Source organism: Ruegeria sp. CH6 (genome assembly GCF_056537005.1).
Genome location: NZ_JBQFQS010000007.1, coordinates 110,760 through 166,838, shown reverse-complemented (window position 1 = coordinate 166,838; position 56,079 = coordinate 110,760). Strand labels below are relative to the sequence as shown.

The following is a 56,079-nucleotide window of genomic DNA, read 5'->3' as shown; positions in this document are numbered from 1 at the left end:
AGCCAATGATACATCGGCCTCTAGTACACGTTCATAGACTTCAGCAATTTGCGAACGAAACTCAGGGATCGCTGACCCGGCGTCCGATAATGCTCGGACCAGGATCAGCTTGTCTTCACTAGGCCAATCAGCTTGCGTCACCCACCCGTCAATGGCGGAAATTGCGAAAGTGCCATCCACCTCGATACCGGCCAAAGCCCACTCATGCAGGTTCGGCCCTGCTGTCTTCAATCTTGCCAGATAGCGGGATCGGACGACCTCAATCGCATCCGGGTCGGTCTGCAAACCCAAAAGCCGTATGGAGGCTGGAGCATAGTTCAGCCTCTGAATGCTGCCGATATCATCGAACAGTTGATCTGTGAGCGCTGAAACATTCGTCTGCCGGACCAACGCATACGGAGCGCGGTAGACCTCTACCAACGCAGTATCCCGCAAAACTCGATCTTCACTGGAAAGATAGTTGGCGAAGAATTGTATACGTTCGGACGTTCCACCTGTGCCTGGATTCCAGAGAACACCGTGACTTTGCAGGGTTTCAACGAACTGTGACCGTTCCGCCGACATTAGGAACAGCTTTCTCCAGCCTTTGGACAGTTTACGCCCGGCCTGATCCTGACTTTCAGCACCGTAGACAAACAAGACTGTCCGATCTGGATCTGACAGAAACATCTTTCGCGTTGTTGAATCGACCAGAAACGGAATCTCGGGCAAGTTCTCTACCTGCTCTTTGGTTCCTTTTAGAACTTCGGCAGGTATGTACCTGAATGCGTTGTCAGGCGATGGGCGTGCCAGAACAATTACATCTGCTGAAAGCAGACGGTCCCCAAGCGATGCTTCAGGCAACGAGATACAAACGACACAGGCATCAGCGGGGCGCGGATCCAGAATTCGCGCCAACAACATGGCTACAACAAAAATGGCCTTCAAACCGCTTTGCATCAGCGTAAGGATAGCGCGACAAAGCGTTTACGGCGACAAATTTGAATCCGAGAAGCGCTTAGGTCCGTTTTATGGAACTTCGCAACAAAACCTTGATGGTTGGCTACATCAGATCGTTTTCGACGTCCTCGGCTGAGATGCCCAGCGCATCCAGCCCGTTTTCGAGATGATCTGACAGGTGCGGTGTTCCGATCAGGTAATCGGCGCAGGGGGTCGAAGCCTCGGATTTAGCCGTTGCTATGGCCTCGGCCAGATCTTCGGCGAAAAAGCTCTCGCGGCCGATCCACATGATCGCCACCAGTTCAGCCTGTTCGTCTTCGCTCATCCGGTCGACAAAGGCTCGAAGTTCACCTTCGGCCCGATTCAATTCGCGCCCCATCATGGCGACCTGGGCAACTTTTCTTGCCGAGATTTCCAACATGCGTTCAAACTCCTCTGTCCGCGATTTCAGTTTATCACAAACAGCTAAGCAGATGCGCGTCTTTGATCTCACTCAAACAAATCGGGGCATCGCATACATCTTAACGATGGGATCGTGAAACAGGCTGTTTGGGAACCGGGGCCTTCCTGAAAGGCCGAAACGTCGCCTTTTTCATCCAAAGTTTCAGGCCCTGCCACAAGATCAAAGCAAATGCGCGCCTGGCTCCAAAGGGACGACGTACAAGCGACCAGAGAATTGTGCGGTTTGAAAGTTCGGACCTCGATCCTGTCAAGGTTGCGATCAGACCCCCGCGCGCGCGTCCATAGTCGATCCACACACCGATGCGGTCGGAGCGATAGTCAAAGCGAAACGTATATGTGCCCTCGATCTTCTGAAACGGGGATACATGCATCAGTTTATCGGCGACGATGCGGTCTGTTGGCAAAATGGGCGACATGTCAGGGTTACAGCAAAGATAGCTATGTCGCGTTCCGTAGGTGTTGGTGACCTCAGCAAGCACTGCGTAAAGCTGATCATCACTGTCAAAGCAGAACCAGAAACTGACCGGATTGAAAACGTATCCAAGTACCCGGGGCTGCGTCAGCAACTCGATACGGTCAGGTTGGGGAAATGCGAGTTCATCAAAACACTCACGCAACCATTTTGCAGCGCGCCCATGCTTTGGATGCCCTCCATGATCACGGGTCCGCCATCCCATGATGTTTGCGCGATCCAGTGAAAACAGAGACGGGGTTGCAGGTCGATCCTCCGGATCCAGCATGATGTAGTCGATGGAATAGCGAAATGCGTTTTCGATATTGCCTTTGCGTCCATGGTAGGTATGCGCCGCGATATGCTGGACGCGGTCCATTCGCGAACCATAGTCATGAAAGCGTTCGGGGTTGCCGATGACGGCACCCTCTGCATGTGTGCTTTCAAACTGTTCAAATGGCATTCTTTTCTCCGCAATACCTTACGGTGCACTACGAAGAATATCGCAATCCGGATTAAAATTCGCATTCAAAGTGATCCGGCTTGGGCAAGGCCCCGTAATGCGGTTATGTTTACCGAGATTGACATCGCGACCATGGATGAACCTGCGGCGGATTCAGTGCCTCCGCAACCTTGGCGCACAAATAAACGCATCAAGGGTAAACCGGTGAACGGAACAAAAAAGAGTTGCGACACCAGAGCCGAGTGGGTGAACCACATCAAGCGCATAAGGGACGCTCAGGATCAGGCGGCCTTTGCCGAGCTGTTTCAGCACTTCGCCCCACGCGTTAAGGCGTTTCTGATCCGGTCCGGATCTGACGCGACAACGGCTGAGGAATGTGCGCAAGAGGTCATGGCCACGCTGTGGCACAAGGCGCACTTATTCGACCCAAGCCGTGCAACGGTCGCCACCTGGGTGTTCACGATTGCGCGGAACAAACGAATAGATGTGATCCGAAAACAAAGGCGCCCGGAACCAGAAGAACTGGACTGGGGTCCAGAAGCGGAACCGGAACAGGATGACGTAATCGCATTGCAGCAGGAAACTGCACAGCTTCGAACGGCCATTCTGGCTTTGCCCGAAGCACAAAGAGAACTGATCGAAAAGGCATATTTCGGAGACCTGAGTCACCGGGAAATTGCCTCTCAGACGGGGCTGCCGCTGGGAACGATCAAATCACGGATTAGGCTGGCGCTGGATCGCTTGCGCCACGCGATGAACTGAGATGACGATGATGAGCAAGAGTATAAAACATCACCTCACAGATGACCTTTTGATGGCCTACGCTGCCGGCAATCTGCCCGAGGCGTTTGACCTTATGGTTGCCACGCATCTGTCGCTCTGCGACCACTGCCGCGCACGGGCCGAAAGCTTTGAGGCCGTGGGTGGGCAGGTTCTGGAAGACCAGGCCCAGACGGCGCAGATGGGATCAGACGCGCTTGCGGCAACGATGGCTTTGATCTCGCAAGGTGCTCCGACACCCAAACCTGTGCGCAAGAAATGTGCAGTACTGCCAGCGCCATTGCAGGACTATGTCGGCGGAGACGTGAACGACATTCGGTGGCGACCGGTTGGTATGGGCGTCAAACAAGCGATCCTGCCAACGACCAATGAGGCAACTGCCCGGTTGCTGTTCATACCTGCAGGCGCAGCAGTACCGGATCACAGTCATCGCGGTATCGAGATGACCATGGTTCTGCAGGGCGCGTTCTCGGATGAGGTTGATCATTTCGCACGGGGTGATGTTGAGATTGCGGATCAGGATCTGGAGCATATGCCCGTCGCTGATATCTCAGAAGACTGCATCTGTCTGGCAGTGACTGACGCGCCGTTGAAGTTCACCAAACTCATGCCGCGTTTGTTCCAGCCATTCCTTCGGATCTGAGTATCTCGGAAATTTGAATAAACGCCCGAAAACCGGCGTCGCAATGGCGTCGGTTTCGGGTAACCTCCGGGCATGAGATTTGATCTGCCCGATGACGATACGCTTTACTCTGCCCTGATGGCGCGCGATCCCTCGTGGGATGGTCGCGCTTATGTGGGCGTTACCTCGACCGGTGTGTTTTGCCGACTGACCTGTCCGGCCCGCAAACCGAAACGTGAGAACTGCCAGTTCTTTGCCACCATCGCAGACTGCCTGAATGCAGGGTTTAGAGCCTGCAAACGCTGCTGCCCGATGGCACCGGCCGCCCAATCTGACCCGGCCATTTCATCGCTTCTGGCGAAACTCGAGGCCGATCCTACCCGTCGCTGGCGCGAAGCCGACATCGTTGCAATGGGGCATGACCCTTCTACCATCCGCCGTGCCTTTAAACGCCATTTCGGCACCACCTTTCTGGACATGGCACGACAAGCTCGGTTGCAGGCAGGTTTGACCACTCTGGCACAGGGTGGAAAAGTCATCGATGCGCAACTTGAGGCGGGATTTGACTCTCCGGCAGCCTTTCGCGTGGCCTTCGCAAAGCTGCTGGGTTTGCCGCCCGGTGCTTTTCAGGCCAATGCGATGCTGCGGGCCGATTGGTTCGACACGCCTTTGGGTGCGATGATTGCGATTAGCGATCCGGGTCACCTTCACCTGCTTGAATTTGCCGATCGCAAAGCACTGCCTACCGAGCTGAAACGGATCCACAAGGCCTGCAAAGGGTCACTAGGTTTTGGCCGTTTCGCACCAACCGATCAAGCCAAAGCGCAGCTAGAGGCGTTTTTTCAGGGCCGCTCAGCCCAGTTTGATCTACCACTTGCACTGCACGGCACTGAGTTCACCAAAGCGGTATGGCGCATTCTGCAATCCCTGCCCGCTGGGACGACGCAGTCTTATTCGGATATCGCGCGCCGTATTGGACGACCTGATGCGGTTCGGGCTGTAGCGCGCGCAAACGGGGCAAATCAGATCGCGATCATAATCCCCTGTCACCGTGTTTTAGGGGCTGACGGTACGCTGACCGGGTATGGCGGCGGCCTTTGGCGCAAACAAAAACTCATCGAACTGGAACGGCACTACGCCCCGAAAGAAAGGCATCCTGCATGACTCAATCCGAAAAGGCGCGCAATTTCGCAGCGCTGCATCAGCCTGGAAAACCGCTGATCCTTTACAACGCTTGGGATGCGGGCAGTGCGCAAGCCATCAGCAAAGCCGGCGCTTTGGCTATCGCAACGGGCAGTTGGTCACTGGCAGCGGCACAGGGTTACAAGGATGGCGAGGACATGCCGCTTTCTATTGCCACGCAAATCCTCGAACGCATGGTTGGTTCGGTAGCTCTGCCAGTCAGCTTTGACTTTGAGGCTGGTTTTGCTGAGGACCTCGACACGCTGGCTAACAATATTGATCAGGTCATTTCCGCGGGCGCGATTGGTGTCAATTTCGAGGACCGTTTGATCGGTGAAATCGGATTGCGCTCTGCATCAGATCAGGCCGATCGCATTGCAACCTTGCGTCGTGTGGCCGACGCTAAGGGCATCCCACTATTCATCAATGCCCGAACCGATGTTTTCTTCCAGGGCAGCAAACCCGAAGAGCACGCTGATCTAATGAAGGAGGCACAGACCCGTGCCCGGACCTATGCGGATGCAGGAGCAAACGGGATATTCGTCCCCGGACTGATCACACCCGAACTGATCGGCAAATTCTGTGCAGCGGCCCCATTGCCGGTCAATATCATGCAGATCGGGCAGTCTCCGGATCACGCCACTCTTGCTGATCTCGGCGTCGCGCGGATCAGCCATGGACCTGCGCCTTATCTGGCAGCCATGGCAAATGTCACCAATGCGGCGACCGCTGCACTAAAGGTCTAATCCGGGCATTTAGTTCGAAATCAGCCCTCGGTTTTACCCAGCGGAACCACGTTCGGGTGTTCATCGGGGGCAAGCTCTTCGAAATCGAAATTGTCCAGACGCTGAGCGCGGCGGCCAGCTTTTTCCGCGCTGATCTTGATCTCTGAAATATCCTTGGCCGCCTGTCCAAAGTGCCGATCAAGATTGCTGACACGATCACCGAGACGGTCAACATCCTTGTGCAACATCCCCAACTCCTTGCGGATTGCACCCGCCTGCTCCCGCATTCTTGCATCCTTGAGGATCGCGCGCATCGTATTCAGGGTTGCCATGCAAGTGGTGGGTGAAACGATCCAGACGCGTTTGGCAAAGCTCTCCTGAACCAGCTCCGGAAACTTGGCATGCAGCTCGGCATAGACCGCCTCGGATGGCAAAAACATCAACGCACCATCGGCTGTTTCCCCATCAAGGATATATTTCTCCGAGATATCGGTGATGTGCTTGCGAACGGTGCTGCGAAACATCTGAACCGCTGCTTTCAGCTCCATGTCATTTGTGGACGCGATCAGTGCCTCATACGCCTCAAGCGGGAACTTACTGTCGATCACGATAGGCCCGGGCGGATTCGGAAGATGGATCAGACAGTCGGCGCGACGGCCATTTGACAGTGTCGCCTGAAGCGAGAAACTGTCTGTTGGCAAGGCCTTGGACACGATATCGTTCAGTTGGATTTCACCAAACGCACCACGGGTCTGTTTGTTGGACAGGATATCCTGCAGGGACAACACGTCGCCTGACAGCTTGGTGATGTTGTCCTGCGCTTTGTCGATGGCGGCCAGTCGCTCCTGCAACTGCGTCAAAGAAGTAGCGGTCTGCTTCGAGGACCCATGCAGGGATTCCTTCATCCGCTCCTGCATCTCGGCCAGCGCGCGCGCCGATTTCATCGCGTTGTCTGCCAAACGATCATTCATCTGCTGCTGCACCGAGGACAGCCGCGACTCGACGGTCTGGATCACCTGCACATGTGCATTGGCTTGTGTATCTGAAACCTGTTGCAACCCACCGCGCAACTGATCTTGTCCCTGACCCAATTGCTGAACGTGCTGTCCCAGATGTGCCATCTGCCGTGCCAGAGGTTCGGCCATTCGCGCAGACCTGTTGGCCGCGCGCAGGGACAGAAACAGCAACATCAGAATCAGCAGCAGCACACCGGCCCCGATCAGAACCGCCATGACCACCGGGTCATTCAAACTATACTGGTTGCCTGCAATCTCGATCATGTCAGCTCATTTGTTCTTGTTTTGTTTTATCCTTCATACCCGGGTAAGGAAATTGGATCAACTGCGCCCGAACAGCCGTTCGATATCGCTCAGTTTCAATTCCACATATGTAGGTCGCCCGTGGTTGCATTGACCGGAATGGGGCGTCGCCTCCATTTCGCGCAACAGGGCGTTCATTTCTTCGGCTCGCATCCGGCGACCCGAACGCACCGAGCCATGACAAGCCACCCGGCTGAGGATCGCCTCGATCCGGGCCTGCACCGCCTGGCTTTCACCCTGATCGGCAAGTTCGTCGAGGATATCCAGAACCATTGCGCGCGCATCAACTTCGCCCAGGATGGCAGGAGTTTCGCGCACTGCCACCGCGCCGCCTCCAAACGGTTCGATGGTCAACCCAAGGCGGGTCAGGTCGGCAGTTACTGCCATCAGCCGCGCGCAATCGCCTTCGGATAGCTCGACAATCTCTGGGATCAACAACGCCTGCGCTGCAACACCATTCTCAGCCATCTGAGTTTTGAGCTTTTCATAGACCAGCCGTTCATGGGCTGCGTGCTGATCAACGATCACCATGCCGTCTGCGGTTTGGGCAATGATATAGTTCTCATGAACCTGCCCACGTGCAGCACCAAGCGGCAGATCGCTGGCCGTAGGTTCGGACTCCTCGGCGATCGGGTCGGGTGCAAGAACCGGTTCGATAACTCTGCCGCTGTAGTCATTCGACAATTCGGCAAATCCCGGAGACTGCGCCTGAAACGCAACCTGTCGCGCTGCGGGCGAAGGGCGATCCATCTGATACACCCGCGCCGGACCGGGGGAGGCTGATTCCGGCCGCATCGCCCCGAGCGTTGCATTGGCGACGGTCGAAGACGCGCGATGGCCCGCGTCCGCCAAAGCGTGCCGCAGGGCTGAAACGATCAATCCACGCGCAATCCCGGGATCGCGGAATCTGACCTCGGATTTGGCAGGATGGACATTCACATCTACCAGAGTCGGGTCACAATCAATGAACAAAGCCGCAGCCGGATGGCGGTCCCGGCTGAGGAAATCGAAGTAGGCCGCGCGCAATGCGCCGGTCAGCATTTTGTCCCTGACAGGCCGCCCGTTCACAAACAGGTACTGCGCCACAGCAGCGCCACGCGAATAGGTTGGCAATGCAGCATAGCCATAGAGGCGAATGCCCTCGCGCGTGGCGTCGATCTGCAAGGCATTCTCGGCGAATTCGCGGCCCAGCACACGGGCTAGCCGGGCGTGCAGCGCATCAAACAAATCTCCGTTCTCGCGATCGGCCCGAAAGACGACGCGCCCTTCTCCTCCGCCCGAGACATCGCGCAGGGTAAAGGTGACAGAGGGTTCCGCCATGGCCAGGCGCTTGACGGTATCCGAAATCGCCTGCGCTTCGGCCCGATCGGTACGCATGAATTTCAAACGGGCGGGTGTGGCAAAGAACAGATCGCGCAGCTCAACCACCGTTCCGCTGCGCAGCGCGGCGGGTTTCACCGCTTCCATCTTGCCACCTGCCACGCGGATTGAGGCGGCTTCGCCCCCCGCAGCGCGACTTGTGATCGTTAGTCGACCGACGGCACCCAGCGATGGCAAGGCCTCACCACGAAATCCGAAAGTGTGAATGTTCAGAAGGTCCGAGCCATCGATCTTGGAGGTTGCATGACGCGACAAGGCCAGCGGCAAATCTGCTGCTGCGATCCCACATCCATCATCGGTTACGCGGATCAGGGTTTTACCGCCATCGGCGATATCGATGGCGATTCTGGTCGCGCCGGCGTCTATGGCGTTTTCCACCAGCTCCTTGACGGCGGATGCCGGGCGCTCCACGACTTCACCGGCAGCGATACGGTTGATTGCCGCATCGTCGAGTTGCCGGATTACCGGTCGATTTTCGCTGATATTGGGGTTCGCCTGCACCATACCGCTAGACCTAGCACGATCTGACGCGATTCTGCCACCGGTTTGAGGACTGTATTTTAGCGGGAGGGGGGCGTCCGGATGATTGCGGCAGGCCAATAAATTGTAGGCTCACGGTTCCGCAATCATCCGAACGATCCGAAGTGAGTGGTGGTCGTTCATTAACAATTGAACTAGTTATAACACGAGCAGATCGACAAATCTCGTTAAGCTTTCACCGCAGTTCAAACTTGGCAATTATCGGCCTATCTCCGCAGAGACGGGGTGGCAAGAAAGCGCCACGTCAAGCCCCGGATGGGGCGCCAGCGCGGGTTCGACACGGACCAAACACTGCCGCTGTAGCCAGAATAAGCCCGGACATCGTGGCGATCATTCCCGCAGCGCTCACTGCGTCGGCCCCGCCCAGCCACAACGGTCCATAGCCCGCCAGTACATAACCCGACACGGCCGAGACAATGGCAAACACAACGCTCCACGCAATCTGCGCCTCAAGCCTGTTGGTCATCATGCGCGCAGCCGCAGGTGGACAAATGAACATGGCGATCACGATGATCGAACCCACAGCGTCGAAGGCAGCAACTGCAGAAATGGCCGCGACGATAACCAATGCCATGCCCAACGCTCCCGTCCGGATCCCGATGGTGCGGGCAAAGCCTTCGTCAAAGGTTGATATCTTGAGTGGTCGCCAGAACAGCCAAGTGAATAGGATTACCCCTGCAAGCGTCAACGCAATTCGAGGCAGTTCCGGCGGAAGGCCCGCCAGCGCCTCTAGGTCCCATAAAGAGGGCCAGCCCGTTGCATCCAGCCAGATCAGGCTTTCGAGGTTACCGTATAACGCATGTTCCACGTCCAGATGGACTGTCGAGGTATCGGTTTGCTCCAGCAGCAGGACCCCTGCCGCAAACATTGTGGTGAATACAACACCCATCGCCGCCCCCGGTTCGACCTGACCCAGCCTTCGAATGGCTTCGATCAGAACGACGGCAACCACAGCGGCCCCTGCAGCGCCCAGCATCATGGGCCAGGTTGAAATTGCACCGGTCAGCAGAAAAGCAACGACAATACCAGGTAGCACCACATGACTGATCGCATCCCCGATCAGCGCCTGCTTTCGCAGCACCAGAAAGTTGCCGGGCAAAGCACAGGCAATGGCCGCAAATGTCCCGATCAGCATCGGTGTGAGGGACAGCGGGACAAATTCTTCTCCGCTCATGGCCGAACCTCCTGCGGGCCGCCAATACGACGGTCGATTTCCGTGATCTGGTCGTGGGTAAGAACGGTCTCGATATCGCGTAGGCCGTCATAGAGCGCTGCGGTGGCTTCATGGGCCTGATCAGCGCGCACGATCTCCCAGCGTTTTTCGTCGCGCAGCGCTTTGGCCGCGCGTGCTTTTCCGGTTTCAGTCGCCACGCCATCGGCGCGAACCATCCCCTCACGTCGCAAAAGGCGCAGGGTCAAAGGCTCATAGATCTTCTGGCCTTGTGCCAGTGCCAACAACCCTTGCCGGATATGAACCCGGCGTTGAAACCGCAAATGGCGCAGAACCGCAGCCAATACGCCACGAACGGGGGCAAAGAACAGCGACAGGGCAAAGAAGGTAAAACTGACCAGGACGATGATCGGGCCGGTCGGCAAATTCGGTGCCGAGGCCGACAACGCCGCCCCAATATATCCTGCAAGGCCACCAGCCAGACCAGAGAGCAGCACAACGCGATCCGCGCGCTGGGTCCAGAAGCGTGCCGTCACGGGTGGAATGATCAAAAGCGCCACGATCAGGATCAGGCCTACAATCTTCAGGCCAACCACCGTCACAGCCATGACCAGCCCCATCATGGCAAGGTCGATGCGATGCACGGGCAAACCGCGCGCGGCAGCATATTCTGGATCAAAGGCCACCATCATCATGGGGCGTCGGATGATCATCACCAAAACCAGCGTAGCTGCGCCACCAAATGCGATGATCAGTGCATCAGCCCAGAGCATGCCCGCAGTCGATCCCAACAGGAAACCTTCTAGGCCGGCCTGACGGCCCACGCCCATTGTTTGGATCACAGTCAGAAGCACGATACCTAAACCAAAGAACACCGACAGGATCGCGCCTATCGCGGCATCTTCGGCCAAACGCGTATGGCGCGTGAGCCAGTTCATCGCAACCAGACCAATCCAGGCCGAGATTGCAGAGCCAGCCAGCAAACCGAGCAGATTGCGCCCGTCACCCCCCAGTGCGACCAGGATCATGAAGGCGATACACACACCCGGCAAAGTGGCGTGGCTGATAGCATCGCTGACCAGAGCCCGCTTGCGCAGGAAAAGAAATGTGCCCGTCACGCCAGCAGAAACACCAAGCAACGTGGCACCAACCGCCACCAGCGTGGCGTTATAGCCAAGCTGAAGCGTCAGAGCATCCCAAAGCATGATTTACCCCAATGCGCGTGAAATCTGATCGATCTGCGCCGTAGCCAGACGACCACCATAGGCAGCTTGCAGGGTCTCGGCAGTAAAGGCCTCGGCCACCGGACCTTCGGCTACCTTACGGGTATTGATCAGGAATACATGGTCGAAATAGTCGGTAACGGTTGCCAGGTCGTGATGTACGACGACCACGGTTTTACCCGCCTCTTTCAGCGACTTCAGAACAACAATTATGGCTTTTTCGGTTGCCGCATCAACACCGGCAAACGGTTCATCCAGCAGGTACAGGTCCGCATCCTGTGCCAGTGCACGCGCCAGAAAGACACGCTGCTGCTGACCACCTGAGAGTTGGCCGATCTGACGATCAGCAAAATCGCGCATTCCGACCCGATTCAGGCAATCCATTGCGCGCGACATGTGGCGCGCTCGGATGCGGCCCAACAGGCCCAGCTCTCGCGACAATCCCATCAACACCACGTCAATAACGCGGGTTGGGAAATCCCAGTCGACACTGGCGCGTTGCGGAACATAGGCAATACGGGCGCGCTGATCATCCAACGGCTTTCCGTAGACTGTCACCTGTCCGGACAACGGCGCGACTATTCCCAATGCTGCCTTGAGCATGGTTGACTTACCCGCCCCATTCGGGCCGATGATCGCGGTCATCGCACCGGGCTCAACGGTCATATCAACCGAGAACACTGCCGGTTTTTGCCCATATGAAACGGTCAGGCCGCGAATGGCGAGCGGGCTGTTTTCCACGCCCCGCTCTTCCACGGATACACCCTGATCAGCCGCAAGCTCCAACATGGCCTCAGAACCCCGCCGACAATTTGCCGTTCATGCCGCGCTCTGGCACATCTGCGCCCAGCGCACCTGCAATCACGGTAATGTTGTGATCCAGCATGCCTACGTAAGTGCCTTCGTATGATCCCGGCTCGCCCATGGCATCTGAATACAGCTCTCCACCGACGCCGACCTCATGACCTTTGGACGCAGCCCCTTCGATCAGGGCGCGCATTGAGCGGTCAGAGACAGAACTTTCGACAAACACAGCCGTCAGTTGCTGGTCCACCAGCGTATCGACCAACTCGCCGATCCGGTTCAGGCCAGCCTCGGACTGGGTCGAAATACCCTGAATACCCAGTACTTCATAACCATATTCCTCGCCAAAATATCCAAACGCATCATGAGCGGTGACCAGCACACGGTTGTTTTCCGGCACCGCAGCCAGAACCTGTTTTCCGTAGGCGTCCAATTGATCGATTTCTGCGAGAAATGCCTCGGTATTGGCGGCAAAGGTCTCGGCTGCTTCGGGGCGGGCTTCGGTTAGTGCTTCCTGCACTTGAACCACCACATCTTTCCATAAAACCGGGCTCATCCAAAGGTGCGGATCGTATTTGTCTGCGTAATCGTCATGCGCACGCAACTTGGATTTATCGACACCGTCTGCCACGGCGACCACGTTCCGTTTGCGCTCGAGATCATGAAAGAACTCTTCCATCTGCGCTTCCAGATAAAGACCATGCCACAGCACCAGATCGGCGCGGGTCATCGCCACGATATCGCTGCGGGTCTGACGATAGGCGTGCGGGTCAACACCAGGCCCCATCAGGCCTTTGACCTCAACCTGATCACCACCCACCTGACGCACGGCATCAGCGATCATACCCGTTGTGGCAACTACCTTCAGAGGGGCTTCAGCCCACGCCGCCAAAGGCATAGCCGCGGCAAACGCGATTACTGCAAGAAAACTGCGACGAATCATTTCCGACCCCATTTTGGTATCCACTTGAGAATGAATATGCGAACCATTCGCAACTAAGTCAACGCTATTGAGAATTATTCGCAAGAAAACCTATTATATTTGTCCAAATGGTCAAAAAATGTGACCTGAAGAATGTTACACATCTTCCATTTGGCCGCGTCCCGTGCGATTTTGGCGCAAACCTCCCAAAGGATGTGAAGATGGAAACGCAGAGCTCAGAAAGCCCCGTGCGCACCGCGCATCTGCCGCAAGTGACCGAGCCCAGAAACCCCGGCATGGACCTCGATCTGGACTGGGTACGCGCAGTGCAGGTCAATACCTCGGCCATAGAACGACGCGCCGCGACCCTGCCCGGTCGACGGTCGGTGAAGAAAGAGTATCAGGCCGCGTGGCTACTGAAGGCGATCACGATGATCGACCTGACCACACTGTCAGGTGACGACACTGTGGGCCGCGTTCGCCGCCTTTGCGCCAAAGCCCGGCAACCCGTGGCACCTTCGGTTCTGCAGGCGCTGGACATGCCGCCGATCACCACAGGGGCCGTTTGCGTCTATCACGACATGATCGAAACGGCGGTGGATGCGCTACATGGCACCGGCATTCCAGTTGCCGCAGTTTCCACCGGATTCCCCGCTGGCTTGTCGCCATTCCATCTGCGCGTGGCTGAGATCGAAGAAAGCGTAAAGGCCGGTGCCGAAGAGATCGACATCGTGATTTCGCGCCGTCATGTCCTGTCGGGTGACTGGCAGGCATTGTATGATGAGATGAAGGCTTTCCGCGTCGCCTGCGGCGATGCACATGTCAAAGCTATCCTCGCCACCGGAGAGCTGGGCAGCCTGCGCAACGTTGCGCGCGCCTCGCTGGTTTGCATGATGGCAGGCGCTGATTTCATCAAGACCTCAACCGGTAAGGAAAGCGTCAACGCGACCCTGCCCGTATCGCTGGTGATGATCCGTGCGATCCGTGACTACTATGATCGCACTGGATATCGTGTTGGGTACAAGCCTGCAGGCGGGATTTCCAAGGCCAAGGATGCACTGGTGTATCTGTCTCTGATCAAGGATGAGCTGGGCGATCGCTGGTTGGAACCGGACCTGTTCCGCTTTGGCGCGTCGTCGCTGCTGGGCGATATCGAGCGGCAATTGGAACACTATGTCACCGGGTCCTACTCGGCTGGCTACCGTCACTCCATGGGCTGAGGACAAGAACAATGACAGTCAAAGAGATTTTCGAAACCATGGATTACGGCCCTGCCCCCGAAAGCGCTGCCGAGGCTTTGGCCTGGCTGGTCGATCAGGGCGACAAGTTCGGTCACTATATCGACGGTGCCTTCACCAAACCCGGCAAGGGGTTCGAAAGCCGCAACCCGGCGAACGGAGAGGTGCTAGCCAAGCTGACACAGGCGAAACAGGCTGATGTGGATGCCGCCGTTGCAGCCGCGCGCAAGGCGCAACCGAAATGGGAGAAGCTGGGCGGCGCGGGCCGCGCAAGGTATCTTTATGCCATTGCGCGTTTGCTGCAGAAGCACTCGCGACTGTTTGCCGTGCTGGAAAGCCTCGACAACGGCAAGCCGATCCGTGAATCGCGCGACATCGACATCCCGCTGGTGCAGCGTCACTTCTACTATCACGCGGGCATGGCGCAGCTGATGGAAAGCGAACTGCCCGATGCCGAGGCTCTGGGTGTTTGTGGACAGATCATTCCGTGGAACTTCCCCCTGCTGATGCTGGCGTGGAAAGTCGCGCCTGCGATCGCGATGGGCAACACGGTAGTTCTGAAACCGGCCGAGTACACCTCATTGACCGCGCTGCTGTTCGCCGACATCTGCTCGCAGGCTGGCCTGCCGAAAGGCGTGGTCAACATCGTCACCGGTGATGGTGCTGTGGGTGAGATGATCGTGTCCTCGGAAGTCGACAAGATCGCCTTTACCGGCTCGACCGTCGTCGGTCGTCGCATCCGTGAGGCGACCGCTGGCTCGGGCAAGGAACTGACGTTGGAATTGGGTGGCAAGTCCGCCTACATCGTCTTTGACGACGCGGATATTGACTCAGCCATCGAAGGCTTGGTCGACGCGATCTGGTTCAATCAGGGCCAAGTCTGCTGTGCGGGCTCGCGCCTCTTGGTGCAAGAGGGCATCGCGGACCGCTTCCATGACAAGCTGCGTGCCCGTATGGACAAGCTGCGCATCGGCGATCCGTTGGACAAGTGCATCGACGTCGGTGCGGTTGTGGACCCCGTGCAACTGCAGACCATCAAGAGCATGGTCGAAAGCAACACGGTTGGGCATGTTCATCAGGCGGCTTGCGATCTGCCTGCGAACGGCTGTTATTACCCACCTACGCTGATCTCGGGCCTCGAGACATCCGACCCGCTGATGCAGGAAGAGATCTTTGGCCCGGTGCTCGTTTCCTCTACCTTCCGCACACCGGAAGAGGCGGTCGAACTGGCCAACAACACCCGCTACGGGCTGGCCGCGACAGTGTGGACCGAAAACGTGAACCTCGCGCTGGATATCGCCCCCAAGCTGGTTGCGGGCGTGGTCTGGGTGAATGCCACCAACCTGTTCGACGCCGCCGCTGGTTTCGGCGGGGTTCGCGAAAGCGGGTTTGGCCGCGAAGGCGGTTGGGAAGGTCTTGCGGCCTATACCAAACCCAAGGGCAAAGCCAAGCCGCTGGCGAAGGTTGAAGCGTTCATGGGCGACGGTGCACCAGTCGATCCCATCGACCGCACCGCCAAGATGTATGTCGGCGGCAAGCAGGCGCGGCCCGATAGCGGCTATTCGAAACCCGTTTGGGGCAAGTCCGGGCTGTTGGGCCACGTGGGCCTCGCCAATCGCAAGGACGTCCGCAACGCGGTTGAGGCTGCGGCGGGGGCCAAAGGCTGGTCCAAGACCACCGGCCACCTGCGGGCGCAAATCCTGTATTACATCGGCGAAAACCTCTCGGCCCGCGCCGACGAGTTTGCCGCTCGCATCGACGCGATGACCGGCAAAAAGGACGGTGCGAAAGAGGTCGAAGCTTCAATCCAGCGTCTGTTCACAGCCGCCGCCTGGGCAGACAAGTACGACGGTCAGGTACATGGGGTTCCGATCCGGGGCGTGGCGATTGCCATGAAAGAATCCGTTGGTGTCATCGGCGCGCTTTGTGCGGACGAGGCGCCTCTGCTGGGTCTGGTCTCGGCCATGGCTCCGGCAATTGCGATGGGCAACCGGACGGTTCTGGTGGCCTCAGAGCCCTACCCGCTGGCGGCTACCGATTTCTACCAAATCCTCGAAACTTCGGACGTGCCCGCCGGTGTAGTTAACATCCTGACCGGCAGCCATGCGGAATTGGCGAAACCGCTGGCCTCGCACCTGAATGTTGATGCGGTCTGGTCGTTCTCATCCACCGACCTGTCGAAAGAGATCGAGGTCGTCTCGGCCGGGAACCTAAAACGGACCTGGGTGAATAACGCGACGGCATTCGATTGGGGCATGGACCATTCCCGCCGGTTCCTTCAGGCTTCGACCGAGATCAAGAACATCTGGGTGCCCTACGGCGAGTAGGGCTCCCCTCCAAGGGAGGCCTACATGGATTTTTCAGGTAAAACCGTCATCGTCATTGGCGGAACCAGCGGTATCAATCGCGGCATTGCCGAGGCCTTTGCGGCCTCGGGTGCCAAACTGGCCGTCGCTAGCCGTTCACAGGAAAAGGTCGATGACACCGTTACCGCGCTGAAAGCTGCGGGCGCACAGGATGCAATCGGTGCGGCGTTTGACGTGCGTGACCCTGAGGCGGTGGCCGAGGGCCTTAAGCAATTCCACGACGCATTTGGCGACTTCGACGTTCTGGTGTCTGGCGCGGCAGGCAATTTCCCGGCATTGGCAGCGGAAATGTCAGTCAATGCGTTCAAGACCGTGATCGATATCGACTTGATGGGCACCATCCACGTGATGAAGGGGGCGTATCCCTATCTGAAGCGCCCCGGCGCCAGCATCATCAACATCTCGGCCCCACAGTCTTATCTGCCTTACGAAGGTCAGGCTCATGTCTGCGCCGCCAAGGCAGGCGTCGATCAGATCACCCGCACATTGTCGATGGAATGGGGTGTCGAGGGCATCCGAGTGAACTCGGTCGTGCCGGGCTTTATCGAGGGCACCGAAGGGGCCAAACGTCTGGCCCCCACCCCGGATGCCGGTGAAGCGTTGCGCAAGGACGTCCCCCTGGGCCGCTGGGGTCAGCCGCAGGACGTGGCGAATGCCTGCCTGTTCCTCAGCTCTGATCTGGCCAGCTATATCAGCGGTACGGTTCTGGCCGTGGACGGCGCGCTGTATCAGCGCGGGTCGGGCAAGTTTGGCCAGATGATGGGACAGATGCTGCGCAGCATGAAAAAGGGCTGAGCAGCGCTCAGCCCCAATTTCTTAGTTCGTGGTTTCCAGACCCACAGGTTTGCCGACCACGGTAAAGTGCAGCCCCTCCGGGTCGAGCAATTCTGCGGCGACCCGGTTGACCTCTTCCAGCGTTATCGCGTTCACCTTGTCATTACGGGTGGCGATGTAGTCGATGGGCAGGTCTTCCATCTGCATCCCGACCATAATTCCCGCAATTTGACCGTTACCGTCAAATCTCAACGGATAGGCACCGGTCAGGTAGGTCTTGGCATCGTCCAGCTCTTCCTGGGTCACGCCTTCAGTCGCGGCGCGGGCCCATTCATCGCGGATCACTTCAACCGCTTGGGCGATACGGTCGTTGGCTGACGAAACGGACCCCAGATAAACCGAAGCGAGATCCTTGGGCACGAGGTAAGTTCCCACGCCATAGGTCAGGCCTCGCTTTTCCCGTACTTCGTGCATCAGACGGCTTTCAAACCCACCACCACCGAGGATGTGGTTCAGGATATAAGCAGCGAAGAAATCCGGATCGTCACGATCGATGCCCTTCTGTCCGAACATTGCAACGGATTGTGGCGTATCAAACTCCACAACATTGACGCCACCAGAGATCGTCACATCGGCCCGATCAGGTATCGGCTTACCGGTTTCCGGCAGCTCTGCTAGCAGTTCATCCAGCAAAACACCCAGCTCTTCTGCAGTGATATCCCCGACCGCACCAACATAAAGGCGATCTTTGGCAAACACGCCGTCATAGGCCGCGATCACGTCATCGCGGTTCAAAGCCGACACACTTTCGATCGTACCCTTGCCCTCTGACCCGTATGGGTGATCACCAAATGCCATTTCGGCAAAGTTTCGGCCTGCAATATCATTCGGGTCGGTCTGGTCAGATTTCAGACCAGACAGTACCTGAGCGCGTACTCGATCCACCGCATCCTGATCGAACCGGGGTTCGTGAATTGTGGTACGCAAAAGATCGATAACCTCATCCCTGTTTTCTGTCAGAAATTGAGCGGAAATCGAAACTGTATCATCAGTAGCATTATACCTGAACGAGGCGGCCAGTTCTTCCAGTTCACGGGCATAGGTGCGGGCATCCATATCACCCGCACCTTCCTCGATCAGGCCGCTCATAAGGTAGACTGCACCACGTTTGTCGGGATCATCCAGTGAGGTGCCTCCGCGAAAACGCAACTCCAGCGCGGTAAAGGGGATCGAGTGGTCTTCGACCAGCCAGGCCTTGATGCCGCTTGGAGAGGTGACCTCTTCAATCTCGATCTCAGCCCAGGCTGGCAGGGCGATAACGAAGGCGATCAGCGTCGCGAAAATCCGTTTCATTGCGTCACCTCATCGTCGCGCATCAGCCATCCGGTCACCGACGTTTCGGGTTGTATCACCTCACGCGCGGCGGCGATGATCTCATCCGCCGTCACAGCCTGAAGGATATCAGGCCAGGCCTGCACATCCTCGACCGTCAGGCCACTGGTCAGGGCCCGCCCATAACGGTTTCCGATCCCATCCACATTGTCGCGTGCATAGGTCTGGGCCGCACGCAACTGCATCTTGATCCGGTCCAGATCTTCCTGGTTCACGCCTTCGGCGATGAAATCCGCGACCGCCTGATCCATTGCATCTTCGGCTTCCTGCAGAGATACGCCTTCGGCCGGAACAACGATCAGATCAAAGGTGGTGTCATCCAGAGATACACCCCGGTAGAACGCCCCGGTATAGACGACCTTCTGCTGTTCGAACTGCAGCTTCTCATTCAGGTATGAGGTCGTGCTGCCACCCAGCAGTTCCGCCAGCAGATAGAGGGCGGCGGCTTTCTCCTGTGCACCGGCGTCTCGTTCCGGCGCCAGATAACTGCGCTGAACGTATGGTTGCGCGACACGCGGGTCTTTAAAGGTCAGGCGACGTTCTGCCGTTTGCGGCGGCTCTTGCGAACGCACACGTTCTGGCAGGTCCGGGTTGGCGGGGATCACGCCATAATACTCTTCAGCCAGCGCTTTGACTTCATCCGGCTCCACATCACCGGTGACGACCAGAATCGCGTTATTGGGGGCATAATGGGTCTGGTAGAAGGACAGCGCGTCTTCCATGTCCAGCGTTTCCATCTCGTGCCTCCAGCCGATGATTGGTGCGCCGTAACGATGATTTAGGTACTGAGCCGCGCTCATCTGTTCCCCGAACAAGGATCGCGGATTGTTTTCAGTGCGCTGATTGCGTTCTTCGAGAATCACATCACGCTCTGTGGCGATATCATTTTCAGTCAGACGGATGTTGCGCATCCGGTCTGCTTCCATCCGCATCATCAGCTCGAGGCGGTCTGCGGCGACCCTTTGGAAATAGGCGGTGTAGTCATACGAGGTGAAGGCGTTATCATTGCCTCCATTCGCAGCAACAGTGGCCGACAGTTCACCCGGCGCCATAGTATCCGTGCCCTTGAACAGCAAATGTTCCAGAAAATGGGCGACACCTGACGATCCAACAGGTTCATCGGCTGATCCGGCGCGATACCAGACCATGTGCTGGACAACCGGCGCGCGATGGTCTTCGACCACGACGACATCCATGCCGTTATCCAAAGTAAATGTAGTGACTGCTTCGTGCCCGTCTTCAGCCAAAAGCGGGGTTGCAGACAATAAGGCGGCCGACAAGGCCAGAGCCCGAACCATAGGGCATCCTCCGTTTCGTTACAGTGTTCAAACTACGGTGGCGCCCGCCGGGTTCAAGAGAGATGACGGAAAGTTAAATATTATTCATCCGGCGGGGAGGACGGTGTTTCATACCCGCGGCGACGGAACGCTTCGGTCTGTTGATAAGGATCGATCGCGTCACGTTTGTAGACTTCTGCATAACGGTCGATCTTGAACAAACGCAGGCGTGTCCAACGGCTCTGACGGTCGCGGAAATCAGCATCTTCCTGATTGACGGTCTGACGGGTATTTGCCGGAACGCCATATCTGCTGGATGCTGTAACCAGCGCCGCATCCGAGGATGGGACAGAGGTGTTTGGATTCAGAGCAGCTGCGTTTCCACCCAGGGCCACCACCGCGTCTGCTTTCGGATTAGGATCCGTCAGGTTAGCGCCGCCTGGCGTCGGAGCTGGCAAAAACTGATAATCTTTGGGTTCTGTCAGCGGTTTGACCGGCAGAACTGAGAATTCATCCGGTCCCGCGCCGGGCGGTTCCAGATTGCGCAAGCCGATATCGGAGCATCCCGCAACCAAAGCAGCGAGTGTCAGAGCAAATAGGGCACGCGGCATCCGCATTATCGTCTCCAGCCTGTTTCAGGCGCTTTTATCGCATATCATCGGGCGCGTCACGAGGCCTTTTTGCTGTCAAACAACACCAGTCCGAGAGCGCCTGCAAATATGAAGACATCCGCCAGATTGAACACAAACGGGTTGTTGATCCCGCAGCAGGACATGTTCAGGAAATCCAGAACATATCCATATAAAAGGCGGTCCACCACGTTGCCCAATGCACCACCGATCAACAATCCGCCACAGATCAGCATAAATTTGGACGCCGCTACACGGCAGAGCCAGATCAATACTGCCAGGCTGATGGCTATCGAGATACCGATCAATACCCAACGCGCGGCTTCGCTATTGCCCTGGAACAAGCCGAAATTGATACCGCGATTCTCTCCGTATTTGAAAACGACCAGCGGTGGCAGAACGTCGATACCACCGGGTTGTTCAGCAACGCGCATCACGTGAACGACCAGATACTTACTGATCTGGTCGATCAGAAACGCGGCCAACCCGGCCCAGAACAGAAACCGATACCGCATCAGTGACGGAAGTGCCGCATGCCGGTGAAGACCATGGCCAATCCGGCCTCATCCGCGGCCGCGATCACCTCGTCATCACGCATCGACCCACCCGGCTGGATGACACAGGTCGCACCAGCCTCGGCGGCTTCCATCAGCCCGTCAGGGAAGGGGAAGAAGGCATCAGACGCAACGGCCGAGCCGATAGTGAGCGGTTGCGGCAAGCCGAGCGCGTCGGCCATGCGTTCGGCCTTCTTGGCGGCAATCATGGCAGAGTCCAGGCGGCTCATCTGGCCCGCGCCGACGCCAACAGTCGCGCCATCTTTCACGTAAACGATTGCGTTGGATTTAACGTGTTTCGCCACTTTCCAGGCAAACAGCAGGTCGCGCATCTGCTCTTCGGTCGGAGCCTTTTTGGTGACGACCTTCAGATCGTCCATGCCGACAAAACCATTGTCCTTGTTCTGCACCAGCAGACCACCCGCTACCTGACGAACGGTCTTACCGCCTGCGGTCACGTCCGGCAGAGCTTCAGTGGTCAGCAGGCGCAGGTTCTTCTTGGCCGCGAAGATCGCCTTTGCTTCATCCGATGCACCCGGAGCAATCACGACTTCGGTGAAAATCCCAGTGATTTCCTGTGCGGTTTCGGCGTCGAGCGGTTGGTTCAGTGCCACGATCCCACCAAAGGCCGAAGTCCGGTCGCAATCGAATGCCGACTTATACGCGTCCAGCAAGGTCGCGCCTGTGGCAACGCCGCAGGGGTTGGCGTGTTTGATGATCGCACAGGCCGCACCTTTTGCAGGATCGAACTCGGCCACCAGTTCAAACGCTGCGTCTGTGTCGTTGATGTTGTTATAGCTCAGCTCCTTGCCCTGGTGCTGAACGGCGGTCGCTACACCCGGCCGGTTGGTTCCATCAGTGTAGAAAGCCGCCTGTTGGTGGCTGTTCTCACCATAGCGCAGGGTCTGCTTCAGCTCACCGGCAAAGGCGCGGCGCTTGGGCGCCTCAAGCTGCAGTGCGTCGGCCATCCAATTCGAAACCGCGGTGTCGTACGCTGCGGTCCGGGCGTACGCCTTTTGCGCCAGCCACTGGCGGAAACCATAAGAGGTTTTGCCGTAATTCTCTTCCAACTGATCCAGAAGCGAAGAGTAATCTTCGACATCCACAACCACGTTCACAAAGGCATGGTTCTTCGAGGCCGCACGGATCATTGCGGGTCCGCCGATATCGATGTTCTCGATGCATTCGTCGTAGCCCGCGCCTTTGGCGACTGTCGCCTCGAACGGATAGAGATTCACGACCAGCAGGTCGATTGCGCCGATGCCATGTTCATTCATCGCAGCGACATGGGTGTCGTTGTCGCGCAGTGCCAGCAGGCCGCCATGCACCATCGGGTGCAGGGTTTTCACACGGCCGTCCATCATCTCGGGGAAGCCAGTAATCTCGCTGACGTCCTTCACCTCAAGCCCCGCATCACGCAGCGCCTTGGCGGTGCCGCCGGTCGACAATAGCTCGACCCCGCGCTCGGCCAGCGCCTTTCCCAGCTCGATCAGCCCGGTCTTGTCGGAAACGGAAAGCAACGCGCGGCGCACGGGGTGAAGATCGGTCATGGGTCCAAAGGTCCTTTTGGCGTCAGTCAAACTCGGGCTCGTCCCGGTGCAGATCGCGTACGGCATAGGCTGTATCCTGAGCCTTGCTCAGCGTCCACCGGATGCGGGTCGCATACTCCATTGCGCGCCCGGATAGAACGATCTGTTTTGTCGCGCGGGGCTTTAATCTGCCTTTTTCAAGATAAACACTTGGTTCAACAGACAATTTTCCCACACCATCATGGCGGAAAACCCATATCTCACCACTTTTGAGCGCCATCGATACCGCCGCACCACCCAAATCGATGGCCGCATCCACGTCCGGATGCAGGTGAAAGCGGATGTCAAAGGCGATGCCTTTCAGGCCCGAGCTGTCCATTGCCCGGTCAAATTGCCGCTTCGCCTTGTCAGTGGCGGTCAGCAAAATGTCCTCGCCCGCCAGTTCGCGCCCATCAAAGCGCAGCTCGAATGTGCGGGCATGGGTCAGGCCAAAGACCTTGGTATATCCATCATGCCCCACCATAAAGCGGGTGCCCTCAAAGGCTTCCTCAAACTCATGGGGTACATCTTGCGGCGCATCCACAAGCGCCTCATGCGCCGTACCTTTGAGCGGCTCGGTCAAACGTGCGCTGGAATAGCCATCAAGACATAGCGTCGAATGCGAGGGCGTGGCCCGACCCGCCCGACGCCAGTCCAGCCCGAAACTCTCGCCTGACCCGCAATTCACGATCAGCGGGCGGCGTCCCGACGTCAGTTCGAAAGCCAAAGTCGAAGCATGCGCATTGTACGAGGCTGCCCCTTTCGGCGGAACACTGGCATCGACAATCACAGTTGTGCGCGCGGCGGACAATCGGGCATACCCCATCGACAGCCCTGTCGACAGTTGCGGTTTCACACCGCTTTGCGCCAATGCCTGATCCAACCGTCCTTCAACGCCTCGGCCGCCGCCGTGAAACCGGGCCAGTGCGCCATCCGCATGACGCAGGCTGCGCAAGGTTGGGGCGATCCGTTTGATTGCTCTGGTCTGGGCTGCGGGCGTTCCCCGGCCCACCTCGTGCAACGCTGCAGAGGTCCACGCCAGCAATGTGAATACTTCAAGCAACTCCTCGGGGTTTCGCGTCGGTATCCCCCCTTGTTCATCCACCTGCCGGTCACATTCCCGGGCCAGTGCGCGCAGGGCCGGATCTGACATCGCCTCGAGCCCTTCGAGCGCAAGTCCGGCCTGTACCAGCCCGGTCAAGGCTTCAAACCGGGGCAGCCCCGGTGTCGCCGCATTCCAGCGTTTGGATAAAAACCAGGTCTGTTGCGCAAGCGAACGAAAGAACAGCTTGCTTTGCGCATCATTCGCCCCGCGCAATAGGAAAAGGGCGTGATTGATCCAGCGGATCAACCGCCGGCCTGTCAGATCGGGCGCCCAGCCAGGGCCCTGCCCTCGCCCATGCGTCTCAATCCAGCCCCAAACCCAGCGCTGCGCCTTTTCCCGCGCACGCATGTCTCCAACAGCTGCCAGATCATCCAACCAAGCAAAACCGTGCCGTTCATCATCAAAAGGGGCGTTTGGGGCTATGACATCCCAAAGATCGGTATCCTGAGCCTCGACCAGATACCCCGCAAACAGCAAGTTTCCTGCAACCAGCTGCCGTCCTCGGGCATAGGAACCAATTGTGCGCGGTTCGGGTTGTCCAACGAACCCCGTCACCGCCTTTCGGCGCTGACTAAGCCGCGCATAAAGACGGTTCTGAAACCGTATCCACCGGCTGGCCATGGTGTCCGTATTCGACATGACGCTCGTTACTCTGCCCCTAACGCTCTGCTGGCGCTTGAACCAACGATAGCGAGCGACGAAGGTCAAGTCACCGAAAAGCGGCCTGCTCAGACCGATTTGTTGAGACAGGCGACATAGAACCCATCCATTCCACCGCGTTCTGGCCAATAGTCCGGCCGCAGACGCAGGCCTCCTTCTTCGGTGATCCAGTCGCTTTCGACACCCGGAACATCCAGAGCTTCACGGTTTACCCGCATGTCCGGATACATCTCCAGCGCCTCTTCGATCTGCACTTCGCCTTCATCCGGCAGCAGTGAGCAGGTGCAATAAACCAGCCTCCCGCCGGGTTTCAACAGCGACCATGCGTGGGCGAGCATCCGGGCCTGCAACTCGATCAGTCCACCAAACTCGGACCCGTCTTTGGCAAAAGGAAGATCCGGGTGCCTGCGAATTGTGCCGGTGGCAGAACAAGGCGCATCCAGAAGGATGGCGTCGTATTGCCCCTGATGCTCCAGCGCATCGCCAGTGACTACATTGGCCTTCAAGCCGGTACGCTTGAGGTTTTCCTGCACCCGGGCGATTCGGGCCTCGGAAACATCCAGTGCTGTTACATCGGCACCTGCAGCGGCCAATTGCAGCGTCTTGCCACCCGGCGCTGCGCATAGATCCAGAATCTGCTCGCCTTGTTTTGGCCCAAGAATGCGAACCGGCAAGGCGGCCGCTGCATCCTGTACCCACCAATCGCCAGCTTTGTATCCGGGCAAGGCAGAAACCTGGCCTGCGTCCTGCAATCGGACCGAACCTGTTGGCAGGGCGTCTCCTCCCGGCGCCCTGGCGCCCGGCTTCAGCGTGACATCCAATGGTGCGCCTGTGAAATGCGCCTGTTCCATCCCTTTGATGGCATCCTGACCCCATGCGGCGATCAAAGGCTCTCGCAACCATTCCGGCAAGCGGGGAACACGCATTTTAGGCCAGGCGTCCGGGCCTTCGTCAGCCACTTTGCGCAGCACGGCATTCACCAGCCCTTTAAGCCGACCGTGTTTGCGCGACCTTCCAACGATCTCGACCATCGAATTCACTACGCCATGCGCAGCCTCACCATGGCATAGCTCAACAGTGCCAAGGCGCAGCGCGTTATGAACAGTCAATGCCGGGGTACGCTTCAGGTGGCTTTCAAGCAGCCGGTCCGCACGTTCCAGACCGCGCAGGGTTTCCAAGGTCAGGCGTTGTGCCCGGGCACGATCCTCGGGCGTCAGTCGATCCAGCGCACCCGCAGCCAGACATTCGGACAACAGTCGCCCCTCGCCCAGAATCTGATCCAACAGATATACTGCGCTGCGCCGTGCTGCTGTTGCGTTATTGGACATGAAACCGCCTTTGTGACTTGTGCCCGCATTGCGTTTGGCGGACGGGGGCGTATATCAGGGCTGTGCACGGAAAGGAACCCGAAGTCATGAGTGACGACCGCAAAGACCTGCCACCTGCCGCGCAGCGCGCACTTGCCGAAGCGGAAGAACGTCGTCGCAAGGCCGAAGCGGATGCAAAGGCGTTACCCAAAGAACTTGGCGGTCGCGATGGCCCGGATCCAGCACGCTTTGGCGATTGGGAAAAAAAGGGAATCGCGATTGATTTCTGACCTGTCAGGCAACCTCTCGCAGGGCCTTTAAAAAATCCGTTAAAAGGGCGTGTTGTCTCTTTGACTGCGCGCGTTCCTCGGGCCAGGTCAGCCAATATCCGTCCTTCGTTTTCAGCTCCGGTAGATCCAGCCTGCGTAATCTGCCCGCCTGCAAATCACCTGCAGCCAGCGGGATAGACCCCAGAACAATACCCAGCCCTTGCCGCGCCGCGGTGATCGCGTGCTCCATCGAGTCAAAACTGAATTTGGTGAGAGGTGGTTCACCTTCGCCCGCCTGACGCGCCCACTCGCGCCAGCCAGGCCGCTCACCACGCAGGTCAATCACGGGCGCGCCCCATTCCATACCGGGTGCGGCCATCGGCACCAGAACCTCGGGCGCGATCAGAGCCGAATCCCGGCCCGGCCACGCCCCGCGACCATACCGTAACTGCAACCATGTGCGTTCCTCATCCAATGACGTCCGGCGGGCGACCGAATCCGTTGTCACCTGCACCTTTGGCCTTTCCGCGTGAAACACCGCAAGGCACGGAAGAACAAGCGCGTGGATATGCGAAGACAAACCCGCCACCCGCAACTCACGTGGCGACTTTCCGAACAGATCCTCGGTATTTCGCTCCAGCGCCTGCAGACTGTCCTGAACCAGCGGCAGATAGCTTTCGCCCTCGACCGTCAGCGACACACCACGCGCCTCACGTACAAACAGCGACCGGCCCAGCCAGACCTCGAGGTTTCCAATTCGCTGACTGACCGCCGCCTGTGTCAGGCCAAACTCGCGCGCGGCCGCAGAAAAGCCACCAAGCCGCCCGGCGGCTTCAAATACGCGCAACCAATCCAGCGGGGGCAGTCCGACCTTTTTCTTAGCCATTAGATTTTCCAAGCCTCAGCAGAAAGAAGGATTAATTGTCGTAATGCCATAACCAGCGTATCTCCTCAATCAAAGCTCGCGCTGAACAGGAGAATCCCCATGCTGCGCCTCGCCACCCATGACTCGTCGGTCGTCACCGTAGACTTCAGCGACGGCACGAAGGCTCGTTTCCATGCAATCTGGTTGCGCGATAACGCGCTGGACCCTGAAACCCGCGCAACGGGGAACGGTCAGCGCCTGATCACCATCGGCGACATTCCTGCAGATATCTCGGTCAGCGCCGCTGAGGTCGTGAATGGCGATCTGCAGATCACCTTCGCACCCGAAGACAAAACCGTCACCTTCCCGGCCGATTGGCTGGCGGGTCACGTCTACGATCGCGATCACACCCAGCAGGCAGGCAGGCTTGCGCCTGGTATCACCTCATGGGAGCGCGGCATCGACGCCCCAAGCGGTGACTGGACACTGGTTCATGAAAATCCGGCAGCCAAGCGCGATTGGCTGGCTGCTGTCGCAGAGTTTGGCTTTGCCAAGCTTACCAATGGCCCAACCGAGCCGGAGTCTCTGCTGAAAGTGGCTGATCTGTTCGGTTATGTCCGCCAGACAAATTACGGCCCCTACTTTGAGGTTCGGACCGAAGTTAACCCCACCAACCTCGCCTATACCGGCCTTGGTCTGCAGGCCCACACCGACAATCCCTATCGCGATCCAGTGCCAACGCTGCAAATCCTCTATTGCCTGGAAAACAGTGCCGAAGGTGGTGACTCGATCGTAGTGGATGGATTCCGAGCCGCTGAAAAGCTACGTGATCAGAACCCAGAGGGTTTTGCCCTTCTGGCAGGTTATCCCGCACGTTTCGAATACAAAGGCTCGGATGGCGTATGCCTGCGCTCGCGCCGCCCGATGATCGAACTGTCGCCGGATGGTGAGCTGATCGGCATCCGTTTCAACAACCGCTCTTCCGCACCGTTCGTTGATGTACCCTTTGACCAGATGGAGGCGTATTATGCCGCCTACCGTCAGCTTGGTGATATCATCGATAATCCTGCGATGGGCGTCTCATTCAAGCTGGAACCGGGCGAAAGCTTCATCGTCGACAACACCCGCGTTCTGCATGCGCGCCTAGGCTATTCCGGCGCGGGTTCACGCTGGTTGCAGGGTTGCTATGCCGACAAAGACGGGTTGCTGTCCACATTGGCCGCGATGGAAATGGCCCAGCCGGAGGCGGCGGAATGAAACCCGATTTCTCGACCCTGAACCGAGACAATATAGTTGCCTTCATCGGAGATATCTTCGACCGCCGTGGCGGTGAAGAATATCTGGGGGAACCCGTCACCATGGCCGAGCACATGCTGCAAGGCGCCACCATTGCCGAGCAGAACGGTCAGTCCGAAGAGATCATCGTTGGTGCCCTGCTGCATGACATCGGTCATTTCACATCCGAGTTCGGCACCTATCATCCGGATGATACTGAAGACCGTCATCACGAGGATGCGGGCGCGGAAGTGCTGGAGCAGTTCTTCCCGTCGGTCATCACCGACTGCTGCCGATATCACGTGGCAGCCAAACGCTATCTCTGCGCCACCAAGCCCGAGTACTTCAACCGCCTGTCCACCGCTTCAGTCCATACACTGGAATTGCAGGGTGGCCCGATGAGCGCCGAAGAAGTCGCTGAGTTCGAAAGCAACCCGAACCTGAAAGAGATCATTCAGGTCCGCTATCTGGACGAGGCAGGCAAACGCGCTGATATGGAAACCCCGGACTTCGCCCATTTCGCACCAATGGTACAGCGTATGGTGGACAAGCATCTGGGGTCGGCATGAGCGCGCCTGAATATATATTCGAGGCCAGCTCGAAACCCTCCCTGCCTTGGCACGAAGTTCCACTGATCCGCGCCACTGAAGAGTCGGTCAAAGGCTATGGCTGCCTGGTCGATGATCCTGACAACTTTGAAATCGAAATCGTCCGTTGGCCCCAACAGGGCTGGCGGCCGATTGACGAAGGCACCGGTGACGAGGCTGGCTGGGTCGAGGGTACGTTCAAATGCGACTGGCAGGGTGACGTGCTTTATGGAGAGAATGAAGCAGTCAAAGGCCACTATGTGCTGGGCTGGTCCGCCGATCCGCAAAAGGCACAGACAGACAGGCAATCTGCACCGCGCGATCAGGTGCTGCTGTGGCATATGAACTACCACCCCGACGGTGGGCAAATGTTCTGGCCGCTGGACAACAAGCCGTTCATCGTGCCCGCTGCGCTGCCCGGCGACAACCTGACCCCGGACAAGGTTGTGGCGTTCTGGTGTGATGGCTCACGCGGTCTCTATATTCATCCCGGCATCTGGCATGAGGGGATTTTCCCCGTCGAAGACAATCAACGTTTCCTTGACCGGCAAGGCCGGGTGCATGCCCGGGTCAGCGCCGACATCGGCAAGGAATTCGGAGTTTACCTCGCCTGTCCGCTGCGCGCGGACAAGGTTCGGGATCTTTGACAACACAAAGTCTTGGCAGGGCCGACTCCACTTGGAACCGGCCCTGCAAACGATCAGATATCCACTGACCGATTATTATTCCTGCTTAGCGGACAACCCGGCATAGATCAGCACAGTCACAAGAATGATTGCACCCCCGATAAAGCTTGCGACAGGCGGAATTTCTCCAAAGAACCCGAAGGCAAATAACGGCGCAAAGACCACTTCGGTCATCAGGATCATGCCAACTTCCGGCGCGGTGATATAACGTGTCGCAACCGCTGACATCACACGGCCAAACGGCGCGGTGAACAGTCCCATGACCCCCATGATGAGCCATGTGCTGAAGCTGTACCCCGAAGGCTCTGCCACTGTCGCCATCGCAAGTGCAAGGAACAACCCGCCCAGCCCGACACTCGCCATGCGGCTGACATCCTGATATTTGCGCAACAGAGTTTGGTTCAGCGACAGGCAGATTACCGCAAAGAACGCGAGCAAATCGCCCTTGAGGTTCCCGGAGCCAAAAGACCCCGACACCACAATCGCGATCCCCAGCATAACGAACACGATCGAGATCCAGGTGGACCATCTTGTGATTTCTTTCAGGAAGAACCAGCTGAACAACGCAGCCAGCGCTGGCGAGGTGCTGAGGATCACAAAGGTATTGGCGACCGACGTGTTCTTGATGCTCAGAACAAGGGCCGAGGCGCTGCCCAGCATCAACAGGCCCGACAGCAAGATTGGCCAGCCGCCGGCCTTAAGGACTTCGAACAATCCACGCTCATCCCGCAATTGAATGAACGCCGCCATCGAGATCGCCGTGAACAATCCGAACAGAAAGGCGGTGTCAAATCCACTGACACCCGAGAGGCGGATAAAAATGGGATCAAAACTCATCAGCAAAGCGCCAAGAAGGGCAATCGCTATGCCGGCCATACGTGGGTTTTGGGATCGCAGAGCGAGGGTAGAGGAAGGTTTCATGATAGCCACCAAATAGAATCATACTGATCAGTATGATTATTACCCGCTTGCGAAGATTTCAAGATTGTCATACCAAATAGTATGATTTTAGGGCGCAAGCATGAGCAAGCAGGAAACACGCAAAGAAAAGACCCGCCAAGCAATCCTGAATGCTTCGAAATCTGTCTTTCTGACAGAAGGTTACGTTCTGGCCAGCATGGACACGATCGCAGCTCGGGCGCAGGTCACGAAACAGACGATCTATCGGTACTTTCCATCGAAACTCGAGCTGTTTGAAGCAACGCTCAGGCACATGGGCCCAGGACCCAAGGCGGATTTTCTGGAGAGTCTGGAGGTGCCAGATACGCGTGAAGCCCTTATTGGATTCGCCACCGGTTTCATGCGATCGCACCTGAGACAAGAGCATCTGGATACAATCCGCCTGCTGATCGCCGAGGCACCAAAAGCACCTGAAATCGTGCGTTCATTCTTTGCGATGGGACCGAGCGACACCAAGGAACGCCTGCAGGAATTCTTCAATAACCGGCTTGGTGTAGACCAACCGGAAATCCCGATGCGCCTGTGGACTGCCATGTTGTTTGCTCATCAAGAAGCCGCGATGCTGGGGCGCGGCATCCCGACCGAAGAGGAACTGGCAATCTACGCTGAAACGGCAACTGACTACCTGCTCGCAGGGCTGGCCGCGCGGACTTAAGAATCCCTTAACCCCTGACCGGTTCTTCTGTGTTACTCTCGGCATATCGTTCGCGAACGTCATGTCAGGGAGGCATCTTATGGGCTTGAACAGGCGCAAAGTTGTGCAACTTGGAACCGCTGCCACGGTTGGGGCAATGCTGCCCCGGATTGCAATCGCAGCAACAGATCAACATGAGGCGTTTGAACTGGAGTTCAGAAAAACTTTGGACCGTCTGAAATCCGCGTTTTCCGAACTTGAGCTACAAGAAGCCACGCCGCTTCCAATTGCGACCGGTACCGACGACTATAACGGAGGCCTGCGACACGATTTTGATCAAGACGCGCTCCCCGCCAATGCCTTCGTGATCCAGCCGCTGGCCCGAGTAGGAGATGTCGGTGAAAAATCCCGAGCAGATGTCTTACCAGTGTTTCATGAAGTTGGCTGCCATCCGGAGGATGACGCCAATGGCCAAACCACAACCCGCCTGATGATACGGCTTTTGACCGAAAGCTTTGGCCTCGATCCATCCCGCATCGCCTTTGTCAGCGTTCCGCAAGCCGACAATATGCGTCCGGTGCTGGACGAGATGGGCCTGCCTTTCGCGGAAAAAGTCCTGTTGCGGGATGAAGCCGAGGCTTTAGCCGCCCGCGACGCCTCGGGCTATTTCTTTCCTGATCCGTTTGGTGACGACTACATCGTAACGATGGGCGTCTATTACCGCGTCGGCGAAACCGATGAGCCTGCGCCGACGTCCTATCCCCCGTCGCCCAACTGGACTGAGATCGGCGAGATCGTAATCGACGGCACTGCCGCGCCCCTTGGCATCTCAATCGGGGCCGAGCGTTTGACCTATGCGGTGACCGGCCAGTTTCCGACTTGGGATCAGCGGTTGGGTGCTTTGTTTGATCTGATCGAACAGGAAGGCGCGGAACCGCCCGGCTTGGTTGCATTTCAATAGTTACAACAGCATGTTAGCAAGGACTACGAGGGTATAGAATTGCTGACTCTGTTTTGGTTCCAGCTAGGATTTATGTTGTTGGCGTCCCTTTCATCATGGGCAGCCATGATTTTTCTGACTTCGGTTTTTCCGATATTCAAATTCAAGGAAGAGTTTGTTGACTACTGCATTCGAACGCGCGGCACGCCGCCATCACGCAGACGGCTGCTTCTGAACGCCTATGGGGCATGCAACTATTTTTTCATGTCGGAAGTATGCAACGATCTAAACGTGCCTAACGGGTTACGGATCGTCCCCAATTCCAATTACTTTCACTTTTTCATGGTTGGCGTGGCGTCGTTTCTTACTGCGGTACTTTTTTGGATAGTAGCGTTCATATTTTTTGTTGTTGTGACCGCCTTCATCTAAGCGCAGCGCCTACAGCCCCAGCACATCCACCATGTCATACTGACCGGGCGCTTTACCCTGTCCCCACAGCGCTGCCTTCAGCGCGCCGCGGGCAAAGATGGCGCGATCTGTGGCCAGGTGGCGCAATACAATACGTTCTCCGGGGGCAGCGAACAGGACGTCGTGTTCACCCACAATGTCGCCGCCACGAATAGCATGGAAACCGATATTGCCACGTTGGCGCGCGCCGGTGATGCCGTCACGGCCCCGGTCAGACACATCTTCCAGCTTCACGCCGCGCCCTTCGGCAGCGGCCTCGCCCAGCATCAATGCGGTGCCCGACGGGGCATCGACCTTATGGTGATGGTGCCCTTCGATCACTTCGATGTCGAAATCCTCATCCAGCGCGGCCGCCACCTTTTTGGTCAATTGCACCAGCAGGTTCACGCCGAGGCTCATGTTGCCTGCCCGCACGATGACAGCGTGGCGCGAAGCCGGTTCCAGCGCGGCGATCTGTTCGTCAGTCATGCCGGTGGTGCCGATCACATGAACACAACGCGCCTGCGCAGCCAGAGCGGCAAATTCCAGCGTCGCTTCGGGTGCAGTGAAATCGATCACCGCCTGCGCTTGCGCAAACGCCTCCAGCGGGTCATCGGTGACTTTCACGCCCAGCGCCTGACCGCCCATCGCTTCGCCGACATCCTGCCCGATCCAGTCGTGGCCCTTGCGCTCGACCACGCCCACCAGACGTGCCTGATCGCTGTCCGTGACGGTCTTGATCAGCATCTGGCCCATGCGGCCCGAAGCCCCTGTAATGACGATCCCCGGAATATGGGTCATTGCGCTGGTCCTTTTTGTATAAGTCGGCTCAAAGCCTCCTACCCCGTTCGCGCCCGCTTGGCAAAGCCCTGCTTTGGGCTTAGATCGGGGATATGGCAAAGAACAAATTCCACGATGGCCCCGGCCCGTCCCAACGACAGCTGCGCGTAGGCGAACTGATCCGCCGCACCCTGTCCGAGGTTCTGGCGCGCGGAGATGTCCACGACCCCGACCTGAACCGTATGTCGATCACCGTGGGTGAGGTGCGCACCTCGCCCGATCTGAAAATCGCCACTGCCTATGTGCTGCCGCTGGGCGGCAAAGGGCAGGAGGACGTGATCGAACTGCTGGCCCGTAACAAGAGCGAATTGCGGCGCATGGTTGGCAAAAAGGTCGGCCTGAAGTTTTCACCCGATCTGCGGTTCCGTCTGGATGACACGTTTGACCGTCTGGACGACACGCGGCGCATGTTCAATCAGGACGCGGTGCGCCGCGATCTGGACGAGTGATCCGCGCAATTGTCACATTGGGCGCGGTCCTTTGGGCGGCGCAAGCCTCTGCGGTCACCTGTGAGAAACTGACCCATGAGGACAAGCGGTACACCATCTGCGAGGTGGATGCCGCAGGCGAAGACCTCCGTCTGTTCCTGAACGATGAAGATGGCGCGGTGCTGGGGCATTTTTCATCGGTGAATGAAACGCTGGCCCCCGAAGGCAGGCAACTGGCCTTTGCCATGAACGCAGGCATGTATCACGACGACCGCTCGCCGGTTGGTCACTATGTTCAAGACGGTCAGGAACAGATGCGGGTGATCCCCAATGCCGGTCCGGGAAATTTCGGCTTGCTGCCCAATGGCGTCTTTTGCATCCGGGAGGGCCGCGCCGACGTGTTCGAGACGCTGGACTACGTCGATCAGGCCCCCGACTGCCGGTTCGCCACCCAGTCCGGTCCGATGCTGGTGATCGACGGGGAACTGCACCCGCGCTTCCTGCCCGATTCGACCTCGCGCTATGTGCGTAACGGGGTGGGCACCAGCGCCGATGGCACCCGCGCGGTGTTTGCAATTTCCGAGGATTACGTGACCTTCCATGAATTCGGCAGCCTGTTCCGCGATCTGCTGGGCACCCCGAACGCGCTGTTCTTCGACGGCAATATCTCTCGCATGTATGACCGCGCGGGCAACCGGTCGGATGTCGGGTTCTCGCTGGGGCCGATCGTGGGCGTGGTCGAGGACGCACCCGGAAATTGACAGCGGCAGAGTGATCCGCTAACCCGCGCGCCTCAGCAAAGGGCAAGGTGCAAGATGGGACGCAAACGCAAGGGTCGCGACATTTCCGGCTGGCTGGTGGTGGACAAGCCGGCGGGCATGACATCGACCGCCGTGGTCAACAAAGTCCGCTGGGCGATGGACGCGAAAAAGGCGGGCCACGCCGGTACGCTTGACCCCGACGCCACCGGTGTTCTAGCCGTGGCTTTGGGTGAGGCGACCAAGACCGTTCCCTATATCACCGATGCGTTGAAAGCTTACACCTTCACCGTGCGTCTGGGTCAAGCCACCAATACCGATGACGCCGAAGGCGAAGTGATTGCGACCAGCGATGCGCGTCCGTCGGATGAAGAGATCAAAGAGGCTCTGGCCCCGTTTCTGGGCGACATCATGCAGGTGCCGCCCAAGTTTTCAGCCGTGAAAATCGACGGGCAGCGCGCCTATAAGCTGGCCCGTGATGGCGAGGATGTGGAACTGTCTGCCCGACCTTTGTGGGTTGAGGAACTGATTCTGGTCGACCGACCCGACGAAGATCACGTCGTACTGGAGATGACCTGCGGCAAGGGTGGCTACGTCCGGTCCATCGCCCGTGATCTGGGGGCAGCATTGGGATGCCACGGTCATGTCAGGGAACTGCGCCGCATCTGGTCCGGCCCATTCGAGGTCGAAGACGGCCTGTCCATCGAACAAATCGACGAGATGGCCAAGACCACAGCATTGGACGAGTATCTGCACCCGCTGGAAACCGGGCTTGCAGATTTGCCGGAACTGAAATGCACACCCGAAGGTGCCACCCGTCTGCGTAATGGCAATCCCGGTATGGTGCTGGCTTCGGACGTGGAATACGGCGACGAGGCCTGGGCCTCGCTGGACGGCAAGGCCGTTGCTGTAGGGATCTACAAATCCGGCGAATTGCATCCCAACCGGGTGTTCGTCGATTAAACGGCGTGTTAGGCGAAGGGCATGATCACCCGAACGCATACCAAGGGCGACGCGCCCTCGACCGCCATTTACTCCGATTGCGAGAACTATCGCTATAGCCTGACCCGCATCTGGGACCCGGTCGGGCGCAAGGCGTTATTCGTCATGCTGAACCCCTCCACCGCGACCGAGGTGCAGAACGACCCCACGGTCGAACGCTGCGAACGCCGCGCGCGTGCGCTGGGATTTGGCGCGTTTCAGGTGACCAACATCTTTGCATGGCGCGACACCGACCCCCGCAAGATGCGTGCCGCCGGCGATCCGGTTGGGCCGGAGAATGACACGGCTATTCTGGACGGTGTCGAATGGGCTGATCAGGTCATCGCAGCATGGGGCACCCACGGTACGCATCTGGATCGCGGTCCTGCCGTAGAGCATCTGTTGCGAAAAACGGGGCACCCGCTCTATCACCTTGGACTGACCAAGGATGGCCACCCCAAGCACCCCCTCTATATCGCCTACACTCAGCAACCTGAACGCTGGGACGGGTGACAAAGGGTTAACCACAGAGTCAGGTTGGCTTTGACCAACTCACTGAACACATGGGACATTTTACCCAAGAAGCACTGTGCTTTCGGAGGGGTTCCATGTTTCTGATCGGGTTTCTTGGTCTGGCCGCTGTTGGTGGCGCGGCCTACGCACTCAGCGACGTCTTCATCACCGATGAAAGCGATTCTGACGACGTAGACGACGATGCGCCGGAGGATGGTTTTTCAAACGGTCAGTTTCTCGAAATTGACGAGAATGTCGATGAGCCTACCGCCGAAGACACCGGACATGTGATCTCGGAATGTGACGGAAATCTCGTCATGGTTGGGCAGGATGAAGCAGACAATCTGTCAGGACAGGACGGGAACGATCAAATCAATGGATATGGCGGTGACGATACCATCGATGGTGCCGCTGGGGATGACATCCTGCATGGTGGAGATGGCGAGGACACACTGACCGGTGGCACCGGCAATGACTTGTTGCACGGAGAGGCAGGCGACGACCTGCTGGCGGGCGAAACCGGGGATGATCAATTGTTCGGCCATTCTGGCGACGACGAATTGAACGGTGGTGACGGCGAAGACGAGCTGTTTGGCGGACAGGGCGACGATACCTTGCTAGGAGGCGGTGATGACGATGCCCTGCAAGGGGGCGCAGGTAACGACATTCTGGCAGGTGGTGAGGGCGCGGACTCACTGTTCGGCGGAGATGGCAATGACACGTTGTCGGGTGACGATGGTGACGGAACCGAGACGAGAGATTTCCTGAATGGGGGTTCCGGCGATGACACCATAATTGCCAATGGCGGAGATGTGGCCACGGGCGGTGCGGGCGCTGACGATATTATTCTGGATACCGACACCGACGACGAAGAAGTCACCGTCATGGGTTTCCAGCCGGGTGAAGACAAACTGCTGATCACTTGGGAAGAAGAGGCTGATCCGGAAATCAGCATCCAACGGGACGACGAAAACGAAACCCTCACCCGGGTGACGGTCAATGGTCATGAGGTGGCGCATCTTTTCGGGGCCGAGGGTATGACGCTCGACGACATCCAACTCATCACTCAGGCAGAACTTGCGCGATTTAGCGTGTAGGCTTAGGGACACAGAATCCCTTTGCCATTTACCCGAAATACGCTTATACGCGCGCAACCGCATCGGAATCGGTGCGGTTTTCTCCATGGGCCTGTGCTGGACGACATCCCGGCCTGCGCCATTCACTCTAACCTTTTAAAGGAGACCCCGATGTCGATTACTGCCGCTGAAAAAGCACGCGTCATGAAAGAATTCGCAACCAAGGACGGCGACACCGGTTCGCCAGAAGTCCAGGTTGCCATCCTGACCTCGCGCATCACCACCCTGACCGAGCACTTCAAGACCCACAAGAAAGACAACCACGGTCGTCGCGGTCTGCTGAAGATGGTTGCCCAGCGTCGTAAGCTGCTGGACTACCTGAAGGGTAAAGAAGAAGCGCGTTACCAGGACCTGATCAAAAAGCTGGGCATCCGCCGCTAATCACCTTTGTGTGATTTGTACCGGGTTTGAAACCCAGTTTGTACTATTAGTACGCCTTTTTACGCCCGCCATTTTGGTGGGCGTATTTATTTGCAGGTCGCCAACAACCATTTCTCGCGACCGATCCGGGTTGTCGACGAATTCTGAAAGCGTTCACCTATTTTAAGTACAGGCTTTCTATTACCTTTCATACGAACGGCAGCGTAACTTCGCAGGTGGCAAAGCTCTCCAAGCCGAGTTCTCCGACCCTTGAAGAGAGCGTATCGGCCTATCTGGGTGTTTCAATTCTGCACGACAAACGGTCGATTGTTCTTTCCGAGTCGGGCAATGAAGTTCTTCTGGCGACGCCCAGATGGGGTATAGCGCACCAGATCTTGTGATTTGCCACGCTCGGCCAATTCCGGGAACAGCATCAGAACTTCTTCTATCGCGTCCGATGAAAGTGTCTTGAGGGCTTCCGGACCCGTGTGCAAGCTCTCGGTTGGTGTCCCTTCGGCATAGATGATCTCATGATCATCAAACAAAAGATGGTAATAGGTAACTGGCTCTTCCGCGGTTTCAATCTCGATGTCTGGCAGCGCGGTCAGTTTGTGAGCGGGAACCAGAACCTCCGAACTTCCGAACATGCGTTTGGCCACATCGGAAACGGCGAGCATTCTGTGCTGACGGGAAACAACCAGATCACGATGCGGCAAACCAGATGCCAGAGCCCCGGCCTTGATCCGAACGGGGCGCAGTTTCTCATTTTCGCCGAGACGTGCGGCCGATACCTTTTTCTTCCCGATCCATCGGAGCGGCTGGTAGCCATTATCGCGGGTCAAAATCAGATCCCCCGACGCAAGATCTTCAACCGCTTTCAACCCGTTTTCCGTTTCTATCTGCGTGCCACTGACAAAACAGACGACGTCGCCGATATCACCGGTTGTCAGGAACAGCCAGCCGTGTTGCCGGTCCGGGTCAAAATTCGTCAGTGTAATTTGGTCGAAAGGCCCGGTCACTGTGACGGTTTCAGTGACATTGGTGTTAAAGGGCGCCTCATATTCTGCCGTGGTTCCGCTGGTTCCAAAATTCAGGTTGGTTACGACCGGCGTCCCATCAAGCGTTGATTCAACCACAATACGGTCATTGAACCCACCCGCAAATCCGTTGGAATTGACGTCGCCGACCGTAAACGTGAAGTCCTCGACAGGCTTAGAAAACGAAAGGGTGAATGAGTCTGCACTCGTATCTACAGCATTGTCGGATTGAACGGCACCGGACCCGTTGACGAAAAAATCGCTTGTGAAAGTCGCGGTTACAACAACCGTGTCACCATCCGCGTCAACAACAGTTTGCGAGCCATTTTGCAGCAGTGTAACGAAGTTTATTGCGACCATTTATCCATCCAATCACTAATATACTTGCGACCGCTGCGAACAGAACAAACTGGTTCGTACAGATCAATTTCATTTTGCGTAAACCGAGTTTTTTCCTGTTTCAATATCTACTTAGGCTCTGCTCTCACAGAACGTGAAAAGCAGGGGCCCAGTGTTGCGGGAGAAGCTCAAAACCGCACGATATTCATTGTGTAACGAAGGTTTCAGGTGGTGGTCTGCTGCTTGTCTGGAGATTCAAACAATCAAAGGCCTGAAATCTCGTAAGCATAGAAACACCCGCCCGAAGACGGGTGTTTCGCGTTTCTCTGCAGCTAAGCTACATCTTCGATCGTTCCGACCGCAGCGCCAGCCACAGGCAGTAGCACATGATCAGAACGACTAGCGTGAACGGAATTCCGGTCGAAACCGCAGCACCCTGTAGCGCGCTAAGCCCGCCGCCCAGCAGCAAGGCGATGGCCACCAGACCCTCAAGGGTGCACCAGAACACGCGTTGCACGACCGGTGCGTCCATCTTGCCGCCTGCCGTGATCGTGTCGATCACCAGCGAGCCCGAGTCTGACGACGTCACAAAGAACACCACGATCAGGATCAGCGCGATTGGGGCGACGATGCCATAGAGCGGCAACTCTTTCAGGAAGCCAAACAAGGCACCTTCGGGTGCATAGCTATCGATGACCGTTGCGCGGACGCCTTCGGCACCGCCAGCGTTCAGCATGTCGATCGCCGCGCCACCGAATGTCGACATCCAGAGGGCGCAGACAGCGGTTGGTGCCAGCAACGCACAGATGATGAACTCACGCACCGTGCGACCGCGCGAGATACGCGCAATAAACATGCCCACAAAGGGCGACCATGCAATCCACCATGCCCAGTAGAACGTCGTCCAGCCGTGGAAGAAACTGGTGTCTTCACGACCGAACGGGTTGGACAGGGCTGGCAGGTGGCGCACATAATCGGCCATTACGCTGAAATAGCGGCTAACCGCTGTTCCAATTCCTGTCACTGCGATGACGAAGATGAACAGTCCCACCGCCATGATCATGTTGATCTCGCTCAGTCGCTTGACGCCTGCATCCATACCCATCAGCACCGATCCCAAGGCAATCATGGTGATGCCGATGATCAGTAGAACAACAACCGTCGGGCTGGGTTCGATGCCAAACACCTCGTACAGCCCTGCCGCAACTTGCTGAGCACCCAGCCCCAGTGAGGTTGTCAGGCCAAACAGCGTGGCAAATACGGCCAGCGTGTCGATGATATGGCCCCACCAGCCCCAGACCCGCTCGCCGAGGATTGGATAGAAAGCCGAGCGCAATGTCAGAGGAAGATCAAGGTTGTAGGCGAATATCGCAAGGCTCAGACCGACTGCCGCATAGACCGCCCATGCCTCAAGACCCCAGTGGTGGATGGTACCGACAACACCGACATATTCATTGCCGGGCACCGCTATATCTAGACCCAGAGGTCGCGCACCGCCATCTTCGGCAAAGTTGTAATAGACAGGCTCCATCACGCCGAAAAACAGAAGACCGATACCGATACCGGCTGCGAACATCATCGCGATCCATCCGGGATAGGAATAGTCCGGTGTAGCGTCTTTGCCGCCGATCCGAACGCTGCCGACCGGCAGCACGATCAGGACCAGACAGAACAGGGTGATTGCATTCACCGAGAGCACCAGAAACCAGTCAAAAGTGCTGGTTAGCCAAGGCCTTAGCCATCCAAAGAATGTGGCCGCCGCTTCCTGATTTGCAAGCGCGATAAGCACAAATGCAAAGATCACGATACTCGAGATCAGAAAAACCGGATTGTGAATGTCCAGGCCAAAAGGCCGGACGTTATCCTGCCCCAGCTCATATTCCGTTTCGAAGTCATAGATCCGTGGGTCCGGATCCAGCATTTTCTTAGATTCCGCCATTCGTTTGCCCTTCTGTTCGCCAAGTGCAAACGCCAAGGTATTCGGTCAGCGGACGGTTATGAGTGTGTTACCCCCTTGGCGCGTTACCGTCATATCGACCGCGGGCTTTGTGGTAACAGCTTACACTGACAGCATAATTTCACCAAATGCATTCATTTTACAGAATAAGTAAGAAAAAAACGCCCATCTTTCGACAGGCGCTTTCTGCATTGTAGGTTCGGCGTCGGCCGCTACTGAGACATCCCGCCTTCGCTGCTGACCTGTTCTTGAACATGCGTTTCGTTACCAACAGTCGCGCCACGCGGTGGGAACTCGGCAAAGGTGCCCAGATGCGCCTGAACCAGACGGGCTGCGGGGCCAAATGCCCACATCTTGTTGCCCATCCAGCGCGTGTACATACCCGATTCCTCGGCTGCCTTTTCGTAGGGGTCGCGACGCAGGTTGAACAGAAGTGGCGCATTCAGTTCTTCTTTGGGGCCGGCCCAGCCTTTTTCCTGAATGGTGAAATGTGCCTTCCAGTCGTTGTAGCGCACTGCCTGCAGATCCGTGCCTTCGTAATAAACAATTTCCTTGCGGTTGCTTGGCGTGTCTCCGGTCAGATAGGAAAGCTGATTGTAGCCGTCCAGATGCACCTTGTAGCCTTCGAACCCGTCCAGCAGATCAGCAGGCAAATCCTGCGGGCCACCGGCTGCGGCGACCAGTGTGGGCATCCAATCCATGCCGTCGAAGATACCGTTCAAAACCTGGCCTTCCGCGATCTTACCGGGCCAGCGAATGATGGCCGGCACGCGGAACCCGCCTTCCCACGTCGTGCCTTTTTCCCCATGGAACGGCGTGGTACCGCCATCGGGCCATGTCATCGTTTCGGGACCGTTATCCGAAGTGAAAATGACGATGGTGTTGTCTGCGATCCCCAGTTCTTCGAGATGAGCGATGACCTTGCCAACATTATCGTCCAGCTCTTTCATCACGACGTCCTGCAGCCCACGACCATCGCCCAGCATCGCCTCGTATTCTGGGCTGAGATGGGTCCAGACATGCGCACGAGCGGGAGCCATCCAAACAAAGAACGGTGTTTCGCTTTCAACCGCACGATCGATGAAGTCGATTGTATGGGCCGTGACCTCGTCATCCAGCGTTTTCTGGCGCTCCGGTGGGGCGGGACCATCGTCAACGATGCGCTGTTTGCCAACCACGCCCCAACGGGGATCGACGGTTTCGTCCACGGTGTCTGTCGCAAAAGAATGAATGATGTTGCGCGGACCAAATTGCTGTTCGAATTCCGGGTCCTTGGGCCAATCCGGGTCTGACGTGTATTCCATTGCATTGAGGTGATAGAGCCAGCCCCAATATTCATCGAAGCCTTTGACCGTTGGCAGGAACTTGTTGAGGTCACCCAGATGGTTCTTGCCAAACTGCCCGGTCGTATAACCCAAAGATTTCAGGATATTGGCCAGTGTCGGGTCTTCGTCGCTCAGACCCACCGGATCACCCGGCAGACCAACGGTGTGCATGCCGGTCCGCACCGGATATTGGCCGGTGATGAAGGCCGACCGGCCCGCCGTACAACTGGGCTGCGCATAGTAATCTGTCAGACGCGCACCCTGAGCCGCAAGCTGATCAAGATTGGGGGTCTGGATGCTTTTGATGCCCTGATGATAACTGCCAAGACTGGCCCAGCCGACATCGTCGGCCATGATGACGAGAATGTTTGGTTTTTCGGTTTCTGCAACGGCTGCCGACGCGAGCGCACAGAATGCGGCAGCAGCGGTATACGCTATCGATTTGATCTGAAGCACCGGGTTAAACTCCTGAGAACGATGAAAAATGACCAAACGGCCAGATTAGATATTTCCTAGCGGCAGGCTCGTTCATCTCGCAATGCGGGTTTACATTTTTGCAAATTCTGAAACGTAATACGCGAAATCTGAAATTTTCGAGACCGCGATGCTGAATGAGAAATCCCTGTCCGCCTTCTTGAATCTTGCCGATACCGGTAACTTTCAGGACGCTGCCAAACGCATGGGCGTGTCGAACGCGTCTTTGTCACGCTATGTCGCAATGGCGGAAGACCAGGTGGGGTTTCCCCTGTTTCACCGAAAGCGTGGCAACAGTGGTCTGACACGCAAGGGGCAGGAATTTCTGCCCATTGCCCGAAAACTGCAGTCGGAACTTCAGACCTGCGAGCTGCAGATTGCGAATATTCGATCAGATGCGGGACAAGCCGTGCGGATCGGGTGCGGACCTCTGACGCCCAGGACCCTGATCAAACCTGCGATGCAAGCAGCGCTGCAGGTCTCTCCAGGAATGCGGGTCAGTGTGTCGGTCAGTGCCCGGCAAGCGCCGATCGAGATGCTGGAGAACCGCGAAATCGATATCTATGTGGGCGATCTGACCCATACGCCGGAAACCGAAAACATCGAGTTGATGATGTTCCAAAAACGCGCCGTGGTATTTGCTGCGCATGTCAGTCATCCGCTGCAGGACGCCCCCGTTTGCAAATTGCGCGACGTGTTTGAGTATCCCTTTGCCTCACCGCATCTGCACAAACATTGGCGTGCGGCACTGACCAAGGCGCTGGGTGGGAACGAAGCGGCGGCACAAAAGGTCAGAACCCTGCCCCAGATCGAAAGTGACGACTACGCCTTTCTGGCCTCGCTGCTGGATGACAGTGCGTTCGTGGTTGGTGGAATGCCTGAGACGTTCAGCGAACTGGTCTCTTCCGGTTCGGTAAAACTGATCGAAACCGAGCCGCAGATTACATGGAATATCTGCGCTGCCCGAAAAACCGATCTGGATCAGCCGACCGTAGATTTGCTGTGGCAGCAATTGCGCAAGCTGGCGATGTGAGAGGCAGGCTCAGAACACGATCCGGGTCCGCAATCCGAACAGGGCAATACTGTCCTGATCGGGGTTGAGCAGCGGGTTTGAGATGAGCTGTACCGACGGCGTGATCTGCAAGCCGGGCGAAATCGAGAACCGGTAAAACGCCTCGAGCGTAAACTGATCCCCATCGACCCCGCGCGCCTCTGCCCAGTTCAGGCCCAGCCCGGCAAGGTCGGTATTGCGCCCGTAATATCCCAAACCGGCCGAAACCGAGCGCTGATACAGAGCAGCCGTTCCCTTGGCTGCGCCTGCACGAAAGAAGGGCATCCACTTGTTGTCCACGAACCACGCAGCAGAAAATGCACCACCATAGTCTTCGGGACGACTGCCATCATCGGCAGCATCTGCATGCCAGAGCGTCAGATGCACGTTGTCGAAATAGATGCGGTCAAAACCCGAAGTGTATCCGATTTCGAGTGACTTGAAGAGGTTTCCGTCGCTGAAGACATCGAAATTCGGGTCCGAAGGATCTGCATTGGCATCCGCGACGCTGGCCACAGCATAGAAATTACTGCTGAGCTTGAGGCCCCCCGCAATTCCAAGCCCCGGATTCGGAGCGTTGATCGTTGGGTTGGTGTTAAATGCGAGGTTCTGAAACCCGCTATAGGGACTGACCAGGCCGTAAACATCGACAAAGTCTGTCACATCGATCTGGCCAAACTGCAACGTCCAGGATCCGTCTGCAACCCGCTGGGTCCAGAACAGGTTGGTCAGTAGCAACCCGTTGTCGTTAAAAGCCGTTCCGGTGATCGATTGCGCGCCACCGTTCAGACCCAGAAATTGCGGTGCGACCTCGGTATAGCTGTGCCGGTTCTCGATCTTGAAGGTCAAAGAACCCCTCTCGGTGGCCTGCCAACTGCCGTAGAACCGGGCGATACCGCTGGCAGCCTCACCAGTGCCTAGATCTGCATTTGTAGTCTGGCCCAGCGCCAGATAGTCGATGTTGAAACGGAACCCACTTTCAGCCAGCCGATCTTTCCAAGCGAACCAGCCGGGGGCGATATTGCGCGGGAAATCCGAACGGTATTGCGGATCGGTCAGCCCATCGCCGGGTTCAAGTTCGGCTTCGACCGAGGACGGGCCGGATAAACCTTGCGCAGCCGCTTTGTCCAGAAACAACAACGACAGCAGTGCAAGGGCCAGAGACCGGATCATTCAGAAACCTTAGGGCCGCCAGTTTTACGATTGCCCGCAGCGCGAAGGCGGTCGGCAACGCTTTGTGTCCACTCGAGCTGATCACCACGAGTTTCAAGTGTCTCGACGCTGTCTGCATTCAGTTGAAATGTCGCGCGCATCGGCATCAGCCCGTCAACGACGACCATTTTCTGATCCGTGGGATCGATGGTAAGCAGCCCAGTAAGACGCACGGGTTCGTGAAAGTATGCGGGCGCCCAGTCACCGTTCAAACGCACCCGGATCATCTGGTTGGGTGGTGGGGGTGGCATGTGGCTGCACATGCCACGTTCGGGCACCAGATAGGCGACCGGTTGACCATCCGGATCAGGCGGGGCGGGAATGGCAAATCCCGCAAGCGTAATGGTCTGACCATCAAATTCCGGGTTACCTGCGGTTCCGGCTTTCTTGCGGCGCTCGGTCACCACCTGCCGCTGGTCCAACAGCCAGTCGACATCGATATTATCCACTGCCAGCGCCTCTTCGGTCTCAGTCAGCAACTCCTGCCACTTCTGCCGCTCTTCCGCGCTGCCGGTATCCTGAGCCAACCTGCTCCGCAGCCGGACGACAAACAGCAGATCATCAAACTGTTCCGGACTGAGGTCGCGATACGGATCCTCAAAGACCTGCACAGACGGGTCGGGCAGATCGGACCAGTCCAGCGCGACACCTGGCGCGGCAAAAGAGGCCTGCCCCGCCAAAAGCAGCGCAACCATCGTGATCAGCCGAAACAGGGTTTTCATCTGCGTTCTCCGTCGCATCGCGTATTGCGGCAGTTCCACCTTAGATCATTGCAGCGTGTTCTTATAGATCACGCCATCCTTCATGATCAGCCGGATCGTTTCCGGGCTTTCAGGTCTTGGATCGGCACCAAACCACTGATCGCCTGTTCCCACGACCGAGAAATCCTCGAGCGGGTTGCCGTCGATCAGCAGGATATCCGCATAAGCCCCCTCCTCGATCACGCCGAGCTTGCCTGCGGGATAAGGGTTCATGAAGTCACCGGACAGTGCAACGATTTCACCCCCTGTAGAGGTCAAAGTGACCATCGAAGTGAGAGGCCCGAAGAAGTCATTGTTGAGCTTCTTCTCATAGGCAATCTGAATATTACACGCCTCGACCGAGCCGACGCAATCCGTCTGGAAACCACGTTTGACGGGGCATTCGCGCATGTTGTCGATATACCCGGCGAAGGTTTCGGATGCGGACTTGGCCTTGGCAAGGCTCGAGGGAACACTTGCAACGGCAGGGATTTCCAGAAGACCGGGATCAAAGGCCGTCAGATTCGTTGTGATATAGGCCCCTTTCTCATTCATCAGTGCCGCGATCTCACAGTCGAAAGAGAACCCGTGTTCGATACTTTTGACGCCCGCATTCAGGGCGTTCATGATCGCTTCTTTCCGATAGGAATGGGCCATCACGTAGCTGCCATACTCATTCGCAACCTGCACGGCGGCCTCGATTTCCTCGGGGGAGCCGGCCAGCAGTTGCCACGGATCAAAGGCCGAAACCACACCACCTGACTGCATGTATTTCAGTTGGGTTGCACCCATGCGGAAATTGTTGCGACCAAACTTCTGAACATCTGCAACGCTGTCCACCTCCTGCGCCATGTTCAGGCGTCCGAAATTGGTCGAGGCACCGGGTGGCGAGGTGAAGCTGGCGAAATCTGCGTGACCACCACGCGTGCCCAGAAATGCGCCAGAGGGATAATAGCGTGGGCCGAGGATCTGGCCTGCATCAATTGCCCGTCGCAATCCGCCGTTTGCACCACCGGCATCCCGCACGGTCGTGAAACCCTGCATCAGATACATCTCGGCCATGCGGGTACCGTGGATGCCGAAATCTTCCCAAGTGACGTTTGCCTCCATCGCGGGAATGCTTGGCCCCATCAGCATCAGATGAGCGTGTGTTTCGATAAAACCCGGTGACAGGGTGCGCCCACCACCATCAATCACCGTGGCATCCGGCGCATCGATCGCATCTGTCGAAACGGTCTTGATCAGGTTGCCTTCGACCAGAACGCTTGCATTCTCAATCCGTTGCTCATTTACACCGTCAAATACGTGGACATTGGTAAACAATGTTTGTTCAGGCGAATCCTGTGCCGCAGCGGCGGATGCCAAAAGGCCAAACGCAAGTCCGATTGCACGTGCTTTCATCTCACTCCCTCCGATCCCTGATCGGATGGTAGATCATATTTTCAAAATTCCATATGTTAATTTTACTGTTGAGAAGGGTAGCTCTTCACCAACTTCGGGTTTGGTTGATCTTGCAAACAAATCTCCTTTAGGTAGATTCCCGCCAAACAAGAATTCGATCACTCAGGCTATTACTCAAAACTTATAAAACCGTCGGCCGGACCGGATTGCCGTCTGGCGTGCGTACCACCCTTCTTTCAAAGGCGCCTACCAATGACCCTTATATTCAGTTCGTTACTTCTGTCATTTGGCGTTTTTGCGCGAATGGTTGTTCCCGTGATCCTGATCAGCGCCGCTTCGTTTGTGGTTTGGGCTATACTAGGTATCGTTACACTCGGCTTCGCAAGCTACGTCAGCGGACCAGTCACAGCCATGTTCATCAGCCTGTTCGGCATTCGCGTGGCGTTGGCAGTAAAGGGTGATTTACGCCAGACTGACTTCAAGATTCTGGCACTGAACTCGTTTATGTACGGGGTCTTCTTTTTTGTCGTGGTGGGCGGTTTGGTCTTGCTTGCTAACGCCATCGCTGTTCTGGTCGCCATGTGGCAGGTCGGCGTACCCATTTCGTTGGATGCGTTCAAGAACACACCGCAATCCACCCAAGTTGCCTTTGCCTTGATCGCGGTGAGCATCAAGATAGCCGTCGTCGTCGTGGTTCTGACGGTTACTTACGCCATCATGGCGGTGCCGCTGGCAAATGCTGCCAGAGAAGCGGGCCACAGAACGCCAAGCAATGGATTCTTTTATGGCCTCGGACGCAGCTTTCTGCCGCTGTTCTGCATCTTTTTCGTGTCTTTCTTCCTGCAGTTTTATTTTGAACTGTTAACGCTTCTGTTCGCGGTTCTACCACTCGTCGTATCCATAATTTCCATCGTTACGGGGCAGGCTTTACCGGATTTTGACCTGGATATCATACTCCAAGGCATAGCCGCCTTAGCCGGGCTTTTGTGGCTGAATTCGTGGATCTGGTCGGCATCGGCTCTGGCCCTGTTGAAGTTTGACGGAAGCCCCGAGGCCCAGAGGAAACCAGTGCAACCCACAGGCCCTGAAACTGAGACTGACATTCGCGCGCTGCGCAAATCTCGCGAGCGGTCGTTTTGAGTTTGGGCAGGTGTTCGGCTGATTTTCGATCTGTCGAGGCTGATGATCGCCCACGAAAGTGAGACCTCTTTTAATTCGGCCCATTCTCATGTATGCGCGCGGTATCTGAGACGTTGTGCCCTGACCCCGGCACTCGAATGGAAGATAAATTGGGGTCGGCGGCAATGGGGCCGCCATGCAAACGGGAGACCCGGAGGGCCGGGAGTGCTCCCATCTAGGATACGCATATGTTTGATGTAACTAAGAAATCGATGCAGTGGGGCGAAGAGACGCTCACACTGGAAACTGGCAAAGTTGCACGCCAGGCCGACGGCACCGTGATTGCCACGCTGGGCGAAACCAGCGTCATGGCGAACGTAACCTTTGCCAAGCAACAAAAGCCCGGTCAGGATTTTTTCCCGCTGACCGTGCATTATCAAGAGAAATACTATGCCGCCGGTAAGGTTCCGGGTGGCTTCTTCAAGCGCGAGGCGCGCCCGACCGAGAAAGAGACGCTGACCGCGCGTCTGATCGACCGTCCGATCCGCCCGCTGTTCGTTGACGGCTTCAAAAACGAAGTTCTGGTGATGTGCACCGTGCTGAGCCACGATCTGGTCAACGACCCTGACATCGTTGCGATGATCGCCGCTTCGGCTGCCCTGACCATCTCGGGCGCACCGTTCCGTGGTCCGATCGCAGGTGCCCGCGTTGGTTTCGTGGATGGCGAGTACGTCCTGAACCCGACCGTGGACGACATGCAGGACCTGCGCCTGAACCCGGAACAGCGTCTGGACCTGGTTGTTGCCGGCACCAAGAACGCCGTGATGATGGTTGAATCCGAAGCGTACGAGCTGTCCGAGGCAGAAATGCTGGGCGCCGTGAACTTCGCGCATGAGCAGATCCAGCCGGTTCTGGACCTGATCATCGATCTGGCCGAAGAAACCGCCAAAGAGCCGTTTGAGTTCGAAGCGCCCGATTACTCGGAACTGTACGCTGCCGTTGCGGCCGCCGGTGAAGAGCAGATGCGCGCCGCCTTCGCAATCACCGACAAGCAAGAGCGCACCGCCGCTGTTGCCGCTGCCCGTGAAGCGATCAAGGAAGCGCTGACCGAGGAACAGCTGGAAGACGGCAACCTGGGTTCGGCGATGAAAAAGCTGGAAGCCGGCATCCTGCGCGGCGACGTCGTCAAAGGCGGCAAGCGCATCGACGGTCGCTCGACCACCGATGTCCGTGCGATCGATGCTGAAACCTCACTGCTGCCGCGTACCCACGGTTCTGCCCTGTTCACCCGTGGTGAAACACAGGCACTGGCCGTGACCACGCTGGGCACCGGCGACGACGAACAATTCATCGACGCACTGCACGGCAACTTCAAATCGAACTTCCTGCTGCACTACAACTTCCCTCCGTACTCGGTTGGTGAAGTTGGCCGCGTCGGTTCGCCCGGTCGCCGAGAAATCGGCCATGGCAAGCTGGCATGGCGCGCGCTGCAGGCTGTTCTGCCCGCACCGACCGACTTCCCCTACACCATCCGCGTGGTGTCGGAGATCACTGAATCCAACGGTTCGTCCTCGATGGCTTCTGTCTGCGGCGGTTCGCTGTCGATGATGGATGCGGGTGTTCCGCTGAAAGCGCCGGTTGCCGGTGTGGCCATGGGTCTGATCCTTGAAGATGACGGTGATTACGCTGTTCTGACCGACATCCTGGGTGACGAAGACCACCTAGGCGACATGGACTTCAAAGTGGCGGGTACCGAGAACGGCATCACCTCGCTGCAGATGGACATCAAGGTCGCAGGCATCACACCGCAGATCATGGAAACCGCTCTGGCACAGGCCAAAGAAGGCCGGATGCATATTCTGGGCGAGATGGGCAAAGCCCTGTCCGAGACCAACGAATTCTCGGTCCACGCTCCGCGCATCGAGACCATGAACATCCCGACCGACAAGATCCGTGAAGTGATCGGCTCGGGCGGTAAGGTCATCCGCGAGATCGTGGAAACCTCGGGTGCCAAGGTCGACATCAACGACGACGGCGTCATCAAGATCGCCTCGCCTGACGGTGAATCGATCAAGAAGGCCTATGACATGATCTATTCGATCGTGGCCGAGCCAGAAGAAGGTCAGGTTTACACCGGCAAAGTCGTGAAGATCGTCGATTTCGGCGCCTTCGTGAACTTCTTTGGCAAGCGCGATGGTCTGGTCCACGTGTCCCAGATCGAAAACCGCCGTCTGAACCATCCGTCGGATGTTCTGAAAGAAGGTCAGGAAGTAAAGGTCAAGCTGCTGGGCTTTGACGATCGCGGCAAGGTCCGCCTGTCGATGAAAGTCGTCGATCAGGAAACCGGCGAAGAGATCGTTCCTGAGAAGAAAGAAAAGAAAGAGGAAGGCGCAGAATAATCTGCCTACCTTTTGACTGATGAAGGCCCCGGTGGATACACCGGGGCCTTTTTTGTGCCAGCACAACCTTTCGCGACTTAGCTGTACTGCACGTCTGCAGATCACGCCGCACCCAACAAGCCGTGAAAGTCCCTAGGAAGACACACGCAAAAAGTGTATCATTTCATTATAGATTTAACCTCTTGTTGTGATTGGATGACTTTCAGCCATGGAATTTATCACAATTTACGAGATCAACAGCGATCCTCTGAGTAACACCAATGTCGTGGTGCTGAACGCTTATCAGGTCGAAATCATCGATACTGATGACAGCCTCGAAGACCCGGATGCGGATGGAAACCCGCAGTTGGATGTCAGCGGTGTTCCCGGGTTCATCGGCAACTCTACCAACTTTCAGGTGTTTGAGACCTACAGCGGCAACGTCGGCGGGAATCCGGTCACCTTTACGCTGCTTCAGTTCTCAAATCCCCAATATGTCGTCGTCACTTCTGGTGAAGTGTCGGTTGGGGACACGATTGCGAATACCAACAACTCGATCGTTACTGCGCCGCCAACCGAATACGACACCATACCCACCTTCGTATGTTTCACTGCTGGCTCAAGAATCCTGACCCCGACAGGTCTGCGCCGGATAGAAACACTGAAACCCGGTGACCACGTGGTAACCGCTGATGGCAGCTGCAAACCCCTGCGCTGGGTCGGCAAACGCCGGTTGTCAGCACATGAGTTGAAGATCGACTCTCATCTTTGCCCCATTCGCATTCGGGCAAACAGTTTTTCCAAAGGCTGCCCCCAGCGCGACTTGCTGGTCTCGCCTCAACATCGGATCGCGGTCACATCCGCGTCGATGGAGTTGTACTATGCCGACAGCATGATGCTGGCCCCTGCAAAGGGCATGGTCGATGGCCGGGATATCACGCAGATGCCGCCCGATCAGGACGTCATATACATCCATCTGCTATTCGACAGTCACGAGCTGGTCAAAGTTGAAGGCGTCTGGTCTGAATCATTCTATCCCGGTGACACCACGATGAGTGCGGTTTCACCTGCAACCAGGCGCGAGCTTTTCGAGCTTTTCCCCGAATTGACGTTGAATGCGAAGAGTTACGGTCCCACTGTGCTGCCGGTCCTGAAACCCTATGAGGTGCGCGCGCTGCAATCCGAGCTGTCGGTTCCAGTGGGGCTGTCAGCTGATTGCACCGCGCCAGAGGCTGTCAGGCTTTCATAGCCGTACAAAGCGACCTTAGTTGGAAGCATTTGCCACTGTGGCACCTTTGTCCGGATCATAAAGTCCGCCACCCAAATGCGCATGACCCCAGCGCATGATCTGCAACAAGGCAGGCTCCAACTCTCGCCCCCGGGGTGTGAGCTGATATCGATAGCGAACAGGCCGGTCCTGATAGGCCTCGCGCTCGACCAATCCCCATTCCATCAGTCGTTTCAAACGTTGGGACAACAAGTTCGGCGGCAAATGTTCTTCGCTGTTTTGGAGTTCCTGAAACGTATGTTTTCCGTGCCACATCAGATCGCGCACCACCAGAAGGGTCCACTTATCCCCCAGGATTTCAAGGCTGCGCGCAATGGAGCAGCGGGAGCGAAATTCATGATCGGCTTGAGTCATGTCATCCTCTGGTCAGGCAATGCACACATCGGTTTACTCTAGTAACTTAAAAAATGGAAGCTTGATGCAAATAGTAACTTAATTTATGGAAGTTACTACTCTCACCTTCGAAAGACCTGATCATGCTCGCCATCGGAAACACACCTCTCATCAAGCTGACCCGTCTGACCGGACCGGATCACGCCGACATCTATGTTAAGTGGGAAGGGGCGAACCCGACGGGCAGCATGAAAGACCGCATGGCCTTGTCGATGATCGAAGGCGCAGAACGGCGCGGTGAACTGAAACCCGGAGGGCGCGTCGTCGAATATACGGGCGGCAGCACCGGAAGTTCGCTTGCGATGGTCTGCGCGACGCGCGGTTATGAGGCGTATTTTGTGTCCTCGAACGGGTTTTCCGAAGAAAAGCTACAGACGATGCGGGCCTTTGGCGCCGGAGTCGAGATTGTTCATGCAGAAGGCGGTGTGCTGACTGCCGATGTGATCAACCGGATGATCGCACGGGCCAAGGAACTGACCGGCGAACCCGGTACATTCTGGCCGGATCAGGTCAACAACATGGACAATAAGCTGGGTTACCACGGCATGGCGCAGGAGATTCTGACACAGGCCAGCCGCCCAATCGATGCCTTTGTCATGGCTGCAGGAGGGGGTGGCTGTATCTCTGGCAATGCCGAGGTTCTGAAAGCCCACAATCCGGGGACCGAAATCGTTGCGATCGAACCCTACCATGTCCGCAACATCTCGGGCGGTGAAACGGGCGGCACGCACAAGCTTGAAGGGATCGGGCTTTCCTTTGTGCCTGCGATACTACGCCGGGACCTTATCGACTCGGTTATCCCGGTGAAGGATGAAGACGCTTATTGGGGCGCCCGAGCGCTGGCCCATAGCGAGGGTCTGCTTGGCGGGGTTACGTCTGGTGCGAACATTTGGGCTGCCCTGCAGAAAGCCCGGGAACTTGGACCGGGTAAAACCGTGGTGACCGTGATCATCGACACCGGTTTGCGTTACTTGAAAGACAATTTGCACGGCTAGTCAGCCATGATGCTGAACCGGGCGGCGTCTGGACCCCTGATACACGATGATTGCACTTGGTAAGTACAAGCCAAAGTCCGTGGTTGCCCCGGCTCGCGATTGAGCCGGGGCATCCTGATCAGTAAGTGCGTTTCAGATCGCTGTAGGCACCGCGCAATTTCACGGTAACCGTGATGTCCTGCTTGTCACGGTTGCGCCAGAACCAGCCATGATTGCCGCCAAAGGCTGCAACCAGATCGCCGCGGTCGTCGGTCTTGCCCCTGCCCTTTTCATAGCTGATCGACTGATCCGAATTGTCGCCATGCAGATCAAAGTTGATGCGCCCACCTTCGGCGACCCACTCATATTCTGCGACGGCACCTTCTTCCATGACCAGCTTCCACTCGATCCCTTCGCCCGGTGCCAGGGTGAATGAAAATTCGTCTGACCAGGGCTCAGCGCTTTCTTGGGCATAGGCGGCGCCAACAAAGGCCCCCATGATATCCAGCAGCAGATTCGATTGCTCGTCACTTGCCGCTTGTGCATCTTGGGCGGCCTCATCCGCCAGTTCGGTCTTGATCTCACCCATTTCGGTCAGCCCTAGAACCCGGCCGATCCGCGTGGGATCAATACCGTACTCTGCTGGCAAAACGATGGTGATCAGAATGGCCACGGCCGCAACCGCAGCGATAATGGTGGATCGGATGAGTTGCTGCGAGCTTGGCAGCTCCTCGGGGGAAGGTTTTTCAGAGTTGTACATGTGTTTCTCCGCGAATTCAGGTTGTGGTGAAAAGGCCGGTGAGCTGATAGCCAATCAGGACAAAGCCGGCTGACATCATCATCACGTTGACCGTGTAGGCGTGTTTCCAGAAGAATGGGGACTTTCGCCAAAAACCCATGACGATCAGGATCATCGCCAAGGCCAGCATCTGGCCAATCTCGACCCCGACATTGAAGGCCAGAAGGTTGGGCAGCAGCCCGTCCTGCGGAATGTCATAATCAAGGATTTTGGTCGCCAGACCGAGGCCGTGGAAAAAGCCAAAGATGAGCGTCGCCAGTTTGGTATTTGGCTGAAACCCGAACCAGCGCTGATAGGCGCCCAGATTGTCCAATGCCTTGTAGACGACGGACAGGCCGATGATCGCGTCAACGATATAGGCGTTGACGTTCCAACCGAAGTAAACCCCTGCCAGCATGGTCGTGGAATGCCCAAGGGCAAAGATGCTGACATAGGTGGCGACGTGTTTGGCCCGGTACAGGAAGAACACGACCCCGAACAGAAACAGGACATGGTCATATCCCGTCACCATGTGCTTGGCGCCAAGATAGGCAAAGGGAATCAGTTTGACGCCCCAGATCTGCTGGATATAGCCGGCATCACCGGCGGTTACGTTATGCGCGGCGGCATAGGTTGCGCTGAACCCGAGCGCCGCAAGGATAAGGGTTGCCAGAAGCAGGGATTGGCGCATCGCCAACCCGCCCCAGCCCCTTTGGACTGCGTGCATGAGAATTTCTCCGCTTTTTTGTAGGAATGATCTTTGGGCCCGCCGGAGGGCGGGACAGATCAGACGCGCGGAGGTCGTTCGAGCCGATAAACCGGATTGGGTGGGTCGACGAACGGGTCCATAACCCCGGCCAGCAGGTACTCCGTAACCGGCAGGGTTGAACCATTGCGGATCAGAATGGCCGAGCTGTGGTCGTGATCGGCCACATCATGACTGTGACCGTGCAACGACCAGTAACGATCGACGCTGTCGCCATGTGAATGTCCGTGATCTTCGTGAACAGCCTCAGCACGGGCTTCGGCCAACAGAAAATCTGTTGGGTGCGAAAACGACGGGGCCAGCGACCAGACGAGCAGTGACAAGGCCATAAGCGAAACGAAGACCCGTCTCGTCCAATTCCTGATATCTTTGCCCGGTTCTAGTTGCATTTTAAGCTCTTACATCGGCCTTGCTTAGACCCCTGCCCTCAACCTGACCTACCCCTGATTGGAATTTCAGAGCAATCCCTAAATTGGCATCAACCACCATGCCGCACTGCAGGTGGCGAATGACTGCCGGTTGGCGGCAAAGCAAAGAACAATTCACGGGCAGAATTTATTCGCTCACGCAGCGCCAACTAAGAGTGACCCGGTGTGAAGGCCCGGAGCCTTCCTTTTGCTGCCCTCTCTCCCACATGTGCGCCATGCACCATTCGGAACAAAGGACACAGTTATGGTTACTCGTCTTCTCCTGACATCGGCCGCCCTGACGCTGAGCGCATCGGCATTGGCCGCCCAAAGCCTGTCGGACGGCGCCTATATTCAGGGCTTTATTGGATACAGCCAACTGCAGGACAGCGACTTCTCGGGCACGATCGGCGCTGCGACCCAGTCGGTCGATACGGATTTTGATGGCGGATACGGGCTTGGCCTGGCCATCGGTAAGGAAATACCGCAATGGTCGAACGACAATGTCGGCACACGGATCGAGCTGGAACTGTCCTATCGAGACAATGATGTGGATGGCGTGAATTTCTCGGGCAACGGCCCGGCGCCCGAAGGCAACGTGTCAGGCGATGTCAGCCAGACCTCGTTGTTTGCCAACGTGCTGTTTGACTTCAAACAGAGCGGCAAGGTCACCCCTTTTGCCGGGTTTGGTCTGGGCGCCACCTATTCTGATCTGAACTTTGTCTATGGACCCGGCGTGGCACTGGATGACAGCGACACCAATTTTGCGGCACAGCTGATTGCGGGTGTGGCCTATGACATCAACAGCTCAACCGCGTTTACCGTCGATGCCCGCTATTCCCGTGCCTTCGATGTGTCCTCGCAACGGCTGGCACCAAACGGAGCGTCGACCGGCACGGTTGAGGATG

54 protein-coding genes (2 of these 54 running past the window's edge) are annotated in these 56,079 nt (G+C 57.2%); 25 read left to right on the top strand and 29 right to left on the bottom strand.

Features of this window, described 5'->3' with window-relative positions; genetic code table 11:
* From ACR0CW_RS15615 to ACR0CW_RS15605, 3 genes are all read right to left on the bottom strand, one after another.
* Positions 1 to 939: the 5' portion of a hypothetical protein gene (locus tag ACR0CW_RS15615; protein WP_480788503.1), read on the bottom strand. 135 nt of this gene lie to the left of the window's left edge; 939 of the gene's 1,074 nt are visible here — the first part of the coding sequence; it begins with the start codon at positions 937 to 939; its stop codon lies beyond the left edge, outside the window.
* A gap of 103 nt (positions 940 to 1,042) precedes the next feature.
* Complete coding sequence (locus tag ACR0CW_RS15610) at positions 1,043 to 1,360, bottom strand: DUF3775 domain-containing protein (RefSeq protein ID WP_155146279.1); 318 nt, start codon at positions 1,358 to 1,360, stop codon at positions 1,043 to 1,045.
* A gap of 100 nt (positions 1,361 to 1,460) precedes the next feature.
* Positions 1,461 to 2,231, bottom strand: coding sequence for a DUF1365 domain-containing protein (locus ACR0CW_RS15605; protein ID WP_480788513.1), 771 nt, complete (start codon positions 2,229 to 2,231; stop codon positions 1,461 to 1,463).
* A 330-nt stretch (positions 2,232 to 2,561) separates the two neighbouring features.
* On the opposite strand from ACR0CW_RS15605, the gene ACR0CW_RS15600 reads away from it, so the two are divergent.
* From ACR0CW_RS15600 to ACR0CW_RS15585, 4 genes are all read left to right on the top strand, one after another.
* Positions 2,562 to 3,077 carry a sigma-70 family RNA polymerase sigma factor gene (locus ACR0CW_RS15600; RefSeq protein WP_437436578.1) on the top strand — a complete coding sequence of 172 codons (516 nt, stop codon included), beginning with the start codon at positions 2,562 to 2,564 and terminating at the stop codon, positions 3,075 to 3,077.
* 10 nt (positions 3,078 to 3,087) lie between these two features.
* Positions 3,088 to 3,738 (top strand): ChrR family anti-sigma-E factor, encoded by a 651-nt coding sequence (locus ACR0CW_RS15595; RefSeq protein ID WP_480788502.1) that lies wholly within the window; start codon positions 3,088 to 3,090, stop codon positions 3,736 to 3,738.
* A 72-nt stretch (positions 3,739 to 3,810) separates the two neighbouring features.
* A complete protein-coding gene (locus ACR0CW_RS15590) occupies positions 3,811 to 4,881 on the top strand; it encodes a bifunctional transcriptional activator/DNA repair enzyme AdaA (protein WP_480788501.1) in 1,071 nt (356 codons plus the stop codon).
* Positions 4,878 to 5,645 carry an isocitrate lyase/PEP mutase family protein gene (locus ACR0CW_RS15585; RefSeq protein WP_480788500.1) on the top strand — a complete coding sequence of 256 codons (768 nt, stop codon included), beginning with the start codon at positions 4,878 to 4,880 and terminating at the stop codon, positions 5,643 to 5,645. Before ACR0CW_RS15590 ends, ACR0CW_RS15585 begins: the two co-directional genes overlap by 4 nt.
* Positions 5,646 to 5,665: 20 nt before the next feature.
* Here ACR0CW_RS15585 and ACR0CW_RS15580 read toward each other — a convergent pair whose 3' ends face one another.
* The 6 genes from ACR0CW_RS15580 to ACR0CW_RS15555 form a co-directional block, all read right to left on the bottom strand.
* A complete protein-coding gene (locus ACR0CW_RS15580; protein ID WP_480788499.1) occupies positions 5,666 to 6,904 on the bottom strand; it encodes a DNA recombination protein RmuC in 1,239 nt (412 codons plus the stop codon).
* Between the two features lie 57 nt (positions 6,905 to 6,961).
* Positions 6,962 to 8,827 carry a DNA mismatch repair endonuclease MutL gene (mutL, locus tag ACR0CW_RS15575; RefSeq protein ID WP_480788498.1) on the bottom strand — a complete coding sequence of 622 codons (1,866 nt, stop codon included), beginning with the start codon at positions 8,825 to 8,827 and terminating at the stop codon, positions 6,962 to 6,964.
* A 280-nt stretch (positions 8,828 to 9,107) separates the two neighbouring features.
* Positions 9,108 to 10,037, bottom strand: a complete 930-nt coding sequence (locus ACR0CW_RS15570) for a metal ABC transporter permease (RefSeq protein WP_480788497.1) — start codon at positions 10,035 to 10,037, stop codon at positions 9,108 to 9,110.
* A complete protein-coding gene (locus tag ACR0CW_RS15565) occupies positions 10,034 to 11,239 on the bottom strand; it encodes a metal ABC transporter permease (RefSeq protein ID WP_480788496.1) in 1,206 nt (401 codons plus the stop codon). The genes ACR0CW_RS15570 and ACR0CW_RS15565 overlap by 4 nt, the downstream gene beginning before the upstream one ends.
* Positions 11,240 to 11,242: 3 nt before the next feature.
* On the bottom strand, positions 11,243 to 12,046 hold the full coding sequence (locus ACR0CW_RS15560; protein ID WP_480788495.1) for a metal ABC transporter ATP-binding protein: 804 nt from the start codon (positions 12,044 to 12,046) through the stop codon (positions 11,243 to 11,245).
* Positions 12,047 to 12,050: 4 nt separating this feature from the next.
* Positions 12,051 to 13,004 (bottom strand): metal ABC transporter solute-binding protein, Zn/Mn family, encoded by a 954-nt coding sequence (locus ACR0CW_RS15555; protein WP_480788512.1) that lies wholly within the window; start codon positions 13,002 to 13,004, stop codon positions 12,051 to 12,053.
* 200 nt (positions 13,005 to 13,204) lie between these two features.
* Here ACR0CW_RS15555 and deoC point away from each other — a divergent pair, with 200 nt between their 5' ends.
* Genes deoC through ACR0CW_RS15540 form a run of 3 tightly spaced genes read left to right on the top strand, consistent with a single transcriptional unit; the run spans position 13,205 to position 17,382 of the window.
* Positions 13,205 to 14,203, top strand: coding sequence for a deoxyribose-phosphate aldolase (gene deoC, locus ACR0CW_RS15550; protein WP_480788494.1), 999 nt, complete (start codon positions 13,205 to 13,207; stop codon positions 14,201 to 14,203).
* Between the two features lie 11 nt (positions 14,204 to 14,214).
* Positions 14,215 to 16,548: an aldehyde dehydrogenase family protein gene (locus tag ACR0CW_RS15545; protein WP_480788493.1), complete on the top strand. Its 2,334-nt coding sequence runs from the start codon at positions 14,215 to 14,217 to the stop codon at positions 16,546 to 16,548.
* A gap of 24 nt (positions 16,549 to 16,572) precedes the next feature.
* A complete protein-coding gene (locus ACR0CW_RS15540; protein WP_480788492.1) occupies positions 16,573 to 17,382 on the top strand; it encodes an SDR family oxidoreductase in 810 nt (269 codons plus the stop codon).
* Between the two features lie 21 nt (positions 17,383 to 17,403).
* Here ACR0CW_RS15540 and ACR0CW_RS15535 read toward each other — a convergent pair whose 3' ends face one another.
* The 7 genes from ACR0CW_RS15535 to ACR0CW_RS15505 form a co-directional block, all read right to left on the bottom strand.
* On the bottom strand, positions 17,404 to 18,714 hold the full coding sequence (locus ACR0CW_RS15535; RefSeq protein WP_480788491.1) for a M16 family metallopeptidase: 1,311 nt from the start codon (positions 18,712 to 18,714) through the stop codon (positions 17,404 to 17,406).
* Positions 18,711 to 20,051 (bottom strand): M16 family metallopeptidase, encoded by a 1,341-nt coding sequence (locus ACR0CW_RS15530; protein WP_480788490.1) that lies wholly within the window; start codon positions 20,049 to 20,051, stop codon positions 18,711 to 18,713. Before ACR0CW_RS15530 ends, ACR0CW_RS15535 begins: the two co-directional genes overlap by 4 nt.
* 80 nt (positions 20,052 to 20,131) lie before the next feature.
* Positions 20,132 to 20,647 carry a DUF3035 domain-containing protein gene (locus ACR0CW_RS15525; protein WP_155146312.1) on the bottom strand — a complete coding sequence of 172 codons (516 nt, stop codon included), beginning with the start codon at positions 20,645 to 20,647 and terminating at the stop codon, positions 20,132 to 20,134.
* 50 nt (positions 20,648 to 20,697) lie between these two features.
* Positions 20,698 to 21,174 (bottom strand): signal peptidase II, encoded by a 477-nt coding sequence (gene lspA / locus ACR0CW_RS15520; protein ID WP_480788489.1) that lies wholly within the window; start codon positions 21,172 to 21,174, stop codon positions 20,698 to 20,700.
* Entirely contained in the window at positions 21,174 to 22,763 is a 1,590-nt protein-coding gene (gene purH / locus ACR0CW_RS15515; RefSeq protein ID WP_480788488.1) for a bifunctional phosphoribosylaminoimidazolecarboxamide formyltransferase/IMP cyclohydrolase, read from the bottom strand. Before purH ends, lspA begins: the two co-directional genes overlap by 1 nt.
* A gap of 22 nt (positions 22,764 to 22,785) precedes the next feature.
* On the bottom strand, positions 22,786 to 24,525 hold the full coding sequence (locus tag ACR0CW_RS15510) for a heparinase II/III family protein (protein ID WP_480788487.1): 1,740 nt from the start codon (positions 24,523 to 24,525) through the stop codon (positions 22,786 to 22,788).
* 89 nt (positions 24,526 to 24,614) lie between these two features.
* Positions 24,615 to 25,874 (bottom strand): RsmB/NOP family class I SAM-dependent RNA methyltransferase, encoded by a 1,260-nt coding sequence (locus ACR0CW_RS15505; protein WP_480788486.1) that lies wholly within the window; start codon positions 25,872 to 25,874, stop codon positions 24,615 to 24,617.
* A gap of 86 nt (positions 25,875 to 25,960) precedes the next feature.
* On the opposite strand from ACR0CW_RS15505, the gene ACR0CW_RS15500 reads away from it, so the two are divergent.
* Positions 25,961 to 26,143, top strand: a complete 183-nt coding sequence (locus ACR0CW_RS15500; RefSeq protein WP_155146322.1) for a DUF1674 domain-containing protein — start codon at positions 25,961 to 25,963, stop codon at positions 26,141 to 26,143.
* Positions 26,144 to 26,147: 4 nt separating this feature from the next.
* Here the strand turns inward: ACR0CW_RS15500 and ACR0CW_RS15495 are convergent, their stop codons facing one another.
* On the bottom strand, positions 26,148 to 27,008 hold the full coding sequence (locus tag ACR0CW_RS15495; RefSeq protein WP_480788485.1) for a LysR family transcriptional regulator: 861 nt from the start codon (positions 27,006 to 27,008) through the stop codon (positions 26,148 to 26,150).
* Between the two features lie 99 nt (positions 27,009 to 27,107).
* Between ACR0CW_RS15495 and tmpA the strand changes: the two genes are divergently transcribed.
* The 3 genes from tmpA to ACR0CW_RS15480 are packed head-to-tail and all read left to right on the top strand — an operon-like array spanning position 27,108 to position 29,496.
* Positions 27,108 to 28,244 carry a 2-trimethylaminoethylphosphonate dioxygenase gene (gene tmpA / locus ACR0CW_RS15490; RefSeq protein WP_480788484.1) on the top strand — a complete coding sequence of 379 codons (1,137 nt, stop codon included), beginning with the start codon at positions 27,108 to 27,110 and terminating at the stop codon, positions 28,242 to 28,244.
* Complete coding sequence (gene tmpB, locus ACR0CW_RS15485) at positions 28,241 to 28,831, top strand: (R)-1-hydroxy-2-trimethylaminoethylphosphonate oxygenase (RefSeq protein ID WP_480788483.1); 591 nt, start codon at positions 28,241 to 28,243, stop codon at positions 28,829 to 28,831. Before tmpA ends, tmpB begins: the two co-directional genes overlap by 4 nt.
* Complete coding sequence (locus ACR0CW_RS15480) at positions 28,828 to 29,496, top strand: ureidoglycolate lyase (RefSeq protein WP_480788482.1); 669 nt, start codon at positions 28,828 to 28,830, stop codon at positions 29,494 to 29,496. The genes tmpB and ACR0CW_RS15480 overlap by 4 nt, the downstream gene beginning before the upstream one ends.
* Positions 29,497 to 29,571: 75 nt before the next feature.
* Here ACR0CW_RS15480 and ACR0CW_RS15475 read toward each other — a convergent pair whose 3' ends face one another.
* On the bottom strand, positions 29,572 to 30,456 hold the full coding sequence (locus tag ACR0CW_RS15475; RefSeq protein ID WP_480788481.1) for a DMT family transporter: 885 nt from the start codon (positions 30,454 to 30,456) through the stop codon (positions 29,572 to 29,574).
* Between the two features lie 100 nt (positions 30,457 to 30,556).
* Between ACR0CW_RS15475 and ACR0CW_RS15470 the strand changes: the two genes are divergently transcribed.
* Both ACR0CW_RS15470 and ACR0CW_RS15465 read left to right on the top strand, forming a co-directional pair.
* Positions 30,557 to 31,150, top strand: a complete 594-nt coding sequence (locus ACR0CW_RS15470; protein ID WP_480788480.1) for a TetR/AcrR family transcriptional regulator — start codon at positions 30,557 to 30,559, stop codon at positions 31,148 to 31,150.
* Positions 31,151 to 31,229: 79 nt separating this feature from the next.
* Positions 31,230 to 32,090: a hypothetical protein gene (locus ACR0CW_RS15465; RefSeq protein WP_480788479.1), complete on the top strand. Its 861-nt coding sequence runs from the start codon at positions 31,230 to 31,232 to the stop codon at positions 32,088 to 32,090.
* A gap of 417 nt (positions 32,091 to 32,507) precedes the next feature.
* Here the strand turns inward: ACR0CW_RS15465 and dapB are convergent, their stop codons facing one another.
* Positions 32,508 to 33,317, bottom strand: coding sequence for a 4-hydroxy-tetrahydrodipicolinate reductase (dapB, locus tag ACR0CW_RS15460; protein ID WP_480788478.1), 810 nt, complete (start codon positions 33,315 to 33,317; stop codon positions 32,508 to 32,510).
* 92 nt (positions 33,318 to 33,409) lie between these two features.
* On the opposite strand from dapB, the gene rbfA reads away from it, so the two are divergent.
* The 6 genes from rbfA to rpsO all read left to right on the top strand — a co-directional run bounded on the left by rbfA (position 33,410) and on the right by rpsO (position 37,553).
* Complete coding sequence (gene rbfA / locus ACR0CW_RS15455; RefSeq protein ID WP_155146337.1) at positions 33,410 to 33,805, top strand: 30S ribosome-binding factor RbfA; 396 nt, start codon at positions 33,410 to 33,412, stop codon at positions 33,803 to 33,805.
* Positions 33,802 to 34,545: a phosphodiester glycosidase family protein gene (locus tag ACR0CW_RS15450; protein WP_480788477.1), complete on the top strand. Its 744-nt coding sequence runs from the start codon at positions 33,802 to 33,804 to the stop codon at positions 34,543 to 34,545. Before rbfA ends, ACR0CW_RS15450 begins: the two co-directional genes overlap by 4 nt.
* Positions 34,546 to 34,599: 54 nt before the next feature.
* Complete coding sequence (truB, locus tag ACR0CW_RS15445) at positions 34,600 to 35,505, top strand: tRNA pseudouridine(55) synthase TruB (protein ID WP_480788476.1); 906 nt, start codon at positions 34,600 to 34,602, stop codon at positions 35,503 to 35,505.
* Positions 35,506 to 35,526: 21 nt separating this feature from the next.
* Positions 35,527 to 36,036, top strand: coding sequence for a DUF1643 domain-containing protein (locus ACR0CW_RS15440; protein ID WP_480788475.1), 510 nt, complete (start codon positions 35,527 to 35,529; stop codon positions 36,034 to 36,036).
* Positions 36,037 to 36,131: 95 nt separating this feature from the next.
* The gene (locus tag ACR0CW_RS15435) at positions 36,132 to 37,133 is read left to right on the top strand and encodes a calcium-binding protein (RefSeq protein ID WP_480788474.1); all 1,002 of its coding nucleotides are present in this window, start codon (positions 36,132 to 36,134) and stop codon (positions 37,131 to 37,133) included.
* A gap of 150 nt (positions 37,134 to 37,283) precedes the next feature.
* Positions 37,284 to 37,553 (top strand): 30S ribosomal protein S15, encoded by a 270-nt coding sequence (gene rpsO / locus ACR0CW_RS15430; protein ID WP_008757925.1) that lies wholly within the window; start codon positions 37,284 to 37,286, stop codon positions 37,551 to 37,553.
* Positions 37,554 to 37,834: 281 nt separating this feature from the next.
* On the opposite strand, the gene ACR0CW_RS15425 is transcribed toward rpsO, so the two are convergent.
* The 3 genes from ACR0CW_RS15425 to ACR0CW_RS15415 form a co-directional block, all read right to left on the bottom strand.
* The gene (locus ACR0CW_RS15425) at positions 37,835 to 38,929 is read right to left on the bottom strand and encodes a Hint domain-containing protein (RefSeq protein ID WP_480788473.1); all 1,095 of its coding nucleotides are present in this window, start codon (positions 38,927 to 38,929) and stop codon (positions 37,835 to 37,837) included.
* 316 nt (positions 38,930 to 39,245) lie between these two features.
* Positions 39,246 to 40,847, bottom strand: a complete 1,602-nt coding sequence (locus tag ACR0CW_RS15420) for a BCCT family transporter (protein WP_155146346.1) — start codon at positions 40,845 to 40,847, stop codon at positions 39,246 to 39,248.
* Positions 40,848 to 41,077: 230 nt separating this feature from the next.
* Positions 41,078 to 42,646: an arylsulfatase gene (locus ACR0CW_RS15415; protein WP_480788472.1), complete on the bottom strand. Its 1,569-nt coding sequence runs from the start codon at positions 42,644 to 42,646 to the stop codon at positions 41,078 to 41,080.
* A gap of 148 nt (positions 42,647 to 42,794) precedes the next feature.
* Here ACR0CW_RS15415 and ACR0CW_RS15410 point away from each other — a divergent pair, with 148 nt between their 5' ends.
* Positions 42,795 to 43,697, top strand: coding sequence for a LysR family transcriptional regulator (locus ACR0CW_RS15410; protein ID WP_480788471.1), 903 nt, complete (start codon positions 42,795 to 42,797; stop codon positions 43,695 to 43,697).
* Between the two features lie 9 nt (positions 43,698 to 43,706).
* Here ACR0CW_RS15410 and ACR0CW_RS15405 read toward each other — a convergent pair whose 3' ends face one another.
* Genes ACR0CW_RS15405 through ACR0CW_RS15395 form a run of 3 tightly spaced genes read right to left on the bottom strand, consistent with a single transcriptional unit; the run spans position 43,707 to position 47,068 of the window.
* Complete coding sequence (locus ACR0CW_RS15405) at positions 43,707 to 44,888, bottom strand: carbohydrate porin (RefSeq protein WP_480788470.1); 1,182 nt, start codon at positions 44,886 to 44,888, stop codon at positions 43,707 to 43,709.
* Positions 44,885 to 45,649 (bottom strand): DUF3299 domain-containing protein, encoded by a 765-nt coding sequence (locus ACR0CW_RS15400; RefSeq protein WP_480788469.1) that lies wholly within the window; start codon positions 45,647 to 45,649, stop codon positions 44,885 to 44,887. Before ACR0CW_RS15400 ends, ACR0CW_RS15405 begins: the two co-directional genes overlap by 4 nt.
* 45 nt (positions 45,650 to 45,694) lie before the next feature.
* Positions 45,695 to 47,068, bottom strand: coding sequence for a metal-dependent hydrolase family protein (locus ACR0CW_RS15395; RefSeq protein WP_480788468.1), 1,374 nt, complete (start codon positions 47,066 to 47,068; stop codon positions 45,695 to 45,697).
* Positions 47,069 to 47,320: 252 nt separating this feature from the next.
* Between ACR0CW_RS15395 and ACR0CW_RS15390 the strand changes: the two genes are divergently transcribed.
* The 3 genes from ACR0CW_RS15390 to ACR0CW_RS15380 all read left to right on the top strand — a co-directional run bounded on the left by ACR0CW_RS15390 (position 47,321) and on the right by ACR0CW_RS15380 (position 51,814).
* Entirely contained in the window at positions 47,321 to 48,208 is an 888-nt protein-coding gene (locus ACR0CW_RS15390; protein WP_480788467.1) for a hypothetical protein, read from the top strand.
* A 227-nt stretch (positions 48,209 to 48,435) separates the two neighbouring features.
* Complete coding sequence (gene pnp, locus ACR0CW_RS15385; RefSeq protein ID WP_170336420.1) at positions 48,436 to 50,586, top strand: polyribonucleotide nucleotidyltransferase; 2,151 nt, start codon at positions 48,436 to 48,438, stop codon at positions 50,584 to 50,586.
* A gap of 208 nt (positions 50,587 to 50,794) precedes the next feature.
* Complete coding sequence (locus ACR0CW_RS15380; RefSeq protein WP_170336419.1) at positions 50,795 to 51,814, top strand: Hint domain-containing protein; 1,020 nt, start codon at positions 50,795 to 50,797, stop codon at positions 51,812 to 51,814.
* 15 nt (positions 51,815 to 51,829) lie between these two features.
* Here ACR0CW_RS15380 and ACR0CW_RS15375 read toward each other — a convergent pair whose 3' ends face one another.
* Complete coding sequence (locus tag ACR0CW_RS15375; protein ID WP_480788466.1) at positions 51,830 to 52,207, bottom strand: winged helix-turn-helix transcriptional regulator; 378 nt, start codon at positions 52,205 to 52,207, stop codon at positions 51,830 to 51,832.
* A 122-nt stretch (positions 52,208 to 52,329) separates the two neighbouring features.
* Between ACR0CW_RS15375 and ACR0CW_RS15370 the strand changes: the two genes are divergently transcribed.
* Positions 52,330 to 53,241 (top strand): PLP-dependent cysteine synthase family protein, encoded by a 912-nt coding sequence (locus ACR0CW_RS15370; protein ID WP_480788465.1) that lies wholly within the window; start codon positions 52,330 to 52,332, stop codon positions 53,239 to 53,241.
* A 118-nt stretch (positions 53,242 to 53,359) separates the two neighbouring features.
* Here ACR0CW_RS15370 and ACR0CW_RS15365 read toward each other — a convergent pair whose 3' ends face one another.
* The 3 genes from ACR0CW_RS15365 to ACR0CW_RS15355 are packed head-to-tail and all read right to left on the bottom strand — an operon-like array spanning position 53,360 to position 55,093.
* A complete protein-coding gene (locus ACR0CW_RS15365) occupies positions 53,360 to 53,980 on the bottom strand; it encodes a transmembrane anchor protein (protein WP_480788464.1) in 621 nt (206 codons plus the stop codon).
* Between the two features lie 16 nt (positions 53,981 to 53,996).
* A complete protein-coding gene (locus ACR0CW_RS15360) occupies positions 53,997 to 54,725 on the bottom strand; it encodes a HupE/UreJ family protein (protein WP_480788463.1) in 729 nt (242 codons plus the stop codon).
* Positions 54,726 to 54,784: 59 nt separating this feature from the next.
* On the bottom strand, positions 54,785 to 55,093 hold the full coding sequence (locus ACR0CW_RS15355) for a hypothetical protein (RefSeq protein WP_480788462.1): 309 nt from the start codon (positions 55,091 to 55,093) through the stop codon (positions 54,785 to 54,787).
* A 343-nt stretch (positions 55,094 to 55,436) separates the two neighbouring features.
* Here ACR0CW_RS15355 and ACR0CW_RS15350 point away from each other — a divergent pair, with 343 nt between their 5' ends.
* Positions 55,437 to 56,079, top strand: the 5' portion of a protein-coding gene (locus ACR0CW_RS15350) for an outer membrane protein (protein WP_480743067.1). The gene runs 47 nt beyond the window's last position; the window shows 643 of its 690 coding nt (coding positions 1-643); it begins with the start codon at positions 55,437 to 55,439; its stop codon lies beyond the right edge, outside the window.

Coding starts and splice junctions, on each gene's coding strand:
- ACR0CW_RS15610 (WP_155146279.1), bottom strand. CDS start 1,360: ATGTTGGAAATCTCGGCAAGAAAAGTTGCCCAGGTCGCCATGATGGGG.
- ACR0CW_RS15605 (WP_480788513.1), bottom strand. CDS start 2,231: ATGGACCGCGTCCAGCATATCGCGGCGCATACCTACCATGGACGCAAA.
- ACR0CW_RS15595 (WP_480788502.1), top strand. CDS start 3,088: ATGAGCAAGAGTATAAAACATCACCTCACAGATGACCTTTTGATGGCC.
- ACR0CW_RS15590 (WP_480788501.1), top strand. CDS start 3,811: ATGAGATTTGATCTGCCCGATGACGATACGCTTTACTCTGCCCTGATG.
- ACR0CW_RS15585 (WP_480788500.1), top strand. CDS start 4,878: ATGACTCAATCCGAAAAGGCGCGCAATTTCGCAGCGCTGCATCAGCCT.
- ACR0CW_RS15580 (WP_480788499.1), bottom strand. CDS start 6,904: ATGATCGAGATTGCAGGCAACCAGTATAGTTTGAATGACCCGGTGGTC.
- mutL (WP_480788498.1), bottom strand. CDS start 8,827: ATGGTGCAGGCGAACCCCAATATCAGCGAAAATCGACCGGTAATCCGG.
- ACR0CW_RS15570 (WP_480788497.1), bottom strand. CDS start 10,037: ATGAGCGGAGAAGAATTTGTCCCGCTGTCCCTCACACCGATGCTGATC.
- ACR0CW_RS15565 (WP_480788496.1), bottom strand. CDS start 11,239: ATGCTTTGGGATGCTCTGACGCTTCAGCTTGGCTATAACGCCACGCTG.
- ACR0CW_RS15560 (WP_480788495.1), bottom strand. CDS start 12,046: ATGTTGGAGCTTGCGGCTGATCAGGGTGTATCCGTGGAAGAGCGGGGC.
- ACR0CW_RS15555 (WP_480788512.1), bottom strand. CDS start 13,004: ATGATTCGTCGCAGTTTTCTTGCAGTAATCGCGTTTGCCGCGGCTATG.
- deoC (WP_480788494.1), top strand. CDS start 13,205: ATGGAAACGCAGAGCTCAGAAAGCCCCGTGCGCACCGCGCATCTGCCG.
- ACR0CW_RS15545 (WP_480788493.1), top strand. CDS start 14,215: ATGACAGTCAAAGAGATTTTCGAAACCATGGATTACGGCCCTGCCCCC.
- ACR0CW_RS15540 (WP_480788492.1), top strand. CDS start 16,573: ATGGATTTTTCAGGTAAAACCGTCATCGTCATTGGCGGAACCAGCGGT.
- ACR0CW_RS15535 (WP_480788491.1), bottom strand. CDS start 18,714: ATGAAACGGATTTTCGCGACGCTGATCGCCTTCGTTATCGCCCTGCCA.
- ACR0CW_RS15530 (WP_480788490.1), bottom strand. CDS start 20,051: ATGGTTCGGGCTCTGGCCTTGTCGGCCGCCTTATTGTCTGCAACCCCG.
- ACR0CW_RS15525 (WP_155146312.1), bottom strand. CDS start 20,647: ATGCGGATGCCGCGTGCCCTATTTGCTCTGACACTCGCTGCTTTGGTT.
- lspA (WP_480788489.1), bottom strand. CDS start 21,174: ATGCGGTATCGGTTTCTGTTCTGGGCCGGGTTGGCCGCGTTTCTGATC.
- purH (WP_480788488.1), bottom strand. CDS start 22,763: ATGACCGATCTTCACCCCGTGCGCCGCGCGTTGCTTTCCGTTTCCGAC.
- ACR0CW_RS15510 (WP_480788487.1), bottom strand. CDS start 24,525: ATGTCGAATACGGACACCATGGCCAGCCGGTGGATACGGTTTCAGAAC.
- ACR0CW_RS15505 (WP_480788486.1), bottom strand. CDS start 25,874: ATGTCCAATAACGCAACAGCAGCACGGCGCAGCGCAGTATATCTGTTG.
- ACR0CW_RS15500 (WP_155146322.1), top strand. CDS start 25,961: ATGAGTGACGACCGCAAAGACCTGCCACCTGCCGCGCAGCGCGCACTT.
- ACR0CW_RS15495 (WP_480788485.1), bottom strand. CDS start 27,008: ATGGCTAAGAAAAAGGTCGGACTGCCCCCGCTGGATTGGTTGCGCGTA.
- tmpA (WP_480788484.1), top strand. CDS start 27,108: ATGCTGCGCCTCGCCACCCATGACTCGTCGGTCGTCACCGTAGACTTC.
- tmpB (WP_480788483.1), top strand. CDS start 28,241: ATGAAACCCGATTTCTCGACCCTGAACCGAGACAATATAGTTGCCTTC.
- ACR0CW_RS15480 (WP_480788482.1), top strand. CDS start 28,828: ATGAGCGCGCCTGAATATATATTCGAGGCCAGCTCGAAACCCTCCCTG.
- ACR0CW_RS15475 (WP_480788481.1), bottom strand. CDS start 30,456: ATGAAACCTTCCTCTACCCTCGCTCTGCGATCCCAAAACCCACGTATG.
- ACR0CW_RS15470 (WP_480788480.1), top strand. CDS start 30,557: ATGAGCAAGCAGGAAACACGCAAAGAAAAGACCCGCCAAGCAATCCTG.
- ACR0CW_RS15465 (WP_480788479.1), top strand. CDS start 31,230: ATGGGCTTGAACAGGCGCAAAGTTGTGCAACTTGGAACCGCTGCCACG.
- dapB (WP_480788478.1), bottom strand. CDS start 33,317: ATGACCCATATTCCGGGGATCGTCATTACAGGGGCTTCGGGCCGCATG.
- rbfA (WP_155146337.1), top strand. CDS start 33,410: ATGGCAAAGAACAAATTCCACGATGGCCCCGGCCCGTCCCAACGACAG.
- truB (WP_480788476.1), top strand. CDS start 34,600: ATGGGACGCAAACGCAAGGGTCGCGACATTTCCGGCTGGCTGGTGGTG.
- ACR0CW_RS15440 (WP_480788475.1), top strand. CDS start 35,527: ATGATCACCCGAACGCATACCAAGGGCGACGCGCCCTCGACCGCCATT.
- ACR0CW_RS15435 (WP_480788474.1), top strand. CDS start 36,132: ATGTTTCTGATCGGGTTTCTTGGTCTGGCCGCTGTTGGTGGCGCGGCC.
- rpsO (WP_008757925.1), top strand. CDS start 37,284: ATGTCGATTACTGCCGCTGAAAAAGCACGCGTCATGAAAGAATTCGCA.
- ACR0CW_RS15425 (WP_480788473.1), bottom strand. CDS start 38,929: ATGGTCGCAATAAACTTCGTTACACTGCTGCAAAATGGCTCGCAAACT.
- ACR0CW_RS15420 (WP_155146346.1), bottom strand. CDS start 40,847: ATGGCGGAATCTAAGAAAATGCTGGATCCGGACCCACGGATCTATGAC.
- ACR0CW_RS15410 (WP_480788471.1), top strand. CDS start 42,795: ATGCTGAATGAGAAATCCCTGTCCGCCTTCTTGAATCTTGCCGATACC.
- ACR0CW_RS15405 (WP_480788470.1), bottom strand. CDS start 44,888: ATGATCCGGTCTCTGGCCCTTGCACTGCTGTCGTTGTTGTTTCTGGAC.
- ACR0CW_RS15400 (WP_480788469.1), bottom strand. CDS start 45,649: ATGAAAACCCTGTTTCGGCTGATCACGATGGTTGCGCTGCTTTTGGCG.
- ACR0CW_RS15395 (WP_480788468.1), bottom strand. CDS start 47,068: ATGAAAGCACGTGCAATCGGACTTGCGTTTGGCCTTTTGGCATCCGCC.
- ACR0CW_RS15390 (WP_480788467.1), top strand. CDS start 47,321: ATGACCCTTATATTCAGTTCGTTACTTCTGTCATTTGGCGTTTTTGCG.
- pnp (WP_170336420.1), top strand. CDS start 48,436: ATGTTTGATGTAACTAAGAAATCGATGCAGTGGGGCGAAGAGACGCTC.
- ACR0CW_RS15380 (WP_170336419.1), top strand. CDS start 50,795: ATGGAATTTATCACAATTTACGAGATCAACAGCGATCCTCTGAGTAAC.
- ACR0CW_RS15375 (WP_480788466.1), bottom strand. CDS start 52,207: ATGACTCAAGCCGATCATGAATTTCGCTCCCGCTGCTCCATTGCGCGC.
- ACR0CW_RS15370 (WP_480788465.1), top strand. CDS start 52,330: ATGCTCGCCATCGGAAACACACCTCTCATCAAGCTGACCCGTCTGACC.
- ACR0CW_RS15365 (WP_480788464.1), bottom strand. CDS start 53,980: ATGTACAACTCTGAAAAACCTTCCCCCGAGGAGCTGCCAAGCTCGCAG.
- ACR0CW_RS15360 (WP_480788463.1), bottom strand. CDS start 54,725: ATGCACGCAGTCCAAAGGGGCTGGGGCGGGTTGGCGATGCGCCAATCC.
- ACR0CW_RS15355 (WP_480788462.1), bottom strand. CDS start 55,093: ATGGCCTTGTCACTGCTCGTCTGGTCGCTGGCCCCGTCGTTTTCGCAC.